Annotated in this window: 46 protein-coding genes (1 of these 46 running past the window's edge); 26 read left to right on the forward strand and 20 right to left on the reverse strand. The window is 75.7% G+C overall.

Annotated elements, in window-relative coordinates; translation table 11 throughout:
* The 7 genes from OKX07_RS12375 to mtrA all read right to left on the reverse strand — a co-directional run.
* A protein-coding gene (locus OKX07_RS12375) for a winged helix-turn-helix domain-containing protein (RefSeq protein WP_265628366.1) crosses the window boundary here: on the reverse strand, nt 1-688 show its 5' portion. It extends 596 nt beyond the left edge of the window; only the first 688 of its 1,284 coding nucleotides appear in the window; the start codon lies at nt 686-688; its stop codon lies off the left edge, out of view.
* Nucleotides 689-735: 47 nt separating this feature from the next.
* Nucleotides 736-2,181, reverse strand: coding sequence for an endo-1,4-beta-xylanase (locus OKX07_RS12380; protein WP_265628367.1), 1,446 nt, complete (start codon nt 2,179-2,181; stop codon nt 736-738).
* A gap of 222 nt (nt 2,182-2,403) precedes the next feature.
* On the reverse strand, nt 2,404-3,039 hold the full coding sequence (gene hpf / locus OKX07_RS12385) for a ribosome hibernation-promoting factor, HPF/YfiA family (protein ID WP_265628368.1): 636 nt from the start codon (nt 3,037-3,039) through the stop codon (nt 2,404-2,406).
* Nucleotides 3,040-3,198: 159 nt separating this feature from the next.
* The gene (locus OKX07_RS12390; RefSeq protein ID WP_265628369.1) at nt 3,199-3,978 is read right to left on the reverse strand and encodes a ComF family protein; all 780 of its coding nucleotides are present in this window, start codon (nt 3,976-3,978) and stop codon (nt 3,199-3,201) included.
* Between the two features lie 257 nt (nt 3,979-4,235).
* Nucleotides 4,236-5,927: an LpqB family beta-propeller domain-containing protein gene (locus OKX07_RS12395; protein ID WP_265628370.1), complete on the reverse strand. Its 1,692-nt coding sequence runs from the start codon at nt 5,925-5,927 to the stop codon at nt 4,236-4,238.
* A complete protein-coding gene (gene mtrB, locus OKX07_RS12400) occupies nt 5,924-7,687 on the reverse strand; it encodes an MtrAB system histidine kinase MtrB (RefSeq protein WP_265628371.1) in 1,764 nt (587 codons plus the stop codon). Before mtrB ends, OKX07_RS12395 begins: the two co-directional genes overlap by 4 nt.
* Before the next feature lie 37 nt (nt 7,688-7,724).
* On the reverse strand, nt 7,725-8,408 hold the full coding sequence (gene mtrA / locus OKX07_RS12405; RefSeq protein WP_265628372.1) for an MtrAB system response regulator MtrA: 684 nt from the start codon (nt 8,406-8,408) through the stop codon (nt 7,725-7,727).
* A 485-nt stretch (nt 8,409-8,893) separates the two neighbouring features.
* Between mtrA and OKX07_RS12410 the strand changes: the two genes are divergently transcribed.
* The 6 genes from OKX07_RS12410 (at nt 8,894) to OKX07_RS12435 (ending at nt 15,398) form a co-directional block, all read left to right on the forward strand.
* Nucleotides 8,894-9,823, forward strand: coding sequence for a glycerophosphoryl diester phosphodiesterase membrane domain-containing protein (locus OKX07_RS12410; protein ID WP_265628373.1), 930 nt, complete (start codon nt 8,894-8,896; stop codon nt 9,821-9,823).
* Nucleotides 9,824-9,853: 30 nt separating this feature from the next.
* Nucleotides 9,854-10,495, forward strand: coding sequence for a DUF4129 domain-containing protein (locus OKX07_RS12415; protein ID WP_265628374.1), 642 nt, complete (start codon nt 9,854-9,856; stop codon nt 10,493-10,495).
* A complete protein-coding gene (locus tag OKX07_RS12420) occupies nt 10,492-11,697 on the forward strand; it encodes a DUF4350 domain-containing protein (protein ID WP_265628375.1) in 1,206 nt (401 codons plus the stop codon). Before OKX07_RS12415 ends, OKX07_RS12420 begins: the two co-directional genes overlap by 4 nt.
* A gap of 77 nt (nt 11,698-11,774) precedes the next feature.
* Nucleotides 11,775-12,761, forward strand: a complete 987-nt coding sequence (locus OKX07_RS12425; protein ID WP_265631921.1) for an AAA family ATPase — start codon at nt 11,775-11,777, stop codon at nt 12,759-12,761.
* A 4-nt stretch (nt 12,762-12,765) separates the two neighbouring features.
* A complete protein-coding gene (locus tag OKX07_RS12430) occupies nt 12,766-14,082 on the forward strand; it encodes a DUF58 domain-containing protein (protein WP_265628376.1) in 1,317 nt (438 codons plus the stop codon).
* Between the two features lie 152 nt (nt 14,083-14,234).
* Nucleotides 14,235-15,398: a winged helix DNA-binding domain-containing protein gene (locus OKX07_RS12435; RefSeq protein ID WP_265628377.1), complete on the forward strand. Its 1,164-nt coding sequence runs from the start codon at nt 14,235-14,237 to the stop codon at nt 15,396-15,398.
* A gap of 19 nt (nt 15,399-15,417) precedes the next feature.
* On the opposite strand, the gene OKX07_RS12440 is transcribed toward OKX07_RS12435, so the two are convergent.
* The gene (locus OKX07_RS12440) at nt 15,418-16,407 is read right to left on the reverse strand and encodes a stage II sporulation protein M (RefSeq protein WP_265628378.1); all 990 of its coding nucleotides are present in this window, start codon (nt 16,405-16,407) and stop codon (nt 15,418-15,420) included.
* 76 nt (nt 16,408-16,483) lie between these two features.
* Here OKX07_RS12440 and OKX07_RS12445 point away from each other — a divergent pair, with 76 nt between their 5' ends.
* A complete protein-coding gene (locus OKX07_RS12445) occupies nt 16,484-17,332 on the forward strand; it encodes an RDD family protein (RefSeq protein ID WP_265628379.1) in 849 nt (282 codons plus the stop codon).
* 26 nt (nt 17,333-17,358) lie between these two features.
* Here OKX07_RS12445 and OKX07_RS12450 read toward each other — a convergent pair whose 3' ends face one another.
* From OKX07_RS12450 to OKX07_RS12460, 3 genes are all read right to left on the reverse strand, one after another.
* The gene (locus OKX07_RS12450; RefSeq protein ID WP_265628380.1) at nt 17,359-17,568 is read right to left on the reverse strand and encodes a Trm112 family protein; all 210 of its coding nucleotides are present in this window, start codon (nt 17,566-17,568) and stop codon (nt 17,359-17,361) included.
* A gap of 74 nt (nt 17,569-17,642) precedes the next feature.
* Entirely contained in the window at nt 17,643-17,897 is a 255-nt protein-coding gene (locus OKX07_RS12455; protein ID WP_265628381.1) for a hypothetical protein, read from the reverse strand.
* Nucleotides 17,894-18,283: a DUF3499 domain-containing protein gene (locus OKX07_RS12460; protein WP_265628382.1), complete on the reverse strand. Its 390-nt coding sequence runs from the start codon at nt 18,281-18,283 to the stop codon at nt 17,894-17,896. Before OKX07_RS12460 ends, OKX07_RS12455 begins: the two co-directional genes overlap by 4 nt.
* Before the next feature lie 90 nt (nt 18,284-18,373).
* Between OKX07_RS12460 and OKX07_RS12465 the strand changes: the two genes are divergently transcribed.
* The gene (locus OKX07_RS12465; RefSeq protein ID WP_416220783.1) at nt 18,374-18,895 is read left to right on the forward strand and encodes a metallopeptidase family protein; all 522 of its coding nucleotides are present in this window, start codon (nt 18,374-18,376) and stop codon (nt 18,893-18,895) included.
* Between the two features lie 25 nt (nt 18,896-18,920).
* Entirely contained in the window at nt 18,921-19,829 is a 909-nt protein-coding gene (locus OKX07_RS12470) for a glycosyltransferase family 2 protein (RefSeq protein WP_265628383.1), read from the forward strand.
* Between the two features lie 28 nt (nt 19,830-19,857).
* On the opposite strand, the gene OKX07_RS12475 is transcribed toward OKX07_RS12470, so the two are convergent.
* The 3 genes from OKX07_RS12475 to OKX07_RS12485 all read right to left on the reverse strand — a co-directional run bounded on the left by OKX07_RS12475 (nt 19,858) and on the right by OKX07_RS12485 (nt 25,433).
* Nucleotides 19,858-21,435, reverse strand: coding sequence for a DUF5719 family protein (locus OKX07_RS12475; protein ID WP_265628384.1), 1,578 nt, complete (start codon nt 21,433-21,435; stop codon nt 19,858-19,860).
* Complete coding sequence (locus OKX07_RS12480) at nt 21,432-25,019, reverse strand: glycosyltransferase (RefSeq protein WP_265628385.1); 3,588 nt, start codon at nt 25,017-25,019, stop codon at nt 21,432-21,434. Before OKX07_RS12480 ends, OKX07_RS12475 begins: the two co-directional genes overlap by 4 nt.
* Nucleotides 25,020-25,103: 84 nt before the next feature.
* Nucleotides 25,104-25,433: a WhiB family transcriptional regulator gene (locus OKX07_RS12485; RefSeq protein WP_322746780.1), complete on the reverse strand. Its 330-nt coding sequence runs from the start codon at nt 25,431-25,433 to the stop codon at nt 25,104-25,106.
* 262 nt (nt 25,434-25,695) lie between these two features.
* Here OKX07_RS12485 and OKX07_RS12490 point away from each other — a divergent pair, with 262 nt between their 5' ends.
* Nucleotides 25,696-26,448 carry a TIGR03089 family protein gene (locus tag OKX07_RS12490; protein WP_265628386.1) on the forward strand — a complete coding sequence of 251 codons (753 nt, stop codon included), beginning with the start codon at nt 25,696-25,698 and terminating at the stop codon, nt 26,446-26,448.
* Here OKX07_RS12490 and OKX07_RS12495 read toward each other — a convergent pair.
* A complete protein-coding gene (locus OKX07_RS12495) occupies nt 26,437-27,297 on the reverse strand; it encodes a glycosyltransferase family 2 protein (RefSeq protein WP_265628387.1) in 861 nt (286 codons plus the stop codon). The genes OKX07_RS12490 and OKX07_RS12495 overlap by 12 nt on opposite strands.
* A gap of 42 nt (nt 27,298-27,339) precedes the next feature.
* Here OKX07_RS12495 and OKX07_RS12500 point away from each other — a divergent pair, with 42 nt between their 5' ends.
* Both OKX07_RS12500 and OKX07_RS12505 read left to right on the forward strand, forming a co-directional pair.
* On the forward strand, nt 27,340-28,098 hold the full coding sequence (locus tag OKX07_RS12500) for a glycosyltransferase family 2 protein (protein ID WP_265628388.1): 759 nt from the start codon (nt 27,340-27,342) through the stop codon (nt 28,096-28,098).
* A complete protein-coding gene (locus tag OKX07_RS12505) occupies nt 28,095-28,511 on the forward strand; it encodes a DUF2304 domain-containing protein (protein WP_265628389.1) in 417 nt (138 codons plus the stop codon). Before OKX07_RS12500 ends, OKX07_RS12505 begins: the two co-directional genes overlap by 4 nt.
* Here OKX07_RS12505 and OKX07_RS12510 read toward each other — a convergent pair.
* The gene (locus OKX07_RS12510) at nt 28,446-29,213 is read right to left on the reverse strand and encodes a glycosyltransferase (protein ID WP_265628390.1); all 768 of its coding nucleotides are present in this window, start codon (nt 29,211-29,213) and stop codon (nt 28,446-28,448) included. The genes OKX07_RS12505 and OKX07_RS12510 overlap by 66 nt on opposite strands.
* Nucleotides 29,210-30,460 (reverse strand): hypothetical protein, encoded by a 1,251-nt coding sequence (locus tag OKX07_RS12515; RefSeq protein ID WP_265628391.1) that lies wholly within the window; start codon nt 30,458-30,460, stop codon nt 29,210-29,212. Before OKX07_RS12515 ends, OKX07_RS12510 begins: the two co-directional genes overlap by 4 nt.
* 116 nt (nt 30,461-30,576) lie before the next feature.
* On the opposite strand from OKX07_RS12515, the gene OKX07_RS12520 reads away from it, so the two are divergent.
* The 3 genes from OKX07_RS12520 (at nt 30,577) to rfbA (ending at nt 34,396) form a co-directional block, all read left to right on the forward strand.
* Nucleotides 30,577-31,527, forward strand: coding sequence for a glycosyltransferase (locus OKX07_RS12520; RefSeq protein ID WP_265628392.1), 951 nt, complete (start codon nt 30,577-30,579; stop codon nt 31,525-31,527).
* A gap of 118 nt (nt 31,528-31,645) precedes the next feature.
* Nucleotides 31,646-33,520, forward strand: coding sequence for a hypothetical protein (locus OKX07_RS12525; protein ID WP_265628393.1), 1,875 nt, complete (start codon nt 31,646-31,648; stop codon nt 33,518-33,520).
* Nucleotides 33,521-33,526: 6 nt separating this feature from the next.
* Nucleotides 33,527-34,396, forward strand: coding sequence for a glucose-1-phosphate thymidylyltransferase RfbA (rfbA, locus tag OKX07_RS12530; RefSeq protein ID WP_265628394.1), 870 nt, complete (start codon nt 33,527-33,529; stop codon nt 34,394-34,396).
* Nucleotides 34,397-34,450: 54 nt separating this feature from the next.
* Here the strand turns inward: rfbA and OKX07_RS12535 are convergent, their stop codons facing one another.
* Nucleotides 34,451-35,467, reverse strand: a complete 1,017-nt coding sequence (locus tag OKX07_RS12535) for a glycosyltransferase family 2 protein (RefSeq protein WP_265628395.1) — start codon at nt 35,465-35,467, stop codon at nt 34,451-34,453.
* A gap of 267 nt (nt 35,468-35,734) precedes the next feature.
* On the opposite strand from OKX07_RS12535, the gene OKX07_RS12540 reads away from it, so the two are divergent.
* The 8 genes from OKX07_RS12540 to OKX07_RS12575 all read left to right on the forward strand — a co-directional run bounded on the left by OKX07_RS12540 (nt 35,735) and on the right by OKX07_RS12575 (nt 50,558).
* Nucleotides 35,735-36,772: a hypothetical protein gene (locus OKX07_RS12540; protein WP_265628396.1), complete on the forward strand. Its 1,038-nt coding sequence runs from the start codon at nt 35,735-35,737 to the stop codon at nt 36,770-36,772.
* Nucleotides 36,759-38,057 (forward strand): glycosyltransferase, encoded by a 1,299-nt coding sequence (locus tag OKX07_RS12545; RefSeq protein WP_265628397.1) that lies wholly within the window; start codon nt 36,759-36,761, stop codon nt 38,055-38,057. Before OKX07_RS12540 ends, OKX07_RS12545 begins: the two co-directional genes overlap by 14 nt.
* Nucleotides 38,054-39,055 carry a lysylphosphatidylglycerol synthase domain-containing protein gene (locus tag OKX07_RS12550; protein ID WP_265628398.1) on the forward strand — a complete coding sequence of 334 codons (1,002 nt, stop codon included), beginning with the start codon at nt 38,054-38,056 and terminating at the stop codon, nt 39,053-39,055. The genes OKX07_RS12545 and OKX07_RS12550 overlap by 4 nt, the downstream gene beginning before the upstream one ends.
* Entirely contained in the window at nt 39,052-40,824 is a 1,773-nt protein-coding gene (locus OKX07_RS12555) for an ArnT family glycosyltransferase (protein WP_265628399.1), read from the forward strand. Before OKX07_RS12550 ends, OKX07_RS12555 begins: the two co-directional genes overlap by 4 nt.
* 34 nt (nt 40,825-40,858) lie before the next feature.
* Entirely contained in the window at nt 40,859-43,738 is a 2,880-nt protein-coding gene (locus tag OKX07_RS12560; protein WP_265628400.1) for a DUF6044 family protein, read from the forward strand.
* Nucleotides 43,739-43,788: 50 nt separating this feature from the next.
* Nucleotides 43,789-44,784 (forward strand): NAD-dependent epimerase/dehydratase family protein, encoded by a 996-nt coding sequence (locus OKX07_RS12565; RefSeq protein ID WP_265628401.1) that lies wholly within the window; start codon nt 43,789-43,791, stop codon nt 44,782-44,784.
* On the forward strand, nt 44,781-49,394 hold the full coding sequence (locus tag OKX07_RS12570; RefSeq protein WP_265628402.1) for a rhamnan synthesis F family protein: 4,614 nt from the start codon (nt 44,781-44,783) through the stop codon (nt 49,392-49,394). Before OKX07_RS12565 ends, OKX07_RS12570 begins: the two co-directional genes overlap by 4 nt.
* Nucleotides 49,395-49,544: 150 nt before the next feature.
* Nucleotides 49,545-50,558 (forward strand): hypothetical protein, encoded by a 1,014-nt coding sequence (locus OKX07_RS12575; RefSeq protein WP_265628403.1) that lies wholly within the window; start codon nt 49,545-49,547, stop codon nt 50,556-50,558.
* A 136-nt stretch (nt 50,559-50,694) separates the two neighbouring features.
* Here the strand turns inward: OKX07_RS12575 and rfbD are convergent, their stop codons facing one another.
* A complete protein-coding gene (rfbD, locus tag OKX07_RS12580; RefSeq protein ID WP_265628404.1) occupies nt 50,695-51,549 on the reverse strand; it encodes a dTDP-4-dehydrorhamnose reductase in 855 nt (284 codons plus the stop codon).
* Nucleotides 51,550-51,643: 94 nt separating this feature from the next.
* Here rfbD and OKX07_RS12585 point away from each other — a divergent pair, with 94 nt between their 5' ends.
* Together OKX07_RS12585 and OKX07_RS12590 are read left to right on the forward strand one after the other, a co-directional pair.
* Nucleotides 51,644-52,261: a dTDP-4-dehydrorhamnose 3,5-epimerase family protein gene (locus OKX07_RS12585; protein ID WP_265628405.1), complete on the forward strand. Its 618-nt coding sequence runs from the start codon at nt 51,644-51,646 to the stop codon at nt 52,259-52,261.
* Nucleotides 52,262-52,396: 135 nt separating this feature from the next.
* Nucleotides 52,397-55,159 (forward strand): N-acetylmuramoyl-L-alanine amidase, encoded by a 2,763-nt coding sequence (locus tag OKX07_RS12590; RefSeq protein WP_265628406.1) that lies wholly within the window; start codon nt 52,397-52,399, stop codon nt 55,157-55,159.
* 4 nt (nt 55,160-55,163) lie between these two features.
* Here the strand turns inward: OKX07_RS12590 and OKX07_RS12595 are convergent, their stop codons facing one another.
* On the reverse strand, nt 55,164-56,303 hold the full coding sequence (locus OKX07_RS12595) for a glycosyltransferase family 4 protein (protein ID WP_265628407.1): 1,140 nt from the start codon (nt 56,301-56,303) through the stop codon (nt 55,164-55,166).
* Between the two features lie 213 nt (nt 56,304-56,516).
* Here OKX07_RS12595 and OKX07_RS12600 point away from each other — a divergent pair, with 213 nt between their 5' ends.
* The gene (locus tag OKX07_RS12600) at nt 56,517-57,644 is read left to right on the forward strand and encodes a glycosyltransferase family 4 protein (protein WP_265628408.1); all 1,128 of its coding nucleotides are present in this window, start codon (nt 56,517-56,519) and stop codon (nt 57,642-57,644) included.
* Nucleotides 57,645-57,671: the final 27 nt, after the last annotated feature.

Consider the following 57,671-nt stretch of genomic DNA (forward strand, 5'->3'; position numbering starts at 1 on the left):
CCTCGGTGAGGCGGCGGCGCGCGGACGCCTCGTCGAGCGGCGGCGTGGCCAGGACGTCGGCCGGCAGCGCCCGGTCGGGCAGGTCGTACCGGCGCTCGAACTGCGCGTTGCGTCCCGCGGTCGTGAGCTCCCCCACGAGGAAGAGGTACTCGAGCGCGTGCTTCGCGTCGGTCCACGCCCACCCCCACGCGTCCGAGCGCCTGCCGCCGCCCCCGAGCACTTCCTGGACCTGCCGCGCGGTGACGGCCCCGAGCTCGTCGACGACCTCGCGGACCCGCGCGACCTCCGGCGAGCGCGCGACGGGGACGCCGTGCAGGGCGTCCCCGCGGCGCTCGATGTGCGCCCGGAGGGCGGCGTGCTTGAACGCCAGGTCACGGAACGTCGCCGGGGGCACGAGCGACGCCTCGTGCGCCCACGTCTCGACGAGGCGGCGGGGCGACCGGCTGGTGGCGCGGTCCAGCGCCTGGACGTCCCAGGCCCCGAGCCGCGAGTACGCCGGCACCAGGTGGGCGCGCGCCAGGACGTTCACCGAGTCGATCTGCAGCAGACCGAGCCGGTCGACGACCTGCTGCAGACCCTGCGTGCCCGCGGGCGTCGTGCGCACCGGACGGGGGCGGTCCAGGCCCGAGGCGCGCAGGACCGCGCGGCGCGCCTGCGACCGCGTGAGGCGTTCCGTGGAGGCGACCATGCTCCGATCATGCCGCGGCCCACCGACAGCCCGTGCCGGGACCGCCCCTAGCTGCGGTCGGTGCAGGGGGTGCCGTTCAGCGTGAGGCCCGCGGGCACCGCGTTCCCCCCGCGGGAGGTGCCGCGGATGCCGAACGTGAGGGAGCTGCCGCTCGTGAGCCGTGCGACCTCGTCCGCGCTCCGCGCCGTCACCTGGTCGCCGTCCTGGGTCACCGTGGCACCCCAGGCCGCCACCACCCGCTGCCTGCCCGGGAACGACCAGCCGACGACCCAGTCGTCGAGGTCCGCGCCGACGTTGACGACACGGACGACGGCGGTGAAGGCGTGGTGCCGTCGGCTCACGACCCGGTAGTCGGCGGTGCAGACGCCCGCGGGTGCCGTCGCCGTCGGCGTGGGCGTCGGGGTGAGGGTGGGGGTGGGGGTGGGCGTCGGGGTCGGCGTCGGCGTCGGGGTGGGGCTCGGGTCGACCGGTCCTGCCGCGACGAGGGCGGCGAGCACCGCGTCGTACGCCGCCTTCGGGGCGCCCGCCGCGTCGAACAGCAGCGGTGTCGCGCCGGGGCGCCACGAGTCGGAGTCCCGCACGCCCCACACCGTGATCCCGGTGCAGCGCTCGACCGCGAGGCACGCGCCGACCGCGCGCGCGTAGTCGGCGGCCTGGGTGGCGCCCGAGCCCTCGATGTCGAGCTCGGTGACCTGGACGTCGACGCCGAGCGCCGCGAAGCTCTCGAGCGTGGTCCGGTAGCTCGCCGGGACCGGGGTGGTGCGGTCGAAGTGGGACTGGAAGCCGACGCAGTCGATGGGCACGCCGCGTTCCGTGAAGTCCTTGACCATCGCGTAGACGGCCCTCGTCTTGGCCTGGGTCCAGTCCTCGATGTGGTAGTCGTTGTAGCAGAGCTTCGCGCCCGGGTCGGCGGAGCGGGCGGCGCGGAAGGCGGCCTCGATCCAGTCGTCGCCCGTGCGCTGGAAGTTGGAGCTGCGACGCGCGCCCGTGCCGTCGGCGAACGCCTCGTTCACGACGTCCCAGGCGTACACCTGGCCCCGGTAGTGGTCCACGACCTGCGTCACGTGGTGGAGCATCGCGGCACGCAGCTCCGCACCGGACAGGTTCGCGAGCCACCCCGGCTGGCCGGAGTGCCACAGCAGGGTGTGGCCGCGGACCTGCGTGCCGTTCTCGCGGGCCCAGGCGACGATCCGGTCGCCGGCCGTGAAGTCGAACCGGTCCCGCGCGGGCTGCGTGACGTCCAGCTTCATCTCGTTCTCGGGCGTGACCATGTCGAACTCCCGGCCCGCGATGCCGAGGTACGTCGGGTCGGTCATCCGGCTCGTGGCGATCGCGGTGCCGAAGTACCGGCCGCTGCTCTGTGCCGCGGCGGCCAGCGTGCCGGGCGCGGAGTGCGCCGGCGCGGCCACGACGGCGCCGCCGGCCAGGATCGCGGCGACCGTCAGGCCGGCAGCCAGCAGCCCGTGCCGGGCTCGGAGCTGGGTCGTCCTCATGCGGACCTCTCCTCGGGAGTCCCGTCGTCGTCGACGAGGGTGGGAAGAGCCGGCCGGCGCGTCAGGCGTCCTCGAGGCACACGACCACGAGCGTGGGACGCCCGCACGAGCATGATCCGCCCGTCCGCCCACGACGGCGTCGGTGCGAATCCTTTCCGGCTGGCACGGAACGGGGCGGCGAGCCCGTCGGCCCGCCGCCCCGTCCACCGCCGTCGTGGGCGGTCAGCCGGTGGCGCGGCTCGATCCGCCGGTCACGACCGGCACGTCGAGCTTGATGACGCCGTAGCTCCACCCACGTCGGCGGTAGGCGACCGCGGGCTGCGCGGTCTCGGCGTCGACGAACAGGAAGAAGTCGTGGCCGACGAGCTCCATCTCGTACAGCGCGTCGTCGACGGTCATCGGCTGCGCCTGGTGCAGCTTCTCGCGGATGAGCACCGGGGAGTCGCCCAGCATCGTCTCGACGACGCCGTCCTCGCCGGTCACCACCTGCGTGTCGGGCTCGGGCTCGGGCTCGGGAGGTCGCACGTCGACGGGCGCCAGCGGAGTGTGGTTGCGGTGGTCCTTGCGTCGGTCGCGCGCACGTCGCAGCCGCTCGAGCAGGCGTCCGAGGGCGAGGTCCAGGGCGGCGTACGCGTCGTCTGCGCTCGCCTCCGCCCGGATCACCGGCCCCTTGTCGACCACCGTCAGCTCGACCTTCTCGCTGCTGCCGGACTGGCGCGGATTCGGTTCGTGGGACACGAGGACGTCGACGCGCTGTGCGCGCGGGGCCAGCTGCTCGATCTTCGCGAGCTTGCTCTCGAGATGGGCGCGATACCGCGGGGACACCTCGGTGTGCCGGCCAGCAACCACGATCTCCATGGGGGCCTCCTGGGAGGTCAGGGGCGGGCTGAGCCCGCCCGGACGAGTCGTACGTCTGCTGCCCCACGACGGGGGCGGGGGGCCTCACCTCCTCCGCCGTGCGACCCCGCCCGAGAAGCTGCGGGAGACACCGCGCGGCGTCGTCACCAGGTCCCCACGCTAACCCGCTTTCCTGTGGTCGCGCACAGGACCAGGGGCTGAACCGGCGGGCGCGCCGTCGTCGCGCGCGCCGGGCCGCGCGGTGGCGGCGAGCGCGCAGCCCCCGAGGACCCGCGCGCCCGCCGCGGTCAGGGCCGCGTGGCACGCCGCCAGCGTCGCGCCGGTCGTCAGGACGTCGTCGACGAGGACGACGTCGCGACCCCGGACGGCGCGTCCCCGGCGCACGTGCACGCGCCCGGCGAGCGCCGGACCCCGCGCCCGTGCGCCCAGCCCGGCGAGGTCCGGCCCTCCGGACCGGCGCAGCGCACGAGCCCGCTCCGCCGGGACGCCGCCGTCCCGCAGCCCGGCCGCGACCGCGGCGGCCACGGCGTCCACCGGGTTGCGCCCGCGCCGACGCCCCGCCTCCCGGGTCGACGGCGCGGGGACGACCAGCACCGGTGCCGCACCGCGGGCCGCGGACCGCACGTCCGCGGCCGTCGCGGCACCCGTGCGGCGGGCGGCGGCTGCGAACGGGCGGTCGAGGTCGGACCGGCCACCGTCCTTCCATGCCGCGACGGCGTGCCGCACCGGGCCTGCGTACACGGCAGGCGCCCGCACCGGGAGCAGGGTGCGCCCCTCGAGCAGGTCGAGGCGCCCCGCGCCGTGGTCGCGGCGCGCCGCGGGTCCCTGCAGCCAGGCGTCGCACGGCGCGCACCACGGCTCGTCGGCCACCCCGCAGCCGGCGCACGCGACGGGCACCACGAGGCGGACGAGGTCCCGGCAGGCCGCGACGGCGAGCACCCCAACCCGGTGGGCGAGCCCCGGGCGGCCGGGTGCCGGGGCAGGGCGTCCGCCGCGGGGAGGGACGGGCCCGGGTCGTGGGGCCGCGGTGCGCAGGGGCATGCCGAGCAGCCTGCCGCCCCGCGCGGCTCCGCGTGCCGCCTTGCGCACGTCCTGTGGACGAGCGCATCCGGAGGAGGACCTGTGGTCGGTCCGGTCCGGTCCCGTCTGGTCCCGTCCCGTCCCGTCCGGTGCGGCGCACGTCACGCCGCACACCCTCAGCCCGGGAACGTCGCCCCGGTGACCACCAGCACGTCCGTCACGTCGGGCACGGCGACCCACGTGCCGCCCTCGTGGCGCAGCAGGTCACCGTCGGCCGTGACCACGTACAGCGAGCGGTCGCCACGGCCGGACGCCAGCGCGACGGCGTCCGCCACGGCGGGCAGCGGCGTGCTGCTGCCCGAGACGGGCACGCGGTGCGGCGTCCGGCCCGCGTCCCCCTCGGCCAGCACGCCGAGGGTCACGTCGTCGACCCACACGACCGAGGTCGTCGGGGTCAGCGGCGCACCGGCGCGCACGCCGGGCCCGAGGGTCAGGGGGACACCGTCGTCGTCGCGGACGACCCCCGCGACGTCGAGCGTGGCCCCGTCCGGCCCGTCGGACACGATCGCGGCGCGCGTGCCGTCCCGCGACACGCGCACGGCCTGCACCGTGCGCCCCACGAGCCAGTCCGCGGTCACCTCGACCGCGGTGCCGTCGAGGCGGACCGCGTCCAGGCGACCCGTCGCGGCGCCCCGGGCGGTCCACACCCACGCGAACCTGTCGACCGACGGCGACGCGAGAGCCGTGCCGCGCAGCAGCGTCGTCTGCTCGGCCCCGCCGACGGGGACCGACACCAGGGTCGCCGCGTCCGCGAGCGCCACCCGGACGGTCCCGTCACCCGAGCGCGCCGGTGCCTGCGGCTGCGCCCCGACGACGGGCCGCACGCCCTCCACCGGTACCGGCACCCCGTCGACGAGCGACATCGTCTGGCCGTCGACGAGGATCTCCAGATCACCGGGCTCGGGGTTCGGCAGCACGGCCGCCACCCCGCCGAGCAGCGCACCACCGGCGCCCGCGCGCACCTGCAGGGTCGTGACGCCCAACGGCCGCAGCGACTCCTCGAGCTGGGCGAGCAGGAGTCCGCGGTCGGCGTCCTGCACGGCCCGTGCCGGCTCGAGCGTCAGCTCCGCGACACCCTGCTCGACGGACACCGCCTCGGGCTTGAGCTCGGCACCCGTCGGGAGCGCGCTCGTCACGGCGTCGCCCAGCCACGCCGAGGGTCCCGCGAGCAGCGCGCGCACGACGGCCGTCGGCACGTTGCGGTCGCGGAAGAAGCGCACCTCGGGGACGAGCATCTGCTCGTCCGGCGTCAGGAAGTACAGGGGCGTGGCGCGGAACTGCTGCTCGAAGCTCCGCGAGTTCACGACGACCACGTCCGGCGCGTACGCGATGCGCCAGTTGCCGCGCGCGTCCTGGACGAGCTCGTACCGCAGCGTCTCGACGGCGTCCGCCGGCGCCTCCACGTACCGCCCGTCCGCGTACACCTTGGCGTTGACGGCCAGGGACACCGTGACCTGGGCGTCGCCCGTCTGCTCGACCGTCGTGGCGCTCGCGACGATCGTCCCGGCACCCGGATCCCACTCGGAGCGCTGGTCGGCGGCCAGGAACTGGCGCGTGACGTCGAAGTCACCCGTGACCTCCGCGTCCGCGGCGAGCAGGAAGCCCTCGACGATGCCCACGGGTCCCGCGTCGGCCTGCGGGCCCTGCGCGAGGACCACGATGCGGTCCTGCTCGCGCACCTCGCCGTCGACGCCGACCGTCACGGGCCCGGACGTCGGGATCGCGACGCACCCGGTCAGCGCACCGGCCAGCACCGTCGCCGCCGTCACGACCAGGGTGCGGAGCCGTCCGCCGCGCACGCGCGTCACGACACCCTCCCGGCGCCGGCCGCGGGGGCCGGGTCGTCGACGCGGACGTCGGTGCGGGCCGGGTCGGTCGGGTTGTTCACGATGGCGATCTCCCCCGTCATCGGCGGCAGCTCGGGCAGCGCCGTCGGGTCGGTGCTGCGACGCGGCACGTCGGCGGCCGGCAGCGGCGCCTCCGGATCGGGGACCAGCGGCAGCGGCGAGCCGTCGAGGCGGATCCCGGCCCGCCGCGGCAGGGTCAGCCGGAAGTTGGCCCCCCGGCCGGGACGACCCCAGGCCTCGAGCGTGCCGCCGTGCAGGTGCGCGTCCTCGAGCGAGATCGCCAGGCCGAGGCCCGTGCCGCCGGTCGTGCGCGCGCGCGCCGGGTCGGCCCGCCAGAACCGGTCGAACACGTGCAGCGCCTCGTCCTGCGTCATGCCGACGCCGTGGTCCCGCACGGTCACCGCGACGGCGGTCGCGTCGACGCCCACGCGCACCTCGACCGTCGACCCGTCGGCGTGCTCCACGCCGTTGACCAGCAGGTTGCGCAGCACCCGCTCGACGCGGCGGGGGTCGACGTCCGCGTCGGCACGCACCTCCGGCAGGTCCACCTGGAGCCACGACCCGCGGCGCTCCGCGAGCGGGGTCGCGTTGTCGACGGCCTGCAGCACGATGTCGCGCACGTCCATGCCCTCCGCGTCGAGCACCGCGGCGCCCGCGTCGAAGCGGCTGATCTCGAGCAGGTCGGCCAGCAGGTCCTCGAACCGGTCCAGCTGGGTGGCCAGCAGCTCCGCGGACCGCTTGACCGCCGGCTCGAAGTCGTCGCGCGCGCCGTGGATCACCTCGCCCGCCATGCGGATCGTCGTCAGGGGCGTGCGCAGCTCGTGCGAGACGTCGGAGACGAACCGGCGCTGCAGCGTCGACAGCTCCTCCATGCGGTGGATCTGGTCCTGCAGGCTCCCGGCCATCTCGTTGAACGAGCGCGCGAGCGTGGCCATCTCGTCCTGCCCGCGCACGATCATGCGCTCGGACAGGTGGCCGTCGGCGAGGCGTTCGGCGACGTGCGCGGCGCGGCGCACCGGGTGGACCGTCCGACGCGTCACGAGCCAGGCCATGCCCCCCAGCAGCAGGACGAGCGCGGCGGCCGCGAACGCCAGCGTCCCGAGCAGGAAGTCGAGCCGGTCCTGCTCGGCCTGCAGGCTGTAGAGGAAGAACATCTGGTAGGTGCCCGCCATGGGCACGTCGACGTCCTGACCCACGACGATCCCCGGCTCGACGTGGCCGTCGGCCGCAGGGATCGCGACGGACTGCCACTGCTGGCCGCCCTGCGACACCGCCTGCTTGAGCTCGCGGCTGACCAGGTCGACCAGGGAGGGGTCGGTGGCCGTCGCGCCGACCCCGATGGAGGCCGTCTGACCCGGTGCCCGCAGCATGAACACGTCCCGCTCACCGGAGCCGCCGTTGCGCTGCGCCGCGGTCACGTCCTTCAGCAGCAGAGCGACCTCGCTGAACGTGTCGGCCGCCGAGGCCGCGAACACGTCCTGCGCCTGCTGCGTGCTGCGCGCGCTCTCGGCGAGCAGCTGGGTCCGGCGCGCGTCGAAGAGGCCCGCGCTCGTCCTCTCCCCCACGTACACGCCGATCAGCGCCAGGGCGGCGAGCCCGATCGTCAGCGTCGAGACCAGCACGCGCAGCTGCAGCGACGACCGCCAGCGGCGCGTCAGCCCGCGGACGCGCCGCCCTGCGCGCGCCCGTCCCAGCCGGCGCCAGGCGGTCAGCCGCGGCACGACGAGCCCCCGCGCGTACGCGCCCGGTGCAGCCTGGTCACGTCCCCGCGACGCCCGCCTTGTAGCCGACACCACGGACTGTTACGACGATCTCCGGACGCTCGGGGTCCGTCTCGATCTTCGAGCGCAGGCGCTGGACGTGGACGTTGACCAGCCGGGTGTCGGCCGCGTGGCGGTAGCCCCACACCTTCTCGAGCAGCACCTCGCGGGTGAAGACCTGCCAGGGCTTGCGCGCGAGGGCGACCAGCAGGTCGAACTCCAGGGGCGTCAGCGAGATGGGACGGCCCGCACGTTCGACCCGGTGGCCGGGCACGTCGATGGTGAGGTCGCCGATCGCCAGGTGCTCGGGTGCCGGCTCGTCGCTGCGGCGCAGCCGTGCGCGGACCCGCGCGACGAGCTCCTTGGGCTTGAACGGTTTGGAGATGTAGTCGTCGGCGCCGGACTCCAGCCCGAGCACGACGTCGACCGTGTCGCTCTTCGCGGTCAGCATGACGATCGGCACGCCCGACTCGCCACGGATCTGCCGGCAGACCTCGTTGCCGTCCTTGCCGGGCAGCATGAGGTCGAGCAGCACGAGGTCCGGCTGGGTCTGCCGGAAGATCCCGATCGCCGCGTCACCGTCCTCGCAGAAGACCGGCTCGAAACCCTCGGAGCGCAGCACGATGCCGATCATCTCGGCCAGAGCGGTGTCGTCGTCGACCACCAGGACGCGTCCCTTCATGCCGTCGATCCTCTCATCGCCCGGGCGTCCGGTGCGTCGGCCGCGCCGCGCAGCCGGGTGACGGTGCGTCCGGGACCGCGCCCCACCTGCACCGTGGCACCATGGGGTGCCCGGCGCGCGGCGCTCGTCGCCGGACCGCGCACGCACGCAGAGGGACACGAGGAGCCGGACGCATGACCTCCCCGCAGGACGACGGCACGGTCCCCGCCCCGTGGACGAGCCCCGCCGGACCGCCCGCAGGCGGCTCGTCGCCCACGCCCGCGCCACCGACGTCACCTCCGCCTCCGCCCCCGTCGGCCGACGGCTGGGGTGCCGCGCCCCCGCCGCCGGGGTGGGGAGCACCGCCTCCGCCCCCGGGGTGGGGAGCACCGCCCCCGCCGCCGCCCGGCCCGCCGCCGGGCGCGTGGGGAGAGCCGTCGACGCCCCCGGGCTGGGGGACCCCGCCGCCCGCCGGGGCCGGAGCCCCCGGATGGCGCCTGCCCGCGATGCAGCCCGGGATCATCCCGCTGCGGCCCCTGGGCCTCGGGGAGGTCCTCGACGGCGCGGTCCGTGCCGTGCGCGCGAACCCGGCCGTGATGTTCGGCCTGTCGGCCGTGGTGGTGACGATCGCCGTCACCCTGCAGACGCTGGTCCAGCTGTACGTGTCGAGCCTGATGGTGGGCGCCCTGAGTGGCGCCTTCCCCGACCAGGGACTGACGGCGAGCGACACCCAGATGATGTCCGAGGTCTTCTCGACGAGCGCGGGGCAGGTCCTGACCGTCCCGCTCCTCGTCCCCGTGACCTCGGTGCTGACCGGCCTGCTGATCGTGTCGGTGAGCCGGTCCGTGCTGGGGCAGCGCGTCGCGCTGCGCGAGGTGTGGCGCACCCGCCGGGTGTGGCTGCTCGTCGGCTGGGGCCTGCTGCAGCTCCTCGCGTCGCTGCTCGCGTTCGCGCTGTGGGTCGGCGGGGTCGTCGCCCTCGCCGTGGCCGACCTGCCCGGGGCCGCGGTCGCCGTGGGCCTGGTCGGTGGGGGCGCGCTGCTGGTCGCGATGGTGTGGGTGACCGCGCGCACGCTGCTCGTGCCGCCCGCGCTCATGCTCGAGGGCAAGCGGTTCTGGCCGACCGTCGCGCGGGCGTGGCGCCTGACGCGCGGGAGCTTCTGGCGGCTGCTCGGCATCTACCTGCTCGCGAACCTGCTCGTGTCCGTCCTGATGTACCTGTTCCTCGTCCCGGCCAGCGTCGTCGCCGGGCTCGTGACGGCGACGTCGGGCTCCGACGGGCTCACGGTGCTCGTCTCGGCCCTGGGACAGATCATCGGCATGACGCTGTCCACGACGTTCCTCGCCGCGGTCGTCGCGCTGCTGTACGTCGACGTGCGCATCCGCCGCGAGGGGCTCGACCTCGAGCTGGCGCGGGCGGCGGCGGGCGGCGCATGACCGGCACGACCGGCACCGGACGGGCGTGACGTGCCCGTCCTGACCGGGGTGCGCGCCCTGACCGGGGTGCCCGTCGAGCCCGACGCCGCGACCGCCCGCCGGTGGCTGCGCGACGAGCTGCTCGACCCGGCCTACCACCGCCAGGAGTCCCTGCTCGAGCGCGCGCTGACGTGGCTCACCGACCAGCTCGACAACCTCCCCGCGATCGGGATGTCCGGCACGACCGGCCTGCTCGTCGTCGTCGGCGTCGTCGTGGTGGTCCTGGTGGTCGCGCTGCGCGTCGCCGGACCGGTGCGGGCGGGCGCACGTCGGCGCCGGGAGGGCGTCCTGCACGCCGACGACCGCCGCACGGCAGCCGAGCTGCGCGCGTCCGCCGACGCCGCTGCGCGCTCCGGCTCCTGGTCCGTGGCGGTCGCCGACCGGTACCGCGCGGTCGTGCGCGACCTCGAGGAGCGTGCGCTGCTCGACGAGCGGCCCGGCCGGACGGCCCACGAGGCGGCCCGCGTCGCCGGCGCGGCGCTGCCCCCGCTCGCCGCCGCGCTGGCGCGCGGCGGCGACCTGTTCGACGACGTCGTCTACGGCGAACGGGCGGCGTCCCCGGACGACGACGCGACGCTGCGGTCGCTCGACGCGGCCGTCCGCGCGGCCCGGCCCGCCGGGGTGCCCGCATGAGCGCCCCGCCCGCCACGGACGCCCTCGCGCGCCCGGAGGTCCTCGGTGACGGCTCGACGGGTCGCACCCGGGCGGCGCACCGGTGGCGGCGCGCCCGCCCGTGGCTCGCGGTGCTGGGCGTCGTCGTGCTCGGCGGGCTCGTGCTGACGCTCCCGGCGCCGCCGTCCGGCACGACTCCCGGCGCCCCGGACAACGTGGGCGACGCGGGCGCACGCGCCGCGGCCCGCGTCCTGGAGCGGCAGGGCGTCACGGTCGAGCACGTCACCACGACGCGCGACGTCGTGGGGGCGGCGACCGGCGACGGGACCGTCCTGGTCGTCGGCGACCAGTGGCTCACGGCCGAGCAGGTCGACGTGCTCGTCGGCCTGGAGGACGACCTCGTGCTGGTCGACGCCGGGTGGGCGCTGTCCACGATCTCGCCGGACGTCGTCTCGGCCGGCGGCGGGGCGGCGCGGGAGCAGCGCGCGGCCGCGTGCGACGACCCCGACGCGCTCGCCGCGGGCACGATCACCGCCGCCGGCGGGTACGAGGACCTCACGGGCGCGGCGACCACGTGCTTCCCCGCCGCCGGCGGCGGGACCGGCGGCGCGTACCTGACGTTCCTGCAGGACGGGCGCCGCATCACCGCCCTGTCCGACCTGGAGCTGCTGACCAACGCGTCCATCCGCGACGAGGGCAACGCCGCGCTCGTGCTGCGCACGCTGGGCCGCCACGACCACCTCGTCTGGTACGTCCCCAGCTACGACGACCTCGGCTACGTCGGCGAGGACGACTCCCGCGCGAGCCTGACCGACCTCGTGCCCTGGGTGCGTCCCGTGCTCGCGTGGCTCGTGCTCGTGCTCGTCGTCACCGTCGTGTGGCGCTCCCGGCGCCTCGGCCCCGTGGTCGCCGAGCCGCTGCCCGTGGTCGTGCGGTCGGCCGAGGCCACCCGTGGTCGCGGGCGGCTCTACCGTCGGGCCCGCGCCCACGGGCACGCCGCCGCCGCGCTGCGCGCCGGGACGGCGGCCCGCGTCGCGCACCGCCTCGGCCTTCCCCGGTCCGCCGACGCGCCATCGCTCGTCGACGCCCTCGCGCGGGCGACCGACCGACGGGCCGCCGACGTCGAGGCCCTGCTCTACGGCCCGCCACCCACCGACGACGCGAGCCTGCTGCGCCTCACCGACGACCTGCACCACCTGGAGAGCGAGGTACACCGACCGTGACCGACGAGACGCCGCGTCCCCCGAGCACCGACGGCTGGCCCGGAGCAGCACCGCCCGCGCCCGCCCCCCTGCACACCGTGACGCACACCGCCGGCCCGGCCCCCGCCCCGCCCGGGGCGGACCTGCGGGTCGCGCTCGCAGCCGTCCGCAGCGAGGTCGGCAAAGCGGTCGTGGGCCAGGACGCCGCCGTGACCGGGCTGATCATCGCGCTGCTGTGCCGCGGGCACGTCCTGCTCGAGGGGGTGCCCGGTGTCGCCAAGACGCTGCTCGTCCGCTCGCTGTCGGGTGCGCTGTCCCTCGGCACCAAGCGGGTGCAGTTCACCCCCGACCTCATGCCGGGCGACGTCACCGGGTCGCTCGTGTACGACGCGCGCACCGCGCAGTTCTCGTTCCGCGAGGGACCGGTGTTCACCAACCTCCTGCTGGCCGACGAGATCAACCGCACGCCCCCCAAGACGCAGGCGTCCCTGCTGGAGGCCATGGAGGAGCGGCAGGTCACCGTCGACGGCGAGGCACGCCACCTGCCGGACCCGTTCGTCGTCGTCGCGACCCAGAACCCCGTCGAGTACGAGGGCACCTACCCGCTGCCCGAGGCGCAGCTGGACCGCTTCCTGCTCAAGCTGCTGCTCCCCCTGCCCGAGCGCGCCGACGAGGTCGAGGTCCTGACCCGGCACGCCGCAGGGTTCGACCCGCGGGACCTCGCCGCCGCCGGCCTGCGGCCCGTCGCCGGTGCCGACGACCTGGCGCGGGCGCGCGCGCAGGTCGCCCGCGTGCAGATCTCCCCCGAGGTGCTCGGGTACGTCGTCGACGTGTGCCGCGCCACCCGCACGTCGCCGTCCCTGAGCCTGGGGGTCTCGCCGCGCGGTGCGACGGCCCTGCTCGCGACGTCGCGCGCCTGGGCGTGGCTGTCGGGTCGCGAGTACGTGACGCCGGACGACGTGCAGGCGCTCGCGCACCCCACGCTGCGGCACCGCGTCCAGCTGCGTCCGGAGGCCGAGATCGAGGGCGTCACCGCCGAGTCGGTCCTCGACACGGTCCTCGCGTCCGTGCCCGTCCCCCGGTGAGCCCGTGGCGCTGACGTCGCGCGCGGTGCTGGTCGCGCTGGCCGGGCTGGTCCCGGTGGCGCTGCTGCCCGCCCCCCTGACGGTGCTCGTGTGGGCGCTGGTGGTCGTCGTGCTGTGCGCGGTCGACGTCGCGCTCGCCGCGTCGCCGCGCGAGCTGGCGGTGTCCCGCCGGCTGCCGGCGTCCGTGCGGCTGAGCGGCACCGCCGACGCGGTCCTCACACTGCGCAACGTCGGACGACGGACCGCGCGTGCGCTCGTGCGCGACGCCTGGCCGCCGTCGACGCTGCCCGGCGGGGACTCCCCCACCGGTGCCCGCACGCCGCGGCACCGCGTCGACGTGCCGCCCGGGGAGCAGCGGCGGGTGACCACCACCCTCGTGCCGACGCGCCGCGGCGACGCCGTCGCCGACCGGGTCACCGTCCGCACCCTCGGGCCCCTGGGCGTCGCGGGGCGGCAGGCGTCCCTCGACGTGCCCGGGCGGCTGCGCGTGCTGCCCGAGTTCGCGTCCCGGCGGCACCTGCCCTCGCGGCTCGCGCGGCTGCGGGAGCTCGACGGGCGCGCCGCGGTCCAGGTGCGCGGCGGCGGCACCGAGTTCGACTCGCTGCGCGAGTACGTCGACGGCGACGACGTGCGGTCGATCGACTGGCGCGCGACGGCCCGCCGGCGCGAGGTCGTCGTGCGGACCTGGCGGCCCGAGCGGGACCGGCACGTGCTGCTCGTCCTCGACACCTCGCGCACCAGCGCGGCCCGGGTGCTCGACGGCACACGTCTCGAGGCGTCGGTCGAGGCGGCCCTGCTCCTGGGTGTGCTCGCGGCACACGCCGGTGACCGCGTCGAGCTGCTCGCCTACGACCGCCGGGTCCGCGCCCGCGCGGCCGACAGCCACTCGGCGCGCGTGCTGCCTGCCCTGGCCGACGCGCTCGCGGGCGTCCAGCCGGCGCTCGTCGAGACCGACTGGCCGGGGCTCGTCGGGCAGGTGCGCTCCCGGCTGAGCCGCCGTGCGCTGGTCGTGCTGCTGACGTCCCTGGACCCCGCGTCCGTCGAGCAGGGGCTGCTCGACGTCGTCGGCCGCCTCACCCAGCGCCATCAGGTGGTCCTCGCGTCGGTCGCGGACCCCGAGCTCGAGCAGCTCCGCACGACGCGGCGCACGATCGAGGAGGTCTTCGACGCCGCGGCGGCGGAACGCACGTCCCTCGAGCGCGCCGCGGTCGGGGTGCGGCTGCGTCAGCGCGGCGTCGAGGTGGTCGAGGCCGCGCCCGACGACCTCGCACCGCGCCTGGCGGACACCTACCTCGCCCTGAAGGCGGCGGGCCGCCTGTAGCCGCCGTCCGGCCTCACGAGACCGAGAGAACCGGGACCTCAAGACCCGGAAAGCTCGGTCTGGCGAGACCGAGGGGGCCGGGACTCGAGGGGCCGGATCTCTCGGTCTCGCGGCGCGGGGGCTGTGTCGGCGGTCGCCGTTAGATTCGAGGCGTGCTCGACGACCGCGGCCTGAACCGCGCACTGCTGGCGCGGCAGCACCTGCTCGCCCGCACCACGGGCACCGTCCCCGCGATCGTGGAGCACCTCGTGGGGATGCAGGCGCAGAACCCGTGGTCGCCGTTCCTGGGCCTGTGGAGCCGCGTCGAGGGCTTCGCGACGCGCGACCTGGACGCCGCCCTGCTGGACCGCAGCGTGCTGCGGATCGCGGTGATGCGCTCGACCGTGCACCTGGTCACCGCGGGCGACGCGCCGGTGCTCGCCGCGCTGGCACGGTCCGTCATGGCGCGTGAGCTGCGCGCGAACGCCCGCCGCAGGGCGGCGCTGGAGGTCGTCGACCTCGACCGCCTCGTCGAGGACGCGGGCGCGTACCTGCGGGCCGCACCGCGGCTCACCACGGACCTCGGCGCGCACCTCGCACGGACGTGGCCCGCGGCGCACCCGCAGGACCTCTCGGCGTTCGCCCGCGCCCTGCTCCCGCTGGTGCAGGTGACGCCGCGCGGGCTGTGGCAGCACCCGTCCGCCACGACGTGGACGACCCTGGACGCGTGGGTCCCGGACGCCGCGGCGTCCGTCCCCGCGGACGCGGACGTGCGCACGCGTGCGCTCGAGGCGGTGGTGCTGCGCTACCTGGCGGCGTTCGGGCCCGCGAGCGTCGCCGACGTGCAGACGTGGTCCGGCCTGACGGGCCTGCGCGACGTCGTCACCGGGCTGCGCGACCGGCTCGTGGCCGTCGCGGCCACGCCGACCGGGCCGGGCGGACGCGTGCGCGAGCTGCTCGACCTGCCCGACGCACCCCGCCCCGACCCGGACGTGCCGGCACCCGTGCGGCTCCTGCCCGACTACGACAACCTGTGGCTCGCGCACGCGCAGCGCACCCGCGTGATCGACGACGCCCACCGACGACGGCTGCAGACGCCCAACGGGCGGCTGCCCTGCGCGGTGCTCGTCGACGGGCGCGTGCGCGCGACGTGGGCAGTCGAGCGCGAGCGCACCGGGTCGGGACGCGGGGAGCGTCGGACGTCGGCGACCCTCACCGTGACGCCGCTCGAACCGCTGTCGCGGGCCGAGCAGCGCGCCGTGCTCGCCGAGGCGGAACGCTGCGTGCGGTTCGTCGCCGACGACGCCGACGCCCACGCCGTGCGGTACGCCGGGTGACGGGCGGCGCGGGACCGGGTCAGCCTGCCGTCGCGACCGAGTAGCCCGCGCGGTCGGCGTCGAGGTCGCCGGTGTGCCCCGCCCCGACCGCGCGCCGGCCGAGCACCAGCACGTACGCCCAGAACGCGGTCAGCACGACGACGCCCACCGCGACCTTGACGGGCCACGGCAGCGCGGACCCGGTGACGAAGCCCTCGACCAGACCCGACACGGCCAGCACGCCGACCAGGCCGATCGCGACCGTGAACAGGGCGCGCCCCTCCTGCGCGAGCGCCCTCCCCCGGGTGCGCGGGCCCGGGTCGACCCACGTCCAGAACAGCCGCAGCCCGGCGGCGCCGGCGACGAAGATCGCGGTCAGCTCCAGGAGCCCGTGCGGTGCGATGAGCTGCAGGAACACGTCGAGGCGCCCGTGCGCGGCCATGAGCCCGCCGGCCGCGCCGACGTTCACCGCGTTGGTCGCCAGCATGTACGCCGGCAGGAAGCCCGTGATCCCGGTGCCGATGCACACCGCGGCGATGAAGGCGTTGTTCGTCCAGACCATCGCGGCGAAGCCCACGCCCGGCGTGTAGTACTCCTCGAAGGCGGTGTCGACGTACTCCTGCTGCTCGCTCGGCGTCCCCATCAGCGCGAGCGCGTCGGGCGAGGTCGCCACCAGCACGCCGGTGGCGACCGCGACGGCCAGGAACGCGGCGGTGACGGCGACGGTCCACCACCGGATGCGGTAGAGCGCCGCGGGCAGCCGCAGGACGACGAACGAGGTGACGTCGGACAGCGACGGTGCGTGCGTGCCGGCGAGCCGGGAGCGCGCGCGCACCAGCACCTGCGACAGGCGCGTCACCGTCTCGGGGTCGGGGGCGGCGGAGCGCACCGCCGACAGGTCGGTCGCGGTCGCCTGGTACAGCGCCACGAGCTCGTCGGCCTCGGCACCGGTCAGTCCGCGCCGCCGTGCGAGCTCGTCGAGGCGCTGCCAGGTCGGCGTGCGCGCGCGGGTGTAGGCGTCGAGGTCCACGACCCCAGCCTGCCACCCGCCGGCCGTGGTGGTGCGCGCCGCACCCACCGTCGGTGCCGGCGGATAGTCTGCGCGGGTGACCGCCACGACGCCGCACCCGGCTCAGCTGCAGGACGGCGTCGTCATCGGCGAGGGCGTCCTGCTCGAGACCCGACCGGCGTCGGTCGCGTCGCGGCTCCTCGGCGCGATCGTCGACCTGCTCGCGCTCTTCGTCCTCGCGGTCGTCACCGCTCTCGTGCTGGGCGGCCTGGACGTGACGGTCGACGCGTACGCGGGGCGGATCCTGCTGATCGTGCTGATCGTGACCGTGACGGTCGTGCTGCCGACCACGGTCGAGACCCTGAGCCGTGGCCGCTCGCTCGGCAAGCTCGTCGCAGGGGTGCGGATCGTGCGTGACGACGGCGGCCCGATCACGTTCCGCCAGGCGTTCGTGCGCGCCCTGGTGGGCTTCGGTGAGCTGTGGCTCACCCTGGGCTCGGTCGCCGTGATCTGCTCGATCGCCCACCCGCGCGGCAAGCGCGTCGGCGACATCCTGGCGGGGACCTACGGCTCACGGGTGCGGTCCGCGGCGCCCGTGCGGACGGCCGCCGTCATGCCGCCGCACCTGGCCGGCTGGGCGACGCACGCCGACGTCGCGCGCCTTCCCGACGGGCTCGCGCTCGCGGTCCGTCAGTTCCTCGGCCGTGCCGCCCTGCTGCACCCGGGCTCACGCGCCGAGCTCGCGCAGCGGCTGGCCGCGGACCTGCGCCCGTTCGTGAGCCCGCAGCCGCCGCCCGGTACCCACCCCGAGGCGTTCCTGTCCGCGGTGCTCGCCGAGCGCGGACGCCGCGAGACCCTCGTCGAGCTCGAGCGTGTCCGTCGCGAGCAGGCGGAGGCCGTGCTGCTGCGACGGCTGCCGCACGGGGTTCCCGACCCCGACGCCTGAGCCGACCGCCGCGGCGCCCCCGCACCTCAGGAGGCCGGGCGCGCCTCGTCGACGAGCAGCACGGGGATGCCGTCGACCACGGGATAGGCCAGGGGCCGCTCGGGGTCCGTCGACACGAGGACCGGCGAGCCGTCGGCTGCGACACCGTCGACGAGCGCGGCGCCCGTCACGGGGCAGCGCAGGAGCGCACGCGCCCACGGCTCGAGGTCGGTCGCGGGGCGGTCGGTCGCCGTCATGGCTGCTCCTGGGTCGGGGGACGTCGTCACGTTCGGTATGGAGCGCGGTGCGCCGGTGGGCAGGGCGCCGGGGGTCAGGCGCGCGGCGTGCCGTCGGGGCCGTACGCCGTGCCGTCACCGTGGATGACGAACCACGCCGTGGCCTCGCAGTCCGGGCAGGAGGCGAACACCGCGGGGCGGCCGTCGGGCAGCGCCAGCCGCACGCGCGTCAGGTCGGTGCTGCCGCACACGTAGCACGCGGGTGCGGTGTCGGTGTCGTCCACGACCGGCCGGGTGATCGAGCCGAGCGGCTCGTCCGCGGGCGGCCGACGGTCGCGCGGGGCGCTCACGGCTGCTCGCCCGGGGTCGCACCGGGCACGACGCGGAGGTGTCCCCGTCGGCGCGCGGTGTCGGGCAGCGGCGGCGGTGCCGTGGCGAGCGCGGGCGCGGGCTCAGGGGTGCGACGTCGCCCGGCCTCGCGGACCGCGTCGGCGAGCGCCACCAGGTCGTCGTGGCTCGGTGCGACGGACTGCAGGTCGGGCAGCAGCCGGACGACCTCCCAGCCGCGCGGGGCCGTGAGCCGGTCCGCGTGCTCGACGCACAGGTCGTACGAGTGGGGCTCGGCCAGCTGCGCGAGCGGCCCCAGCACGGCGGTCGAGTCGGCGTAGACGTAGGTGAGCGTCGCGACCGCGGCGTGCGGGCACGCCGTGCGCGAGCACTGCCGGACGGATCTCACGTGCAGACGGTACCCCTCACGACCCCCGGACGGTCACGCGTGCGGGCCGCGTGTCGGGTGGGCGGCGCGCGGCGTGGCTACAGTGACGGCGTGAGCCCGCTCGGCCCGTCCCGCCCCCCCGCACCCGGTGACGGCGCGCGGCTGCCCGCGCTGCGCCGTCGGGCGGCAGGCGTCGCCACCCCGTCGACACCGCCCGCCCCCGTGCGTCGGCGCGACCGCCGCGGCCGCGGGCCGCGCGGGCCCGTCCTGCCGATGAGCACCCCCGCCTACCGCACGCGCGCCGAGCGGTTCGACGACCTGGTCCTGGACGCCGTGGAGGACCTCGAGCGGCGTTGGGCGCGCCAGCTGGACGGCGCGGAGTTCGCGGTGGAGGACGTGCCGCCGTCCAACCCGGCGCCCTGGGAGCACGGCGGCGTCCCACTGGGCCGGTACTTCCCGGCGGACTCCGGTCTGCCGCACCGTGTGGTGGTGTACCGCCGACCCGTCGAGGCACGCGCGTCCGACGCCGCGGACCTGGCGGACCTGGTGCGCGACGTCGTCGTGGAACAGGTCGCCCACCTGCTCGGCCGCAGCCCGGACGAGGTCGACCCGGGCTATGACGACGGGCACTGACCTCCGCCGACTAGGGTGACGCACGATGACCACGCCCCCGTCCCCCGAGCCCGCCGACACGCGGTCGCGCGTGCAGGATCCGTCCGCCCCCGCCGTCCGGGTCGTCTGCGTCGTCTACCACCCCGGTGACGAGCTGGCCCGCTTCGCCGCGACCCTCGCGCTCGCGTCGCGGCGCCCCGTCGAGCTCGTCGTCGTGGACAACGGGACCGACCACGCGGTCGCGGCGTCGGTCGTCGAGGACGTCGGCGGCCGGCTGATCGTGCCTGGTGCGAACCTCGGCTACGGCGCGGCCGCGAACCGCGGGGCTGCGGGTGCGCTGACGCCGTGGCTGGTCGTCGCCAACTCCGACGTCGAGTGGACGCCGGGGTCGCTGGACCGGCTCGTCGCGGCCGGGGAGGAGCAGCCGAGCGCCGGGTCGCTCGGCCCGATGCTGCTCAACACCGACGGCACCGTGTACCCGTCCGCCCGCGCGCTCCCCTCGTTGCGTCAGGGTGCGGGGCACGCGGTGTTCGCACGCGTCTGGCCCCGCAACCCCTGGACCCGCTCGTACCACGCGCGACAGGAGTCGGTGGGCGGCTACCTGCGGGACGCGGGCTGGCTCTCCGGCGCGTGCTTGCTGCTGCGACGTACCGCGTTCGAGCAGGTCGGAGGGTTCGACGAGTCGTACTTCATGTTCTTCGAGGACGTCGACCTCGGGGAACGCCTCGGGCGGGCCGGCTGGGAGAACCTCTACGTGCCCGACGTGCGCGTCACGCACGTCGGCGGCACCTCGTGGCGCGAACGGCCCGTGCCGATGATCCGTGCGCACCACGCCAGCGCCCGGCAGTACCTCGAGCGCCGCTACTCCCGCTGGTACCACGCCCCGGTGCGGATCGCCCTGCGCGCCGGCCTCGGGGCGCGCGAGCGCCTGCAGCTGCGCAGCGCGGCCCGCTGAGCGCCCGCTGAGCGCTCGCTGAGCCGGGTCAGCCCCGCGCCGGCCGTGCGTCCTCGCGCACCACGACCGCCGTCACCTCACCCACGGCCGGCACCGGGTCGAGCACGGCGACGAGCCGGCCGTCCGGCTGCACGACCGTGAGCACGACGGCCCACGCCAGCCCCGCGCCGCCCGTCGGCTCGAGCTCCAGCCCTGCCGCGTCCGTCGCGAGGTCGGCCACGTCCCACCCGCCCGTGGTGCCCGCGTCGACGCTCACGTCGTGCTCGGACAGCACCTGTCCGTCCCGGCCCAGCACGCGCAGCACGGCGGTCGCCTCGCCCCGCTCGACGTCGTCCTCGCCGACCGCGCCGACGACGACGCGTCCCCGCACGCCGCGGGGCAGCGCGACCGCGCCGTGCGTGCCGAGCGCGGTGGCCGGCGACCAGGCGCGCTCGATGCGCGGCACGTCGTCGAGCTCCCCCGGGTCGCCCGTCCGCGACGTGCTGGCCGCCGCCACGACGGGCACGTCGGCGTCGACGACCACCGTGTAGGAGTCCGACGGCAGGCCGCCGAGCGGCACGTCCGTGACCTCGCCGGGCGCCAGCGGCACCTCGTCCGCGCCCGGCAGGTCGACGGGTCCGTCGGGGCCCAGCAGCGTCACGGTCGCGGTCGTGCCCGTGTCGCCGGGCGCCAGCAGACGCAGCACGGGCGCGGCGGCCGCCCCGATCTCGGTCGTCGGCGTGGAGACGCCCGTCACCACCTGCCGCCGCGCGGGTGCCGCACCCGGGACGACGAGGTCGGTGCCTGCCGGCGTGAAGCCGCGCACCGCGGTGTCCTGCACGTGCGCCGAGACGAGCCCGCCCGTCGAGGTGACGTGCAGCACCAGCGCGGCCTGCTCGGCGGCCGCTCCGCCGAGGTCCACGGTCTTCGTCGCACCCGGCGCGACGACGTGCTGCGTCGTCGTCGGCTCGACGGGACCGTTGGGTCCGAAGATCTCGAGGTCGACCTGCGCGGCGGTCAGGCCCGGGTTCGTGAGCACGAGCGTGGCCGTCGACCCGACGGACGTGGCACCGCCGACGAGCCAGTCGTCGCTCGAGGGCGCGCGGCACGAGGCGGCGGACAGGCCGCGCGCGTCGCCGTCGGTGACGAGGGACGTGCCGGTGGCCGCGACGAGAGGCGCGACGTCCTGCGGCTGGGCACGCACGACGAGCGGGCCGTCGACGCCGTCCTGGTGCACGGTGCCGCCGCCCGCTGCGAGGTCGTCCACCGCAGCGGTCCCGCCGAGCGGGAGCACGGCGAGCGCGCCGGCGCCGGGTCCCGCGATCGTCAGCGCGTCGACCGCGACCTCGGGTGCCACCGGCGCCGGGTCGAAGGCCGCGTCGCCGCGCTCGGCGCGCTGCGGCAGCAGGACGGGTCCCGGGCACTGCAGGGTCACGGGCGTCGGCGCGACCTCGACCTCGTCGGCGGCGGCGGGCCCCGTGCCCGCGGCACCGAGCTGGGCGGCGCCGGCGAGCGCACCGCCCGCGAGCGCGATCACGAGCAGGCCGGACGCCGCCCGCAGGGCAGGCCGCGCCCATCGCCCGCGCGAGGGGCGGCGGGTCTCGCGCCGCGTTGCACCGGCGGTCATGTCCGCACCCCGCGTCGACGTCGCAGCGGGAGCGCCAGGAGGACCGTGACCAGCGTCGTCAGCCCGAGCGCGGCGAGCCAGGGGGTCCGCAGGGGTGCGACGTACCGCACCTCGAGCGTGCCACCGTCGGCGCCGAGCGCGAACGCCTGGCGCCACCCGGCGTCGGCACGCTCGAGCGGCCGGCCGTCGAGCCAGGCGTGCCAGCCGGCGTCGGACCTCTCGGCGAGCACGAGCACGCGCCTGCCCTCCCCCGCGGGCACGACCGTGCCCACGGTGCGGTGGTCGGCCGCGACGGCCACGGCCGCCGCACCCGGGTCGGCCGCCGCACCCGGGTCGGCGGCCGCGCCGTCGACGAGGCGCGCCCACGACGTCACCGCCTCGCCCTGTGTCGCCCGCACGCGCCACAGCGTGCCGGCCCCGTCGTGGGTCACCCGCTCGAGGCCTGCCGTCGCGTCGAGCACGCCGACGAGCCGGGAGCGCGCCGTCCGGGTCGCGGGCGCGTCGTCGGCGACCGCGGGGACGAGGACGTCGCCGACGCCGAGCGCGGCCACGTCGGGCGCCACGTCGCCGGCCGCACCGCGCACGAGGCGTGCGGCGAGCGCGCCGACCTCGGCGGCGGCGGCATCGGCACCCGGCACGGTCGGCGCGTCGAGCGGGCCGGTGACACCGCGCAGCACCACCGCAGCGGCGTGGTCGACGTGCTGGTCGCCGTCGGCGCGCAGCAGGGAGAAGTCGGCGGAGCCGTCAGCGCGCACGCTCAGCGCGAGCACACGCGACGCCGCGTCGGACTGCCCGCCCTGTTGGCCGACCACGGGGACGACGGGCACGGACGACGCGCGCAGGTCGACGGCGTCACCCGTCCGCGCCGACCACGCCCAGCCGACGCCGGCGCCCGCGACGGCGACGACGGCGATCGCCGTCCCGAGCGCCACGACGGGCTGCCGCCACCCGAAGGCGCGCTGCGCCAGGCGGACCGTCAGTCGGTCCCCGCCGAGCACGGCGGCGCCGAGCAGCCCGAGGGTGGTGAGCGAGACCGTCACCCCCGTCCAGGCGGGGCCGATGCCGTCCGGGGTCACTGCCGTGGGCAGCACGGCCACGGCAGCACCGGCGGCGATGCCGACGGCCGCGACCGTCCAGCACACCCGGACCCCGCGGGCGACGGCGGGGCCCCGCAGCAGCGCGAGCGCAGCGAGGACCACCAGCACGGTCCCCGTCGCGTACGGCCAGGCGGCGGCGACCACACCGGGCAGCACGTCCGGGACGAGCGAGACCGGGTCGGACGGGACGCCGAGGACGCGCGCGAGGGCCGGAGCCGGTGCCGCGGCGGCCGCCGGGCCGGTGTCGGCGAGCAGCATCCGGACGCCGGCGGCACCGCGGCCGCCCGCCTCGACGAGGAAGGGTGCGAGGAGCACGAGGGTCGGGACCAGCACGCCGAGCACCCGCACGCGTCCCCGGGGGGCGACGGCGGCGACGACACCGAGCAGGACCATCGCCGGCAGGAGCAGGACGGGTGCCGCCGCCACGGCGACCGCGAGCGCGAGCGCGGCGCCGGCGGCCGCGGCCACGGAGCCGCTCGGGTCGGGGGCTCCGACCAGCACGGACGGGTCGGGCAGCGCGTCGGTCCCCGTCGCCGCCGGCTCCGGCGTCACGGGCACCGCACCGGAGACCGGTGCGCGGGGTGTGGGGACGAGGGCGACGCCGCGCACCGGGGTGACGACCTCGGCCTCGGGGCCGACGTGCGACGCCGCGGCGTCGGCGCGTGCCTCCGCGGCGGCGTCGGCGTCCGGCTCGTCGTCGTCGTCCCGTCGTGCGGTGGCCACGGCCGACAGCACCTGGTCGACGCGCTGGACGCCCAGCCCGCGCGCCAGGCCCAGGGCGACCCACGGCAGCGCGGCGTGCGCGACGACGGCACCGACGCGCCCGTCGCCGACGGCCAGCAGCAGCGCCGGTGCACAGGCCCAGACCAGCGCGGCCCAGGCGCGGACGCCGACCGACCGCGTCGCGGCGCCCGCCGCGCACCACGCACCGACCCCCGCCAGCAGCACGCCGCCGAGGACCAGCAGCCCGAGCGCGGCCGCGAGCTCGCCCCCCAGCGGCACCGCGAGCGCCACGAGGACGACGAGCAGCGGGTCGGCCGGGCCGGCCGCGCCGAGACCACCGGTGACCCAGCCGGACGTCGCCGCGGCCCAGACGTCGCTCAGGTCGGTCGTCGCGCGCGCGAGGGCGTCCCCCACGAGCGGTGCACCGGCCGCGACGGGGCCGATCAGGCGCCCCACCGCCGCGACGGTGAGCAGCGCGAGCACGAGCACGACCAGCCCGGCCGTCACCCGGCGTCGCGTCGCGAGGGCCGCGAGCTCGCTCAGCTCGAGCTCGCTCGGGGCGCGGACGACGCGACGCGCCTCCAGGCGCGCGAGGCGCCGGTCGCGGGCCTGCTGCCACACGTCGCGCCACGTCGCCTGCAACGGGCGCAGGGTCCGGCGCGGCAGCACGCGGGTGGTGCGGCCGGCGGCGCGCGCCCGGCGCACCGGCCCGGGACGCAGCAGCACCAGCAGCGCGACCCGCAGCTCGGTGACGGCCAGCTGTGGGTGCTTCGCCGCGATCTGGCCGAGGCTGCGCAGCACGGCGACGCCGAGCGTCAGCAGGACGACGACGGGGACCAGCGGCAGCGGTGCGGTCGAGAGCCGCTGGTGCAGCAGCGAGAGGCGGCGGGCCGCGAAGGAGCGGGTCGGGTCCGCGCTGTCGGGCTCGCCGTCACCGTCGAGGTCGACCTCGCGCTCGGCGGGGTCCTCGCCGCGGACCACGCCGCCGCGGGCGGGCCGCAGCCCGTGGTAGGCGGCCTGCGCGTGCCGGACGACGGCCGTGGGGACGACCACGACCCGGTGCCCGGCGAGCCGCGCCCGCCGTGAGAGGTCCAGCCCGTCGCCGAACGGGCCGAGGGCGGGGTCGGTGCCGCCGAGGGCGTCCCACACGTCGCGACGCACGAGCGAGCCGGCGAGCCCCACGCCCAGCACGTCGGTGCGCCCGTCGTGCTGGCCCTGGTCGAGCTCGCCCGGCTCGACGTCCGTGACGCGCCGGCCCGAGCGCGTCGTGCGCACGCCGACCTCGAGCAGGCGCTCGGGGTCGGTCCAGGTGCGCTGCTTGCAGCCGGCCACGACGACCGACGGCGCGTTGGAGACCGTCCGGACGAGCCGCGCGAGCGCCTCCGGGGCGGGGGCGCTGTCGTCGTGCAGCAGCCACAGCCACGTCGTGGGGCGCTCGTCGAGGACGCCGTCGAGCGTCTCCAGCCCGACGCGCACCGCCTCGCCGAACGTCCGGGCCTGCGGGGCGCGCACGACGGACAGCCGCGGGACGGGCGCGGCGGCGTCGGCGAACGCTGCGTCGACGACCGGCCCGACCGGGACGTCGTCCGGGGCGACGTCGACGACGAGCACGCGCAACGGCCGGCGGGTCTGCGCGGCGAGCGCCGCGAGCGTGACGGGCAGGTAGCCGGTGCGTCCGCGGGTCACGACGACCGCGGTCACCGGCGTCGTCACCGGTACCGCGGCGGTCGTGATGGGGTCCACGGGGGACAGCGTGTCAGTCATGCTCGCGCCATCATGCCGTCGCGGCGGCACGACCGGGGTCAGGCCGGCCGGGCGTGGCGCACCCTGCCGGCACCGACCGCACGGTCAGACCACGCGTCGCTTCAGCTTGCGCCGCTCGCGCTCGGACAGGCCGCCCCAGATGCCGAAGCGCTCGTCGTTCTCGAGCGCGTACTCGAGGCACTCGGCGCGCACGTCGCACTGCGTGCACACCTTCTTGGCCTCGCGGGTCGAGCCGCCCTTCTCGGGGAAGAACGCCTCGGGGTCGGTCTGCGCGCACAGCGCGCGCTCCTGCCACCCCATCGGTCCGTCGTCCTCGGGCGCGCCGAAGATCGGCAGCACGTTCGAGGGCATGAGGTCGGGTGCGGGGGTGGCGACGTCGTTCGGGAAGCTCTCGTCGTCGAGCAGGTGCCACATACGTGCCTCCGCAAAAAGTCGTGCTCGGTGGTGCTGGAGCTGGCTGCGTGCTGCCAGGTGGGCGGTCGTGTCGCTGATCACGCCCGACCCGGCCGGTGCGGCGGCCAGGCCGCGACGGTGGTGCGCGTATGAACCAGTTCTCAGGGAATTACACGCGTGTCGTTCGCGATCGTCAACCGGAGACGTGCTAGATGCCCGAGTTGTCCGGGTGAAAGTTGCGGAGGCCCGGCGTGGCGTGCGCGCGAGTCTAGCCTTGGGCCCCATGTCGCCCCTCCCGAGCCGGTCCCCGTCCGACGTCACCACGCTCCTCGACGTGCTCCAGGGTGAGCCGGGTCGTCCCCGGATCACCTGGTACGGCCCCGACGGGGAGCGCGTCGAGCTGTCGGGAGCCGTCCTGGCCAACTGGGTGGCCAAGAGCACGAACCTGCTCGTCGACGAAGCGGACGCCGCGCCCGGCGTGCGCATCGCCCTGGACCTGCCGCCGCACTGGCGGGCGCTCGTCTGGGCGCTGGCCGCGTGGCGGTGCGGCGCCTGCGTGGTGCTCGGCCCGGACACCGGCGGCGGGGTGGACGTCGTGGTGACCGACCGCCCCGCGGACGCCCGCGACGCGCCGCTCGTCGTCGCGGTCGCGCTCCCCGCGCTCGCCCGCGCGTTCGACGCCCCGCTGCCCGCCCACGCGGTCGACGGCGCGGCCGTCCTGTCCTACGCGGACGTCGTCACGTGGGCGCCGACGACCGACCCGGGTTCCCCCGCCCTCGTGACCGACGGCACCGTCCTGCCGCACTCCGCGCTGCTCGCGCACCCGGCACCCCCAGCCCGACGCGTGGCCCTCGCGGCGGACGACCTCGCGGCCGTGCTGCGCTCCGCGCTCGCCACGTGGGCCGCCGACGGGTCCGTGGTCCTCGTCGAGCGCTCCACCGCCGCCGCACTGCGCGACGACCCGGCGCGCCGGGCCCGGGTGCTGGACCCCGAGCGCGTCACCGACGACCTGCTGGGGGCCGCGTCACCCGCGTGAGACCGCGAGCCGCCACAGCGCCCGCCGGTCGGCCGCACCCGGCACGGCCAGCGTCGCGAGCGCGTGCAGCCGCGACGTGACGCGCCACCGCGCGGCCCGCTCGGCACGCCGCCACCCGAGGGCCCGCATCTGCGCGGCGGCGTCCCGGAAGTACGCGACCTCGCCGTCGAAGCGTCCGGTGCCCGGCGCGGACGCGCTGGCGTGCCGCCGGTAGAGGAAGCAGACCTCGGGCTCGAGCAGCAGGCCCTCCCCCGCCGCGACCATGTCGATCACCAGCGCGAGGTCCTGGATGACGGCACGTCCGGGCTGGAAGGGCGTGGCGAGCAGGGTCTCGCGCCGGAACGCCAACGACGGGAAGTACAGCCAGTCGCCGTGCAGCAGGCTCGTCGCCAGCCGCTCGCCGCGCAGCACGCGCGCCGGCCCCCGGGGTCGCAGCAGCGCCTTGACGCGGTCGGCCAGCGGGGTCGCCGGCTCGCCGGCCGCGTCGATCACCCGCACGCCCGGCTGCACCACGGCGACGTCCGGGTGGGCACGGTGCGCCGCGAGGACGGTGCGGACGTACCCCGGCAGCAGGACGTCGTCGCACCCCGGCAGCACCAGCCGCTCCTGCGTCGCCAGCTCGACGCACGTGCGGAACGTCGCGGTGATCCCCTCGTTGCGCTCCTTGCGCACGTACCGCACGCGCGGGTCGTCGAGCGTCGCCATCCACTCCTGCACCGTGCGGTCGGGGTAGGCGTCGTCCACCACGGTGAGCAACCAGTCGGGGCTGTCCTGCGCGAGGACGCTGCGCACCGTCTCCTGCAGCAGTCGGGGGTCCCCCCAGTACGGGACGAGGATGTCGAGCGGCACAGCACAGAGGTTATCCGCGGGCTGCCACTAGGCTGGGCCGCCGTGACTGCACCCGCCCGTCCGCGGCTCCTCGTCGTCGTCCCCGCCTGGAACGAGGAGACGGTCCTGCCCCTCGTCCTCGACGAGCTGGCGGCGACCGTCCACGACGCCGACGTCCTCGTGGTCAACGACGGCTCCACCGACGGCACCGCCGCCGTCGTGCGGGCGCACCCCCGCGCGATGCTGCTCGACCTCCCGCTCAACCTCGGCGTCGGGGGGGCGATGCGCGCGGGCTTCCGGTTCGCGCAGCGGCACGGGTACGACCGTGTGGTGCAGCTCGACGCCGACGGCCAGCACAACCCGGCGGACATCGCCCGCGTCGTCGCGCTCCTCGACGAGGGTGCCGACGTCGCGATCGGCGCCCGGTTCGCCGGTGAGGGCGACTACCGCGCCCGCGGCCCGCGGCGCTGGGCCATGGCGCTGCTGTCGACCGTGCTGTCCCGCACGGCGGCGACCCGCCTGACCGACACGACGTCCGGCTTCCGGGCAGCCAACGCCCGCGCGATCGCGCTCTTCGCACGCGACTACCCGGCCGAGTACCTCGGCGACACCGTCGAGTCGCTGGTCATCGCGTGCCGGGCCGGCCTGCGCATCCGTCAGACCCCCGTCACCATGCGCGCGCGCGCCGGCGGCGCACCGTCCCACGGCCCCGGCAAGGCCGCGATCTTCCTCGGTCGGGCCGTGCTCGCCCTCGGGGTCGCCCTGTCCCGTCCCATGGCTCCGCCCCCGCCGGCGCCCCGCCCCACCGGAGCCGCCGCGTGACCGGTTACGCGTTCGCCGTCGCGTCGTGCGTCGCGCTCGTCGCCTTCCTGCTCGTCCTGCTGCGCACCCGCAAGCTGCGCGAGAAGTACGTCGTGGTGTGGATCGCCCTGGCCCTCGGGGTCACGGTGCTCAGCCTCTTCCCCGACGTGGTCGGCACGCTCGCCCGGTGGGCCGGGGTGCAGACGCCCAGCAACCTGCTGTTCGCGGCGTCGCTGCTCGTGCTGCTGCTCGTGTGCATCCAGCTCAGCGCGGAGATCACCGCGCTGGAGGAGGAGACGCGCACCCTCGTGGAGGAGGTCGCCCTGCTGCGTCTCGACGTCGAGCGCGGGTTCATCGGCCCGCACGCGTCACCCGCGCAGGGCCCGCCCGCGCCGCCGCAGCTCGACGAGGCACCGCAGCAGCAGGAGCCGTGACCCCAGCGCCGCCCGCACGCCGCGCGGCCGGGCGGGGCTGGTGTTGTCGTCGTGGTACCGCCGCAGGACGCTCACGGCCTCGTCGTGCACCATCGTGCCCGTGAGGTTGCCGTACAGGGCGATCCACAGGTCGTGCGACTCGACGAGGAACGGCGGGAACGGCAGCAGCGTGTCGAGCGCGCCCCGCCGCACCCCCATCGCGCAGCCGAAGTACGGCCGGTTGCCCGCCAGGACCCCCAGCACGTCCCGCACCCGGCGGCCCCCGACCTTGCCGCGCAGCCGCCAGGACGACTGACCGTAGGGCCCGGGGATCGCGTCGGGGCCGCCGAGGGTCGCCAGGTTGGTCGCCACGACGTCGCCGACGGCCAGGTCGTCGACCATGCGTGCGAGGCGGCCCGGCACCCAGACGTCGTCCTGGTCGGCGAGCAGCAGCACGTCACCGCGCGCCGCGCGCAGCGCGGACTCGAACGTCCGCACGTAGCCGCGGTTCTCGTGCTGCAGGACGATCCGGACGCGGGGGTCGTCGACGCGCGCGAGCACCTGCGGCGTCGCGTCGTCGGACGCGTCGTCCACGACCACGAGCTCGTCGTCGGGCCCCAGCTCGGCCAGGATCGAGGCGATCTGCTCCTCGACCCAGCGCGCGCCGCGGAACGTCGCCATGCACACGCTGACGCGGGGGGCGGTCGACCCGTCGCCCGTCACGGCGCGACCTCGCGCGCGCCACGCGCGAGCGCGACCAGGTGCACGACCAGGCCCACCGCGGGGCCGACGACGAGCCCGAGCACCGTCCGCTGCTCCAGCCCGCCCGGCAGCAGCAGCACGACGACGGCCGCGCCGCTCGCCGCGAGCCACCCGCCGACGAACGCCCGGTGGCGGGTCAGCGACTGGCACAGCGCACCCGTCAGCACCAGGAGCGCGAGACCCACCGACGCGAGCGTCAGCACGCCCATGAGGGCACCCTCGAGGCGGTAGCCCGGCCCGAAGACCCAGGCCATGAGCGGCGGGCCCAGGACGGCCGCGAGCCCCGCGGCCACGACGCCGACGGCCGCGACCGCGCCGGCGATCGGTGCCAGCGCCCGCAGGCCCCGGTCCTGGTGGGCGACGAAGTGCGCGACGGCCACGCCCTGGAACGCGTTGAGGGGCACCAGGAGCGGGGCTCGGGTCACCGAGATCGCGAGCAGCAGCGGTGCCGCGGCCTCGTACGCGGCCGGTGCCGTGGTCGCGGCGAGCAGCACCGGGTAGCCCACGACGAGGATCGCACTGGCTCCCGAGGCGACCGTCGCCGCGGCGACGCGCCGTGCGACCACGCCGGCCGGTGCGTCGGTGCGCGCGCGCGCGACCTCGCGGGTCGCCGGGGAGAGGAGCACGACCAGCAGCCACGCGGTCGCGCCCAGCGCCGCGGCCCAGGCCAGGCCGCCGAGCCCGAGGCCGAGGACCGCCGCCGCCCCGACCAGGCCGAGCCGCCACAGCGCCTCGGCGCCCACGAGACGCGCGTACGACGCCCACCGGCGCGACCCGGCGAGCGCGCCGACGAGCGCGGAGTGCACGGCGAACGCCAGGGCGCCCACCGCCGCGGGGACGACGAGCGCGGCGTGGCCGTCGGGGAGCACGACCTGCGACCACACGGGAGCGGCGAGCGCGCACAGCACGACCGTGACGGCCCCGACGCCGACGGCGACCCGCAGCACGGTCGGTGCGCCGTCCGGTGCACCGTCACGTCGCGCAGCAGCCACCGCGCGCGTCGTCTCGACCGAGAACCCGCTCAGCAGCCCGAAGAGCAGGAAGAGCAGCGCCCACCAGGTGACGAAGACGGTGTTGTCGGCCTCGTCGAGCGTCCGCGTGGCGATCACGAGCACGGCGTAGCCGCTCAGGGCCGAGACCCCGGTGGCGACGGCGATGCCCACGGCGTCCCGTCGTCCGACGACCGCGGACACGGCGGCGTCGCTCATCGTGGTCCCTCCCGGCGGCTCGTCGCGGACCTCCCGCGGCACCCTCGCGCGCACCCCGGGGCGGCGCCACGGCGCCTGCGGTCGGCCGCGCCGCGTCGGAGTGTACGTTGTGCGCCATGTCGTCGCAGGGACGCCGTCCGGTCCGCGGGGTCGCCGCGCTGGTCAGCTCGTACCATCCCGACGACCGGCTCGCGGCCGTCTGCGCGTCCCTCGCCGGGCAGGTCGACGTGGTGGTCGTGGTCGACGACGGCACCGGCCACTCGGCCGACGCGGTCCTCGCCGCGTGCACCGCCGCGGGCGCCCTCGTCGTGCGCCACCCGGAGAACCGGGGCATCGGTGCCGCGCTGTGCACGGCCGCCGCGCGCGCGGCGGACGGGCCGCAGCGGCCCACCTGGTTCCTCACGGTCGACCAGGACTCGGTCGTCCCCGACGGGTACGTCGACGCGCTGCTCGCCGCGGCGGCCGCCGCGCGGGACGCCGGGCTCGACCCCGCGCTGGTCGGACCGGCGCACGTCGAGGACGTCGGCTCCCGGGTCGCGGGGCGCGACGGCGACGTGCTGCTCGGCCGCGAGCCGCTGCAGTCGGGGCTGCTCGTCGCCGCCGACCTGGCGCCCGCGCCGGGAGGCCTCCCCTTCGACGCGGGCCTGTTCATCGACGGCGTCGACACCGAGGTGTACCTGCGCGCCCGGACGACGGGACGCGCCGTGGTCGTCGCACCCGGGACCCGCCTCGGCCACCGCCTCGGCACCGTCGCCGACGCCGGCGCGGGGCTGCGCCTCGTCCACGCGGCGCCGTTCCGCTACTACTACATCGCCCGCAACCGCGTGCACCTGGTGCGGCGGTACGGTCGGCGTGCACCCTCCTGGGCTGCGGGCGCCGTCCTGCGTGACCTGCGCCACCTCGCCGTGACCAGCCTCCTGGTGCCGGGTCGCCGCGCACGCTGGCGTGCGACGCTACGGGGGGCCGTCGACGGCCTCCGCGGGGTCGTCGGCCCCGACCCGGAGCGCGTCGGACCACGGCAGCCCTCCCCGCCACGACCGGAGCACGATGCACCTCACGAGCGATGACCCGTCCCTCTCAGCGACGGGTCCCACCCCCGCGAGCGGCCCGCGTGACGGCGCCGCGGGGCCCGCAGGTCGCGGGTGGTCCCACGGGCTGCGCCGCCACTGGCACGTCCTGGCACCCGTGGCCGTGTTCCTGCTGCTCGTGGTCGCCGGCGTCTCGCTGTCGTCCATCGGCATCGCCGACCTGCGGCAGGACCCCACGAACCCCTACGGCCACCAGCTCGGTGAGCCGTTGCCGCTGCGCAGCGACGAGTTCCTGACGTCGACCCCGCTGAACCTGGGCGTCACCGCCACGGGCTCGACGGACGAGCAGAACCCGCTGGCGGCGCCGCACGGCTTCGCGTCGCTGCTGGCGTCCGGCCCGGCGTCCTCGGTGGTGCTCCACGACGCGACCCTGCTGCGCCTGGGGCCGTGGCTCCCCGACGCGTCGCTGCTCGCCTCCCGGTGGTGGCTGCCCGTGCTCCTGCTGCTGCTGGGCGCGCCGGCGTTCTTCCGCGAGGTGACCGGCAACCGGTGGATCGGGTGGTTCGGCGCCGGGCTGATGCTCGCGTCCCCCGCGACCGCGTGGTGGTCGCTGGGACCGGTCACCATGCTCGGGTACACGTTCGCGGGCGGCGCCGCCCTGCTGTTGTGCGCCCGACGGTGGACGCAGGACCGCCGGGCGGTGGCGGTCGCCTACGGCGTGGGTGCCGCGGTCCTGCTCGCCCGCACGCCGTTCCACTACCAGCCGTGGACGATCGTCGTCGTCCTGCCGCTGCTCGTCGCGGCGGTCGTGACCGTGCTGCGCGACCGTGAGCACCGCCGCACCGGGATCGTCGTCACCGCGGCCGTCGGCGGCGGCGCCCTCGCGCTCGCCGGGGCCGTGCTGGCCGAGAACTGGGAGTCGTTCCAGGCGATCACCAGCACGCTGTACCCGGGGGCCCGCATCGCGTCGGGCGCGGTGCAACCGCTGCAGGAGACGTTCGGGGCCACGCTGCTCGGGTGGCAGGAGTACCTGCCGATCACGGGCACCAACAACTCCGAGATCTCGTCGTCGTTCGCGGTCGCCGCGATCTGGGCGTTCGCGCTGGTGGCCGTCCGTGCGGTCGCCTGGCGCGGCGTGAACCGCCCGGCCCTCGCCGTCCTCGGTGCGGCCACGGTGTTCTGGCTCTCGTGGGTGCTGGTCGACTGGGGTTCCGTCGGCACGCACCTGCCGCTGGCGAACCTGGTCCCGCCGGGTCGGGCGACCGACGTCCTGGGGTACCTCGCGATCGCGCTGGTCTGCGTCCTGCTGCCCTCGCTGGTCGAGCGGCCGGGACCGTGGCGGGCCGTGGCCTGCGGCCTCGCGGTCGCCGCCGTCGTCGCGGTCGCCGGCGCCGCGCTGCAGCAGGAGAACCTGCGGGGACTGTCGAGCGCGCACATCCTGCTCGCGACCGTGCTCACGGGCCTGAGCGTCGCGCTCATCACGTGGCGTCCCCGGTCCGCCGTCCCCTACGTGCTGGCCGTCGTCCTGGCCGTCTCGCTGGTGTGGCGGGTCAACCCCGTGCTCGTCGGCCTCGGCGACCTGCGTGCCAGCGCGACCGCGCAGCAGATGCTGCGCGCGGGCGCCGAGCTCCGCGAGCGCGGGCAGGTGTGGGCGTCGGACGACGTGGCGGTCGACTCCCTCATGCTCGCCACCGGGGTCCCCGCGCTGTCCGGGCGTCAGATGGCGGGGCCCGACCGCGCGGCGTGGCAGCGCCTGGTGCCGGACTCCGACGAGCGGGTGTGGAACCGCGGGGGGTCGTTCGTGACGTTCATCTGGGACGCCGCCGCGCCCGTCACGGTGCGCAACCCGTCGGCCGACCACATCGAGGTCCGCGGCCCGGCGTGCGAGATCGCGGCCCGCATGCCCGAGCTGACGTCGGTCGTCTCGCGCCACACGCTGAGCGAACCCTGCCTCGTCGAGGCCGAGAGGTTCACATGGGGTGGTCAGACCCACTGGAGGTACACGGTGGACCTCCCGGATACGGCAGGATAGGGCGCCATGCGCGGAATCATCCTGGCCGGCGGCTCGGGCACCCGACTGCACCCCATCACCCTCGGCGTCAGCAAGCAGCTCGTGCCGGTGTACGACAAGCCGATGATCTACTACCCGTTGTCGACGCTGATCCTCGCGGGGATCCGCGACGTGCTGATCATCACGACCCCGCACGACGCCGAGCAGTTCCGGCGGCTGCTGGGCGACGGGTCGCAGTTCGGCGTCTCCATCGAGTACACCGTGCAGGCCGAGCCCAACGGGCTCGCGCAGGCGTTCGTCCTCGGGGCGGACTTCGTCGGCACCGACGCGGCGGCCCTGGTGCTCGGCGACAACATCTTCTACGGCCCCGGGCTCGGGTCGAAGCTGGAGCGGTTCGAGAACATCGACGGGGGCGCGGTCTTCGCCTACCGCGTGGCCGACGCGACGTCGTACGGCGTCGTCGAGTTCGACTCCGCGGGCCGCGCGCTCTCCCTGGAGGAGAAGCCCGCGCACCCGAAGAGCAACTACGCGGTGCCGGGGCTGTACTTCTACGACAACGACGTCATCGAGATCGCGCGCGACCTCAAGCCGTCGGCGCGCGGCGAGTACGAGATCACCGACGTCAACCGCACCTACCTCGAGCAGGGGCGCCTCCAGGTCGAGGTCCTCCCGCGCGGCACGGCCTGGCTCGACACCGGCACGTTCGACTCGCTCCTCGAGGCCTCCGAGTTCGTCCGCACGGTCGAGGCACGTCAGGGCCTGAAGGTCGGCTCCCCCGAGGAGGTGGCCTGGCGCCGCGGCTTCCTGTCCGACGACGAGCTGCGCGAGCGCGCGGAGAAGCTCCTGAAGTCGGGCTACGGGACGTACCTGCTGGGGCTGCTGGAGTCCGAGCGCTGACGTGCCGCGGCGACCGGCCGCGCCCTGGCGGGGCCTCCGGGCCTCCGGATCCCGCTAGGGGCGGCCGGTCTGCTCGGTCCGGCGTGCGGCCTCCGTCGACCAGCTCTCCCAGGACGGGGCCTCGCGCAGGTCGCCGCGGTACTGCATCTCCTTGATCCGCTCGAGCTGCTCCTCGAGCAGGATGCGGTTGGTCCGCTGGAGCTCGGACAGCACGCCGAGCGCGAGCGACAGGAGCGCGGCGACCGCCATGATCGCGCCGAAGATCAGGGACTGGACGTTGCCGTCGGCCCCCCCGTGCACGGCCCACAGGACCAGGAACCGGATCATCGGGACCAGCGCGAGCGCGGCGAAGAGCGTCGTCAGCGACGCGAAGACGGCCTGCGGCTTGAACATCAGGTAGCTGCGGATGATCGCGGCGGCCGAGTGGCTCATGTGCTGCGCGATGCTCGTGAACAGCCGCGACTCCCGGGTCTTGGCGTTCGTCGTGACCGGGATGCTGACGATCTTCAGCCGCTTGTGCCCGGCCTGGATGATCGTCTCCATGCAGTAGGAGAACTCGGTGACGACGTTCAGCCGGATGAGCGCGGGGCGCGAGTACGCGCGGAACCCGCTCGCGGCGTCGGGCAGGTCCGTGTCGGCAGCCCCGTTGACCACCGCGCTCCCCACGCGCTGCATGAGCTTCTTGAAGGCCGAGAACTCGGCGATCGTCCCCGTCTGCCGGTCCGCGATGACGATGTCCGCCTCGCCCGCGAGGATCGGCGCGACCAGGTCACCGATGCGGTCCTGCGGGTACTGGTTGTCCCCGTCGGTGTTGACGACGATGTCGGCGCCGTGCGCCAGCGCGTAGTGCACACCGTCACGGAACGAGCGCGCCAGCCCCATGTTGCGGGTGTGCCGCACGAAGTGCTGCACACCGTGCGCCCGCGCGACCTCGACCGTGCGGTCGGTCGAGCCGTCGTCGATGACGAGGATCTCGGTCTCCACCCCGTCGATGCTGCGCGGGACCGAGCTCAGCACCGCCGGCAGCGTCGCCTCCTCGTTGAGGCAGGGGATCTGGATGAAGACCTTCACGTTCACGTCCTGGTGGCAGAGGCGGGTGGCGCGATTGTACGAGGCCCCCAGGTCCGGGGGCCCAGAGCGCCGTGCACAGGGCACCGGGCACCGAGGTCCCGGACGCGGCTTTGCTAAACTCCGCTGCGCATCGCCGGGGAGGCCACGCCGCAGGCAGCGCGCGTCCCCTCGCCGAGCACCGACCGCGCCCTGCCGGGTGGCGGACGGGCGGGGCCTCGGTCGGACGGCGGGGCCCCCGACATCGTCGGAACGGGTGGGTAGATCGTCGTGACCTCGTACAACTTCTACGGCTTCCTGACCGTGGAGCTGGTCACGGCACACCGCGGCTGGCGCCGCTACTTCGACAACGAGTACCAGCGGATCGCGCGGGCGACGACCTCGTCGCCGCGTGCCGCCACGGTGCGTGTCGAGCTGGTGGACCGGCTCCCGGACGCCCGGCCCGGTGACGTCGTGCACGTCACCCGGTTCAAGCGCCTCTTCACCTACCGCACCCTCGTGCGCGACCTCGACACCGACCGCGTGACGATCTACTTCGCCCGCCACTGGGTCGACCGCGTGTACATGAACGCCGTCGGCGTGTACTTGCAGGCCCAGGTCCTCGAGCCGGTCATGTACTACAAGCTGTTGCAGCAGCGCGTGCTGCTCATGCACGCGGCCGGGGTCACCAAGGACGGCGAGGCGACCCTCCTGCCGGCGTACGGCGGCACGGGCAAGACGACCCTGAGCATCGCGCTGCTCGACCAGGGCTACCGGTTCCTGGGCGACGACCTGCTGCTCGTCGACACGACCGACCTCACGGTGCACCCCTACCCGCGGCCGCTGCACATCTTCACGTACAACGTGCGCTCGCTCACCGGCGCCCGGATCCCCCTGCGCCACCGCGCCGCGGTGTACGCCAAGAACGTGCTGCGCTTCGTGCTCGAGCGCGTCCTGCGCACCGAGTTCCTCATCTCGACCCGCGTCCACGCGGACGAGCTCTTCGCCGACGACGTCTTCGGTGAGACGTCACCCGTCGGCGGGATCGCGTTCCTGCGCAAGGACGGCGCGGCCTTCACGACGGTCGACGTGACGGACGACAACGCGCGCGACCTGGCCGCGGCGATCGCGGAGTCGGCCGACCTCAACGACAGCCTGCGCGAGCTCCTCGCGCACGACGCGCCGTTCCTCGCGGCGTTCACGGACCTCGAGCTCGACGTGATCGAGACGCTGCTGCGCGGCACGGGCCGCCTCACGCACGTCAACTCGCGCGCACTGACCGACGCGGACAGGTCCCGCTTCGCCGAGCTGACCCGTGGCACGGCGTGAGCCCGGCCGCCCCGTGCGGCCCTGCGTCCTCGTCCTCGCCTCGACCTTCCCGTCGTCCGACGACGACCCCGTCCCCGCGTTCGTCCGGGACCAGGTCCGCGCGCTGACGGGCGAGTTCCCCGACCTGGACGTGTGCGTCGTCGCACCGCACGACCGCCGCTCGCGGACCCGGTCCCTCACGCACCACGCCACGTTCGACGAGGTCCGGTTCCACTACGCGCTGCCGCGCAGCGCCGAGGTGCTGGCCGGCCGCGGCATCATGCCCGCGCTGCGCGGCAACCCCTGGCTGTACCCGGTCGTGCCGCTGCTCTTCCTCGGCGAGCTCGTGGCGGTGCTGCGCGAGACCCGACGCCGGCGACCCGCCGTCCTCTACGCGCACTGGTTCACCCCGCAGGCGGTCGTCGCGTCGTGGGTCTCGCGCCTGACCGGGGTGCCCTTCGTCTTCACGACGCACGCCTCCGACGTGGACGTGTGGCGCCGGGTGCCGTTCGCCGGGGCGCTCGTCGTGCGCCCGACGCTGCGCCGCGCCCGTGCCGCGTCGGCCGTGAGCACCCGCACGCTGCAGCGCCTGCGCCACTTCGACCCCGCCGGCCGTGTCGGGCCGCCGGTCCACGTCATCCCCATGGGGACGGACCTGCCGGACCGGCCGCGTGACCCGGCCGCACGCGCGGCCGCCCGGACGGCGCTCGCCGTCGACGGCGACGAGCTCGTCCTGCTCTTCGTGGGTCGGCTCGTCGAGAAGAAGGGTGTGCAGCACCTGCTGGAGGCGCTGCGCGTCGCGTCCGACGACCTCGGGCCGTGGCGCCTCGTGGTCGCCGGCGACGGGCCGCTGCGGGACGACCTCGTGGCCCGCGTCGAGCACCTGGGCCTGTCCGACCGGGTGGTCTTCACCGGCTACGTGTCCGGTGAGCGCAAGGCGAGCTGCTTCCGGGCGGCCGACGTGCTGGTCGTCCCCTCCGTCGTCGCGTCCGACGGCGACGTCGAGGGGCTGCCCGTCACCCTGATCGAGGGCCTGTCCTACGGCCTGCCCTGCGTCGCCACGCGGCAGAGCGGTGCGGACGACGTCCTCGACGACGGCCGCACCGGGCTGCTCGTCGACGAGCGGGACCACGACGGTCTCGCCGCCGCGCTCGTGCGCGTGGCGCACCTGGACGACGAGCAGCGCGAGGCGCTCGGCCGGCGTGCCGTCGAGCTGTCGCGCGCGTTCTCGTGGGACCACCTGGCCCGCCGCCACCACGACGCCCTGCTCGCGCCGTTCGTCGCGACAGCGCAGGCGGCGGCATGAGCCCGGCACCTCCGGGAGGGCGCGCGGCACGCTGGGTCCAGGTCGGCTTCACCGTCGCCGTCGTGCTGTTCATGACCCTGTACCTGCTGACGATCGACTGGTCGCAGCTCGAGGGCCTGCAGTTCGCGGTGCTGCCGATGCTCGCCGCGACGGTCCTCGCGCTGGTCTTCCGCTACTGGGGAGCCGGCGTCTGGCTCTTCCTGCTGCGCCGCCTCGGGGCGCAGCACCTGCGGCGGGACTGGCGCGAGCTGTGCCACGTGTACGCCAAGGCGTGGCTCGGACGGTACGTGCTGGGTGCCGGGACCTGGATCGTGGGCAAGGTCTGGTTCGCGGCGCAGCACGGTGTGAGCCGCTCCAAGCTCGCCGTGTCCGGTGTGCTCGAGGCCGCGCTGCAGCTCATCTCGACGCTCCTGGTCGGGCTCGCCCTCCTGGCGCTCGACCCGCGGCTGGACGCCGCCGGACCGCGTGCGACGCAGCTGTCGGTCGTCGCCGCCGTCCTGTGCCTGGTCGCGCTCACGCCTCCCGTGCTCCGGCGCCTCCTGGACCTGGTGCGCCGCGTCGTCCGGCGCGGCCCGATGCCGATCGAGGACAGGCCGTCGTGGTCGATGGTCCTCGGGGGCGGCGGGCTGTACGTGCTGGGGACCCTCCTGACGGGCGCGTCCTACTACCTGGTCGCCCGCGCCGTCTACCACGACCTGCCATGGTCGGACCTCGGCTACGTGGTGGGGGCTGCGAGCATCGCCTCCGCGGTGAGCATGCTGGCGTTCTTCGCCCCTGGCGGCATCGGGGTGCGCGAGGGCGTCCAGGTGCTGTTCCTGACCGCGCTCATGCCGGTCGAGGCAGCCGTCGTCGTCACGGTGCTGACGCGTCTGTGGAGCATCGTGGTGGACGTCCTGTTCCTGGCGGTGGCCAGGCTGATGCTGCGCCGGGGAGCCGTGCGCGACGACGGCGGGCGCCCTCCTGCGGCGGAGCTCACGACGCAACCGGGTCCGGCATGACGGCGCCGACGATCGTCGCGCGGCCGACCGCGCACCACGACGACGACCGGGCCGTCCGGCGCGGCCGGCTGTGGCCGACCCTCGTGGTGGGCGCGGTCGGCGTCGTCCTGCTCGTGCTCGTCGTGGCGCGGTCCGCGTACGACCTCAACAACATCGACGGCATCTCGTACATCTCGATCGCCCGCCAGTACGCCGCCGGCCACCTGCATGACGCGGTCAACGCCTACTGGTCGCCGCTCGTCAGCTGGCTCGCGGCACCGCTGGTGCGCGCCGGCGTCGGCGACATCACCGCGGTCGTCGCGGTCAACGCGGCGGCCTCGGTGCTGGGCACCGCGGTCGGCGTGGCGTTCGTCTGGCGGGTCACGCGGGGGCACACGGTCGCGACGGCACTGTTCGCCACGGTCGCCGTGGTCTTCTACGCCGGGAGCGCGCACGCGCTGACGCCGGACGTCCTCGTCGTGGCGTGGACCACCTGCTTCGTGTACGCGCTCCTGCGGGTCGACGAGGCGCTCGCGGCCGGCCGGCCGGTCGTGCTCGACGCGACCCTGCTCGGCGCGGTGTGCGCCGCGGGCTACGTGACGAAGCTGTTCCTGGTCCCGGTCGTCGTGGTCGGCCTGGCGCTCTGGCTGGCGCTGCGGCTCGCCGGCGGCGACGGCGCGGCCCGCCGTCGGCTGCTCGCCGCCTCCGGTGTCGCGCTGCTGGTCGGCCTGGCCCTGTCGGCTCCCTGGGTCGCGGCGCTGACGTGGAAGTACGGCGAGCTCACGATCGGCTCGTCCTTCGACGTCAACATGTCCGCGAAGTTCGACCCCGCGCAGAGCGGCGGGCCCACGGTCACGGACGCGCCGCTGTGGGCCCCGCCCAACGACCGCGCCGTGTCCTTCGGCGAGGACCGGACCTTCCAGGTCGGGGGCGACGCCGCGGACGAGCCCGGGCAGCCGCTCGGCGAGCGCGTCGGCTACTACCTCGACCAGCGCGTCCTGGCGCTGCCGCACTACCTCGAGAAGATCCGGTCGATCGCGCCGTGGGCGGTCGCCACGATGATCGTGTGCACCGTGGCGCTCGTCCTGCGCCGCGGCGGGGGGACCCTGCGTGCGCCGCTCGTCGTGCTCGCCGTGACCTTCTGGGTGTACTTCCTCGGGTACGCCGGCGTGACGACCGCGGCCCGCGCCGGGGGGAACTCGCGCTACTACCTGCCGCTGCTCATCCTCTCGACACTCGCGGCGTGCGTGGCGCTGCCGTACCTCTGGGACCGGTTCGCGCGCGGCGCCCGCGCGCCGCAGCGCGTGGTCGCGGTGGCGCTGGTCGCCCTGCTGCCGGTGAGCGTCGTGTGGCAGCACGGCGGCGGCCAGGGTCCGCCGTTCAGCGTGGCGGACTCGACGCGCGGCCTGGACTACCTGCTCGACGAGGCCGAGCCACCGGCGATCCAGCTGGTCGCGCAGGACCTCGCGGAGATGGTCGAGCCGGGCAGCCGGATCGTCGGGAGCAACTACCGCGGCACCCTGCGGCTCGCGTTCTACCTGCACGGTCAGGTGTACGGGCGGGCCGAGCAGGGGTACGACGTGGCCGACCCGGCGTTCCGCGCGAAGCTGCGGGACGCGGACATCGACTACTACCTGATGTTCACCCCGGCGCAGGCCGACCCCCCCGACCTCACGGCCCTGGGCCCGACGCTGCTCTCCACGACCGCCCAGACCACGTGCACGGACGACCTGGGGGCCGTGGTGCAGAGCTGCCGCATCGACCTGGTCGACCTGCGCGATGACGCCTGACCGGGTGCGTGCTGCCGTGCGTGGTGCGCGCGACGTGACCCGCCGGCTGCTCGTGACGGGACGGCGGCGCGGGCGTGCCGCCGTCACGACGGCACGCGGCTGGTCGTCCGCGAGCGTGGTGGCCTGGGGCGCGGTGGTCGCGTTCACCGTGGTCGGCATCGGCCCCGCCCTGATCGGCAGGGCCGTCTTCGTCGCGACCGACCTGCTCACCGGGCTGGCGCCGTGGAGCTCGTACGACCACGGGGACGGCACCGTGGACAACCCGTGGCCCGGCGACACGGTCGACTCGGTCACGCCGCGCCTGCTGCTGCTGAAGCACACCCTCCTGAGCGGTCGCATCCTGTGGTGGAACCCGTACGTCGCCGGCGGGAGCCCGCTCGGCTCGCTGCCGGACTCCTCGTTCTTCTCCCCCATGGCGTGGCCGTGGCTCGTGCTGCCGGACACCTACGCACCCGGCGCGGTCAAGCTCCTCGAGATCGTCGTCGCGTGCGCGGGCATGGCGCTGCTCCTGCGCCGCCTGGGGCTGAGCCCGGCGGCCCGGGCCGTCGGCGCCCTCGCGTTCGTGTCCAGCGGCTTCATGATCGCGTGGACCGGGTGGCCGCAGACCCGGGTCGCGGCGCTCGTCCCGCTGCTCCTGTGGGCGGTCGACCGGGTCGTGGGCGAGCGGCGCCGGCGCGACGCCCTCCTCATCGCCGTGATCCTCGCCTCGATGCTGCTCGGCGGGTTCCCCGCGATCGTCGTGTACGCCGTGTACACGTGCGTCGCCTACGCCGCCGTCCGGCTGTGGCGCGCCCGCGCCACCGCCCGCGACTGGTGCACCTCCGTGGTGATCGGCGTGTCCGGGGCCCTGCTCGGGGTCGGTCTGGCGGCCTGGCAGCTGGTGCCGTTCGTGGTCAACGCCGCCGGGTCCATCAGCTTCGACCGGCGCACCCAGACGCCCGGCATGCACCTCGACTGGTCGGCGCTCGCGACCGCGTTCGCCCCGGGCGCGCTGGGCGACGTCGACTCCCCGCTCTGGGGCGGGTCCCGCAACCCGGTGGAGCGGTTCTCGTTCGTCGGCGCCGCCACGCTCGTGCTCGTCGTCGCGGCGTTCCTGCGCAGCCGCGGACGCCCGGTCACGCACCCGCTGGTCTTCGCGGTGGTCGGTGCCGCGACCGGCACGGCGCTCGTCTACGGCGGGCTGCTGCTGGGCCCGGTCCAGGAGCTGCCGGGGTTCGACACGAGCTACGTGGGGCGGCTGCGCGTGATCCTCGGCCTGCTGCTCGCGGTGGCGGCGGCGTACGGCTTCGACCAACTCCGCGCGCGTGCGCACGCGACGGGGCCCGGCGACGACCCGCGCGAGGGCGCCGCGCTGCCCGGCGGCCGACGGCGCGTGCCACCGACCGTCGTCGTGCCCGCGGTCGTGGGGCTCGCCGTGGTGCTCGGGCTGGCGGTGGCGGTCCACCGCGCGCTCGGGACCGCGCCCCGCGCGCACGTCGCGGACGTCCGGACGCAGCTCGTCCTGGGGGGCGTCCTCGCCGCGGTCGGCGTCGCCGCCGTCCTGCTGGCCCGCTCCCGGCGTCGCCGCGGGGCCGCGACCGTCGCCCTGCTCGTCCTGCCCGTCCTCATGGCCGGCCAGGCCGCCTCCGTCGCCGTGGAGTGGTGGCCCCGGTCGCCCGTCGAGTCGTTCTACCCCACGACGGCCACGCACGACTTCCTGGCGGAGAACCTCGGCCAGTACCGCTTCACCAGCACCGGGTTCACCATGCTCCCGGGCAGCAGCAGCGCGTACGAACTGCGGTCGACGACGGGCCACGCCTTCCACACCGAGGCCTGGCGGGACCTGCTCGAGGCCGCGGACCCGGACGCCATGCGGACGTACACCTACTCGACCATGAGCACCGAAGCGCTCGGCTCCCCCGTCCTGGACCGCACCGCCACGCGCTTCGCGGTCGACGCGCCCGACGCGACGATCCCGGGCGACCTGGTCCCCACCGGCGCGTTCGGCACGTACGCGACGATGCCCGCCGGCGCGCGCGCGACGACGGCGCCGGTCGCGGGCGACGTCCGCGGCGCGCGGGTGGACCTGCCCACCGGGATCGCGCCGGTGGACGGGTCGGCGACGGTGCGCCTGCGCCTGTCCCTGCTCGACGCGACCGGGCACGTCCTGTCCTCCACGGTGGCGCAGGTCGCGGCGACGGCCGAGCCGACGAGCGAGTGGATCGCGTTGACCACCACCACCGCCGACGGGCCGTTCCGCCTGCGGCTGGAGGCGCTGGAGGCCGTCGACCTCGTGCTGCCTGTCGACGCGGCGGCCCGGTGGGTGGTCGCGGCGGTCGTCCCCGACGACGACCTGGTCGTCGTGCACACCGGCGACGCGACCGTCTACGAGCGGCCCACGGCGCTGCCACGCTTCCGCTGGGCGTCACGGGCACGCGTCGTCACCGACCCGGACCGGCGCGTAGAGCTGCTCGCCGAGGGCGCGCTCGACCCGGGTACCGTGCTCCTCGACGACCGGGCCGACCTGCGACCGACGGACCCGGACGCGACCGCCACCGTCCGCGTCGTGCACGACGACGGCGACGCCGTCGAGCTGCGGGTGTCGTCGACGGGAGCGGGCTACGCGGTCGTCGCCGACGCGTGGCGCGCCGGCTGGACCGCCCGGGTCGACGGCCGTGCGGTCGACCCGGTCGGGGCGGACCACGCGATGTGGGCGGTCCCGCTGACCGCGGGCACGCACCGCGTGGAGCTCGTGTACGAGCCCCCGGGCCTGCGCGCCGGGGCCCTGGCGACGGCCCTGTCGGCGGTGGTGCTGGTGGCCGGCGCGGCAGTCGTCGCAGGTCGCGCGGCCCGCGCTCGACGGGCGCGGCGGGTGGACGGATCGGACGTGACCAACGCGTCGACGGACGATGTCCTCCCCATGGCCCTGCGGTGATGCGGCATGATGACTGCCGTGCAGACGCGACGACCCCCGACGAACCTGCGATGAGGCCATCCCCGGTGTATCTGTCTTCGCTCGCGGCAGCCGCGCGTCGTGCCCGGCCGCTGGACGTCAGCGTCGTCGGCGCGCGCGGATTCATCGGGTCGCACGTCTGCCGGGCGCTGGAGCAGCGCGGCCACGTCGTCCACACGTTCGACCGCTCGCGTCCCGCCACGGGGCCGCAGGGCGTCGACGAGGACATCCTCGCCTCGGACCACGTGGTGTGGGCCGCCTCCAGCATCAACCCGATGATCGCCGAGCACGACCCGGGCCGCGTCGCCCTGGACATCGAGGCGTTCACGAGCTTCCTCGACCTGCTGGCGCAGGCTCCGACGCGCCCCCGGACGGTCCTGCTCAGCTCGGGCGGCACGGTGTACGACCAGAGCGTCGAGCCGCCGTACGCCGAGACCTCCCCCGTCGGCCCCGAGTGCGCCTACGGCCGCGCGAAGCTGCTCATCGAGCAGGAGCTGATGCGGGCTGCGCCGGGCTCGATGATCCTGCGGGTGGCCAACGCCTACGGCCCGGGGCAGCCGGTCGCGCCCGGTCAGGGCGTCATCAGCCACTGGCTGCACGCCGCGGCCGCGGGTCAGGAGCTCCACGTCTTCGGTGACCCCCGGGCGGCGCGCGACTACGTCCACGTGGACGACCTCGCGGAGGCGGTGGTGCGCGCGGTCGAGGTCACGGACCCCGCCCCCCACGTCCTCAACGTCGGTTCGGGCCGGCCCACCAGCCTGGGTACGCTGCTGGACGTGATCAGCGATGTCGTCGGCGCCGACGTGGTCAACGTCCGGCACCACCCCGTACGTGACTTCGACGGCCGCACCACCTGGTTGGACTGCGCGCAGGCGACCCGGACCCTGGGCTGGGTGGCCGGGACCTCGCTGGACGACGGCATCCGCGGGACGTGGGCCTCCGTCGTCGCCGACCGGACCGCCTCCGGGGGCGGTGACGCATCAGCGACGCCGGTACTCCCCGGTCCGACGGTGGGAACCGCCTCGTGACGTTCGACCTCGCCGCCCTCGGGTACCGCCGCGCGGCCCGCACCGCCCTGTGGTCGCCGCAGGGAGCCCCGGACTTCGGCTACAACGACGGCGACGAGCACGAGACGTGGGTCGCCGACGTCGTGCGGTCCGCGAAGGACACCAGCAGCGGGTCCCGGGAGCTCGAGGCGGGCATCCGCGACTGGCCGTCGCTGTACCACCTCAGCCACCAGCGCGGGAACCTCGTGCGCCCGCTGCTGCCCGCGTTGCGCGGACCGGTGCTGGAGCTCGGCGCCGGGACGGGCGCGATCACGCGGGTCCTCGGCGAGCACGGCCTGGACGTCGTGGCCGTCGAGGGGTCACCGCGTCGGGCGGCCATCGCGGCCGACCGCTGCCGCGACCTGCCGAACGTCCAGGTGGTCGCCGACACCGTCCAGGGGTTCGGCCACCCGGCGCGGTTCGCCACGGTGGTCATGGTCGGCGTCCTGGAGTACGCCCGCATGTTCGGCTTCGAGACGACGGACACGGATCCCGTGGACGTCATGCTCGAGCACGTCGCACGGCTCCTGCTGCCCGACGGCGAGCTGGTCGTCGCGATCGAGAACCAGCTCGGGCTGAAGTACTTCGCCGGCTTCCCCGAGGACCACCTGGGCCAGGCCATGGCGGGCGTCGAGGACCGGTACGGGTCGGCGACCGCCGTGACGTTCGGTCGGCAGGAGCTGGGGGCGCGGCTGCGCGGCGCGGGTCTCGTGGAGCAGCGCTGGCTGTTCCCGTTCCCCGACTACAAGCTGCCGACCACGGTCGTCACCGAGCGCGCGCTCGACCCGGCGTCGGGGTTCGACGCCACCCCCCTGCTCGTCGCCACGGGCGGCGGGGACCACCAGGAGCCGGAGACGACCTCGTTCGACCTGCGCCGCGCCTGGGGCCCCGTGCACCGCAACGACCTGGTGCCGGACCTGTCGAACTCGTTCCTCGTCCGCGCCTCCGTGGCAGCGCTCCCCGAGCCGTCGACGCTCGCCTGGTACTACGGCTCGGGCGCGCGCCGGCCGGAGTTCCGCAAGGTCACCGAGTTCGTCGCCGGCGACGGCCGCGTCGACGTCCTGCGCCGCCGTGCCGAGCCCGACCTGCGGGACACCGTCCGTGACGTGCAGCTCGTGTGCGAGGACGAGCCGTACGCGCCCGTCCCCCCGTGGACCGCCGAGCTCGCCGACCGGCTCGCGCGGCCCGGCTGGACGTCCGCCGCGGTCGTGGAGTGGTTCGGGCCCTGGCTCGACGCGATCCGGACGTACGCCGGCCTGCCCGCGGGGTCGACCGATCTCGACGCCGAGGTGCCGGGTCACCTCGTCGATGCGCTGCCGCGCAACCTGCTGAGCGGGACCGGGCGGTTCATCGACCTCGAGTGGCGCGCCCTGGTCCCGCCGACCTTGGGCTGGGTCCTGTTCCGTGCGCTGTACGACAGCCTGGCCGCGCTCGGGCCCGTGGCGCCCCCGGAAGGCCCGCCGCCGACCGTCGGGGACCTCGTCCGGGAGGTCGCCGCGGCCCACGGGTTCGTGCTCGACGAGGCACGCCTGACGTCCTGGTGGGACCTCGAGGTCACCTTCCAGTCCGTCGTCCAGGGCACGGTCGTGCGGGTCCCGGTCGACGACGCCCTGGACGTCGCCCTGCGCATCGCCCCGTCGCACGCGGCGCTGGCGCCCACGCCGGCGCCCGCCGTCGAGCCGCTCGTCCCGCCGGCGCTCGAGACCGAGCTCCGCGAGGAGATCGAGGCCCGTGGCCGCGAGCTCGACCGGCTCCGCGGGGTCGCCGAGCTCGCCGGGTCGGAGATCAGCCGCGCGGGCGAGGCGCGCGAACGCCTCGCGAGCGCGTTCGGGCGGCTCGAGCGGGACGCCGAGGTCCTGCGCCGGGAGGCGACCGACGGCGCGCAGCGGCTCGCGTCCGCCCAGCGCGACGCCGACGTCCTGAGGGCGGAGCTCGACGCCTACGTCCACACCCTGTCGTGGCGAGTGACGTGGCCGCTGCGGGCTGCGCGAGGACGTGCGGCACGGACGCGGCACGCCATGGCCCGCCGCATGCAGCTCCGTCGGGGCGGCACGACGCCCACGGCGTCCGGGGCAGGCGTGCCGGGCGGTGCACCGGCGCCCGAGCGGACCTGGCGGCGCCGCGCGACGGACGTCGACGGACCGGCCGTCGTGGCCCCGGGCGCCGGGCACGCGCCGGACGTCGCGGTCCCCGAGCCGGACCTGACCTACTACCGCCGCCGCAACGACGACCTGCGCCACCTGGACGACGCCGAGCTCCGCCGGCACTTCACCGCGTTCGGGCGTGCGGAGGGGCGGCGCGGCCACTCGCTCCTCGACACCGCCCGGATCACGGAGAACGGGTTCGCCCCCGGTCGCGAGCGCATGCTGCTCCTGCTGCACGAGGCCACCCGCACGGGCGCGCCGGTGCTGGGCTGGAACCTCCTCAACTCCTTCTCGGAGCAGCGCGACGTCGTCGTGGTGCTCCTGCAGGGCGGGGACCTCTCGCAAGAGATCGAGCGTGCCGCCGCCGCGACCGTGACGCTCGTCGAGGCCGACCCGTGGCACCCTGCGGAGGCGCAGATCCTCGCGGAGCAGCTGGTCGAGCGCTTCGGACCCACGTGGGCCCTGGCGAACTCGGCCGCGACCCACCCGCTCGCCCCCGCGCTCGAGGCCACCGGGGTCCCGGTCGTGGCCCTGGTGCACGAGTTCCCCTCGAGCATGCGCCCGGAGGGCGTGCTGGGCGCGTTGTTCGCCACGGTGTCCGAGGTCGTCTTCTCGGCGCCGATCGTGGCCGACTCCATGCGCCGCGAGTACGCCGACCTGATCGCCCGTCCCCATCACGTCATCCCGCAGGGGCAGTCGCTGCTGCCCGCGGGCAGCGACACCGACCGCGCCCCACGGCCCATGCGTCGCGGGTCCGACGGCGTCGAGACCGAGCTGCCGGAGCACGCGCTGGCCGACCTGCTCGCGGACCTCGACGCCTCGACGGTCCTCGTCGTCGGGGCCGGCACGATCTCACCCCGCAAGGGCGTCGAGTTCTTCGTCCAGACCGCCGACCAGGTGCGCCGCTCGGGGGGCGAGCGGGAGGTGCGGTTCGCCTGGATCGGCGACCGCCACCCGTCGCTGAACTGGTACGTGGACGAGCTGCACGAGCAGGTGCGGCGCAGCGGGGCCGACGACGTCGTGTCGTTCCTGGCCCCCACGTCGGACCTCACGCCGCTGTACGAGCGCGCCGACCTGTTCTTCCTCTCGTCCCGCCTCGACCCCCTGCCGAACGTGACGATCGACGCCGCGCTGTCCGGCACGCCGATCGTCGCGTTCGACGGTGCGAGCGGCTTCGCCGAGTGGCTGGGCAAGGACGACCTGCTCCGGGAGCTCGTCGTGCCGCACCTCGACACCGCGACGGCCGCCGCCACCATCCGCCGGCTCGCCGACGACGCCGAGGGGCGCCTGACCTACGGGGACCGCCTGCGGGCGGCGGCGGCTCCCGCGTTCGACATGGCGGCCTACACCGCCCGCCTCGCCGAGCTCGGAGGCGAGGCCCGCGCCGCGCACGAGCAGGAGCAGCGCGACGTGGCGGCACTCGTCGAGTCGGGTGCGTTCGACGCCCACCTGTACGGCGGGGCCGGCCGCGACGCCGACCCCCTTGCGCTCCTGCAGGAGTACGTCCACCGCTCCCGGCTGACGGCGCCACGGGCGCGGCCCCGCACCGGACTGCTCGTGCGCCGCCCGGCCGAGGGGTTCCACCCCCTCGTGTACGCCGAGCAGTCGCCCGACTACGTCGAGGCGCGGGATGGCGACCCGTTCGTCGACTACCTGCGCCGGGGACGCCCGGACGGCCCGTGGGCGCTGCCGGTCGTCCGACCGTCCGCCTCCCCTGCGGCCACCGACCTGCGGGTCCTCGTGCACGGGCACTTCCACTACCCCGAGCTGGTGGACGAGCTGCTCGAGCGCATGGGCGGCAACGCCCAGCAGGTCGACCTGCGGCTGAGCACGACGTCCGAGCACAAGGAGATCGACCTGCGCCGCAGGCTCGAGCGGGCCGGGGCCGAGCGGTGGCAGGTCGACGTCGTCGAGAACCGTGGCCGCGACCTGGCACCCCTGTTCACCGGGCTGGGGCACGACGTGCTCGACGGGTACGACCTCGTCCTGCACGTCCACGGCAAGCGCAGCCCCCACGTCGCGGGGGACGTGGCCGACCGGTGGCGCACCTTCCTGTGGGAGAACCTGGTCGGTGGGAGCGCACGGATGATGGACACGGTCTGCGCGGCGTTCGCGGCGGACGAGCGGCTCGGGCTCGTGGCCCCGGAGGACCCGCACCTCAACGACTGGGACCTCAACCGCGACGAGGGGGAACGGCTCGCCAAGCGCCTCGGGCTGACCACGCCGCTGACCACCCACCTGGACTTCCCCATGGGGGGAATGTTCTGGGCGCGCACGGACGCGTTGCGGCCACTCCTGGACGCGCAGCTGCAGTGGGAGGAGTACCCCGCCGAGCCGCTGCCGATCGACGGGACCATGCTGCACGCCCTGGAGCGGATCATCCCCTTCGCCGTCGAGCAGTCCGGCTACCGGTTCGCCAAGACCTCGGTCCCTGGCGTCAGCCGCTGACACCAGCGCTCGGTACGTCCGTTCCGGTGAATGCGATGCCCGTTGTCACGACGTTCACCGGAACGGGCACGGGAAGGGTCGCCCGCGCCCTATCGTGGGACGCCGCGCGCACGCCGTGCCGCGTGCATCGTCTTGTGTAGGAGGAACTTCGTGCGCTCTCGCACCCTGACCAGGTCGGCCCTGGTCCTCGCCCTCGCCCTCGGGCTCGGTGGCGCCGCCGGCACCACCGCCGTCGCCGCCGAGACACCCACGCTCCAGAAGCTCACCTCCGAGGTCGGGCCCTCCGCCGAGGGCTCGGTCCGGTCCTCGGCCGTCGAGGCCACCCACCTCGGTCAGCCCGACGCGGAGTGGACGACGTTCCGCAACCTCAACATCAGCCGCCTCGGCTGGGGCGCCAACCCGGTCGTCCGCAACGGCAACCTGGACACCGTGGCCTACAACTGGCTGGCCGGCCAGACCTCCACCTACGAGCCGCAGCTCGACCCGAACGTCGAGTCGAAGGTGCCCGCCGGCTCCAACGGCGGCGTGGAGCTCATGTACGTGTGGGAGAACTCCTCCGACATGGACACGTTCCTCCAGCTGGTCGCCGAGGCGCTCGACGCCGACGCGGTCGACGCGAACCTCACCGACTCGGGCATCGCGATCGCGCAGTCGTCCTACGGGCTGTTCGCGTACCTCCTCGTGCTCGAGTACCCCCACAGCACGGCGCAGGCCGGTGAGCTCCCCCTCTACCGGTTCTACAAGCCGAGCGCGGGGACGCACTTCTACTCGACGTCGGCCGCCGAGCGGAACAACGTCATCGGCATGCCCGAGTACCGCTACGAGGGTCTGATCGCCTACATCAAGGGCCCGAACGAGTCGCCGACCTCGACGACGCTGCAGAACCTCAACCGGTTCTACCTGGCCTCGGCCGGCACGCACTTCTACACGTCCTCGCCCGCCGAGTACGCGGCGGTCCTGACCTACCCGCAGTACTCGCTGGACGGCGTCGCGGGGCGCGTCTCCGCCGTCCCCGGCACGGGCCTGACGGCCATGCACCGCTTCTTCCTGCCGCGGTCCGGGACGCACTTCTACACCGCGAACGCCTCCGAGGTGGAGACGGTCAAGGGGATCCCGGGCTACTCGTACGAGGGTGTCGCGTACTACCTGCGCGTCGCCAACTGACCCAGCCCAGCCCCGCCGTCGGGCGCGTCCGCACCACGCGGACGCGCCCGACGGTGCGTCCGGGGGGCTCCGGCAGCGCGATCAGGGTCGATCTGCGCTCTCCGGGTCGACCTGCGCCCGGCGTCGACCCGTCCGGTCAGGGTCGACCGGCGAGCACCTCGTCCGCAGCCACGCGCCAGCGCTCGGCCCAGTCGCCCACGGGGGCCACGCCCGCACGCACGAGCGCCTCGTGGCCGAGCACGGAGTACGCGGGGCGGGGCGCGGGGCGCGCGGCGCCCTCGCTGGTCGTCGGCGCGACGATCGCGGGGTCCATGCCTGCGGCCTCGACCACCGCACGCGCGAACCCGTACCAGGTCGTCTCACCCGACGACGTGCCGTGGTACGTCCCGCTGGGCGCGCCGGCGTCGACGAGGCGCACGACCAGGTCGGCGAGGTCGCGCGTCCACGTCGGCTGACCGCGCTGGTCGTCCACGACCTGCAGGGCGCCGCGCTCGGCAGCCGCCCGGGCGATCGTCCGGGGGAAGCACGGACCGCCGGCACCGTAGAGCCAGGCCGTGCGCACGATCAGGTGGTCGGGCGCCTCCGCGCGCACGGCCCACTCACCGGCGAGCTTGGTCCGGCCGTACGCGGAGCGCGGCGCCGCGGCGTCGTCCTCGCCGTACGGCACGTCCGCGTGGCCGTCGAAGACGTAGTCCGTCGAGATCTGGACCAGGCGCGCGCCGGCGCGGTGCGCCGCGCGCGCGAGGTGCTGCGGACCCACGGCGTTGACGGTGAACGCCGCCGCCTCCTGCGCCTCGGCAGGGTCGACGGCCGTCCAGGCCGCGCAGTTCACGACCACGTCGTGCCCCGCCACCGCCGACCCCACCGCGGCGGGGTCCGTGATGTCGAGGACCTCACGGTCCACGGCGGTGACGTCGTCGCCCCGCGACACCAGGAGGTCGACCACGTCCTGCGCGAGCATCCCCGACGACCCTGCGACCAACCAGCGCACGACTCTCCCACTCTCGACCGTCCCCACCGAGGCGTGAGCCTACCGCCCGCCGTTAGGGTGGGCGCGATACCGACCGATTCGCAGGAGGATCCCCGTGCAGTTCCGCGAGCTCCAGGTGCCCGGCGCCTGGGAGATCACGCCGAAGCAGTTCCCGGACCCCCGTGGGGTCTTCCTCGAGTGGTTCAAGGACGAGGCCTTCGCGGACGCCGTGGGGCACCGTCTGGACCTGCAGCAGGCGAACTGCTCGGTGTCCGCCGCCGGGGTGCTGCGCGGCATCCACTTCGCGGACGTCCCCCCGGGACAGGCCAAGTACGTCACGTGCGCCACGGGTGCGGTGCTCGACGTCGTCGTCGACATCCGCGTCGGCTCCCCGACGTTCGGCCAGTGGGACTCCGTGCTGCTGGACGACGTCGACCGGCGCGCCATCTACCTGTCCGAGGGCCTGGGGCACGCGTTCGTGAGCCTCGAGGACGGCTCGACGGTGATGTACCTGTGCTCGACGGGCTACGCACCGGGCCGGGAGCACGGGATCCACCCGCTGGACCCGGAGATCGGCATCGCGTGGCCGACGACGGACCGCGCCGGGCGTCCGCTCACCCCGCTGCTGTCCGACAAGGACGCGGCGGCCCCCGGCCTCGCCGAGGCGCGCGACGCCGGCCTCCTGCCCGACGCCCACGTCGTCGAGGAGTACGTGCGCAGCCTGCGGGCCTGACACGCCGTCCCGGCGCCCCATCCCGACTGCGGCCGTCCCGGCTGTCACGATGGAGTGACGCCGCGCGCCTGCGCGGCGGGCCTGCGACCGGAACGAGGCGTCATGCGCGGATCCCGACCCAGGGTCGCGCTCCGCGTGACCGCCGCGCTCCTGGCCGGTGTGCTGGTGCCCGCCGCGGGCGTTCCCGTCGCCGCCTCCGCAGTCGCCGCAGCGCCCGAGGCGTCCGACGCGGCTGCCGGCACGACCGCCGAGGCCTCGCGACCGCTGTCCGTGCAGGAGCTCGACCTCACGGGCACGGCCCCGGCGGCCGAGGCCGGCGGCGAGCAGTCCCGCGCGCTGAGCGTTCCGGTCGAGGCGGACGTCCTCACGCAGGAGCTCGACACGGACGCGTTCTCGGTGCTCGGCGTCACCTGGGACGCCGGTCCGACGGGCGTGACCGTCGACTACCGCGTCCGCGTCGACGGGCAGTGGACGGACTGGCAGCAGACCGAGGGCGGGGACGTCGCGGCCGACGACGACCGCGCCGAGTCCGGCCTGGACGACGCCCGTGACGGCACGGACCCGATCGTGGCGGTCGGCGCGGACGGGCTGCAGCTGCGCGCCGACGCGGCCGAGGGCACCGTGACGGGGCTCAAGGCCGTGCTCGTCGACCCGGGCGTCCGGACGACGGACGCGACGACCGTCTCCGCGGTCCCCGTGCCGGGCGCCCCGGCGATGATCGACCGGGCCGGCTGGGGTGCCGACGAGTCGTTGCGCACGTGCTCGCCCGACCTGTCGACCACGGTGCGTGCCGCCGCGGTGCACCACAGCGCCTCGAGCAACTCCTACGGGGCGGCGGACGTCCCGGCCATCATCCGCGGCTTCTACGCCTACCACACGCGCCCCGAGTCGGACGGCGGTCGCGGCTGGTGCGACATCGGCTACAACTTCCTCGTCGACAAGTTCGGCCGGTTGTTCGAGGGGCGCGCGGGCGGCGTGACCGCCTCCGTCGTGGGTGTCCACACCGGCGGCTTCAACAGCCAGACGTTCGGCATCGCCGCCATCGGCGAGTACGGTGCCGCCGGCGTCCCGGACCCGCTCGCGGACGCGCTGGCCTCGCTCATCGCCTGGAAGTTCTCGATCCACGGCATCCGGGCGGGTGTCGACATCTCCATGGTGTCGGGGGGCGGTGCGTCGCGCTTCCCGGCGGGGACCGTGGTCTCGATGTCGACGATCTTCGGGCACCGCGACGCGCAGACCACGTCCTGCCCCGGTCAGAACCTGTACAACCTCCTGCCCTACCTGCGCACGCGCGTCGCCGAGCTCGCCAACGCTGCCGTGGACGTCTCGCCCCGCGGGGTCTGGGACGCGGTGACCACCGGCTCCGGGTCCTTCACGGTCACCGGCTGGGCGCTCGACCCGCAGACGCCCGACCCCATCGTGGTCGAGGTCTGGACCGCCGGCGTGCCGAGCACCGTCCTGGCGGACCTGTCCCGCCCCGACGTCGCCGCCGTCTACCCGGGACTCGGGGACCGCCACGGCTTCCGGCTCGAGGTGCCCGTCGCCGCCGGCAGCTGGCCGGTGTGCCTCGCGGCCGTCAACGTGGCCGACGGCACGACCGTGTCGCTGGGGTGCCGCACCGTGACCGTGCGCAACGCGGCACCCGTCGGCGTCGTCGACGCCGTCGCGGTCAGCGCCACGGGGGTCGTGGTGACGGGGTGGACGCTCGACCCCGACTCGTCCGCCTCGACGCAGGCGCACATCTACATCGGCGGCGTCGGGGTCGCGGTCGCGGCCGACCTGTCGCGGCCGGACATCGCGGCCGTCTACGGCAAGGGCGACCGCCACGGCTTCCGGCACGAGCGCGCGCTCCCGGTCGGCGAGCACGAGGTGTGCACCTTCGGCACCGACGCGGGCAGCGGCCCCGCGACGCTGCTCGACTGCCGCCGCGTCGTCGTCGGCACACCCGTCCCCCGCACCCCGCCGGTCGGGGCGATCGACGCCCTGACCGCGACCAACTCGACCATCACGGTCTCCGGCTGGACGTTCGACCCCGACACCCCGGGGCCCACGCAGGTGCACGTCTACATCGACGGCGTCGGGGTGGCGCTGCCGGCGAACCGGTCACGCCCGGACGTCGCCGCGGCATACCAGCGCGACGGTCGCACCGGGTACCGCCACACCGCGGACGCCGCCCCGGGCAGCCACGCCGTCTGCGTGCACGGCATCAACACCGGGCAGGGCAACCACACGCTGCTCGGCTGCCGGACGGTCGTGGTGCCAGACGTGGCACCGATCGGTGTGCTCGAGCAGGTCGTCCCCGACAACACCGGGTTCACGCTGGGCGGGTGGACCCTGGACACCGACACCCCGAACCGGACGACGCAGGTCCACGTGTACGTGGACGGGGTCGGCGTCGCGCTGCAGGCGGACCGGTCACGGCCGGACGTCGCCGCGGCGTACGGGTCGGGTGCGGCCCGCGGCTTCTCCCACCGGGTCGCCGCCCGACCCGGCCCGCACGCGCTGTGCGTCTACGCGATCAACACCGCCGCCGCCGGACCCCACACGCTGCTGCAGTGCCGCACCGTCGTGGTCCCCGACCGACGGCCCCTGGGCGTGGTCGACTCCGTGACGGTGGCGCGCGGCGCCGTGACCGTGCGGGGCTGGGCCTTCGACCCGGACACCCCCCGCGCGACCGCGCCGGTGCACGTCTACGTCGACGGCGTCGGTCACGCCGTCGTGGCGGACCGCTCCCGGCCCGACGTCGGCGCGGTGTACGGCGGCGTGGGCGACCGGCACGGCCTCGTTGCCACGGTCCCGGCACCGAGCGGGCGACGGCAGGTGTGCACGTTCGCGATCAACACCGTCGGGGGCGACGACCACACCCTGCTGGACTGCCGGGTGGTCCAGGTCCCCTGACGGGTCAGCGCCGCGCGGCGCGCCGGTACGACTCGGCGTGCCGCGCCGCCGACGCCGCCCAGGTGAAGGTCGCGGCCCGCTCGCGGGCCGCGTGCGAGAGCCGGTGGCGCTCGTCCTCGTCCGCCAGCAGCGCGCCGAGCGCGTCCGCGATGGAATCGACGTCCACGTCGCAGTACGCGACGGCGTCGCCGCCGACCTCCGCGAGGGACAGCTCGCGCGTCGTCAGCACCGCGGCGCCGCAGGCCATCGCCTCGAGCACCGGCAGCCCGAAGCCCTCACCCTTGCTCGGGTAGGCCACGACCTCGGCGCCGGACAGGTAGCCCGCGAGGTCATCGAACGCGAGGTAGCCCGGGCGCAGCAGGGTCAGACCCGCCGGGACGGCGGCGACCGCCGGGTCGACCTCGGTGTCCCAGCCGCGTCCCCCGGCCAGCACGAGCGCCGGGGGGTCCGGTGTGCCCGCGCACACGCGCACCCAGGCACGCACCAGCGCGGGGACGTTCTTGCGGGGCTCGAGCGTGCCGAGGAACGCCACCCAGCGCCGCCCCTCCAGCCCGAGGACGCGCGCCACACGCTCCCGCTCCGGTGCGTCGACCTGGCGGAACGCCTCGGCGTCGACACCGTGCGCCGCGACGACGATCGCGTCGCCGTCGGCGGACGTCACGCGCGCCACCTCGCGGCGCGTCGCCTGCGACGGCACGACCAGGACGGCGGCCCGCCGCGCGGCGATGCGGATCCAGGTGCGGAAGAACCGGCCCTTGAGCGCGGAGTGCAGCTCGGGGTGGCTGAAGAACGTGGCATCGTGCAGCGTCACCACCACGGGCCGACGCGTGAGCAGCGGCATCGTGTAGTGCGGGCTGTGGACGACGTCCGCACCGACGCGACGGGCCAGCACCGGCAGGGCGACCTGCTCCCACACCAGGCGCACGGGTCGGGACCGCACCGACGCCGGAGCGGCGATCACGCGCGCACCGGCCAGCCGGTCGCGCAGCTGCGCCACGTCGCGCTGCTGCGCGACGACGACGAGGTCGATGCCCGCGGCTGCGAGCTCCGGCAACAGGTCGTCGAGGTAGCGTCCGACGCCACCCCGGTCCGGCGGCACCGCCGTCGCGTCGACCAGGACCCGCACCCGACGTCCGTCCGCCACCGACAGCCTCCGACCTCTCACCCGTACCCGAGAGCGCACCCGTACCCGTCGCGCATCCGTGCCCACCGCAGGCCCACCGCATACCCGCCGGACACCCACCGCCTGCCGGCAGGTGCCCGCCGCACGCACGGCGGCGACCCTCCGCCGACGCGCCAGCCTACGGGCTGCGCTGCCCCGTCCCGGTCGCTTCGGCGTGCCGTAGGCTCGTCCACCGTGTCGGTGAGCAGCGCGGACGTCCTCGACGTGGCCATGGTCGTCGAGCAGTGCTGGCAGCCGGTGCCCGGTGGGTCGGCGACCTACGTCGTCGAGCTCACGCGTGCCCTGGGGCGTCGTGACGACGTCCGGGTGACCGGCGTCCGCGCGGCCCACCGGTCTCCCCCACCCGCCGACGTGCGCCCCGACGTGCCGACGCGCGCGATCCCGCTGCCGCGGGCCGCGCTCTACGAGGCGTGGCAGCGCACGACCCTGCCCCGCGCCGAGTGGGCCGTGCGTGGCGCGCAGGTGGTGCACGCCCCGACGTGGGCGGTGCCGGGCACGGCGCGTCCGCTCGTCGTGACCGTCCACGACCTGGCGTTCCTGGACGACCCCACGCACTTCACGCCGCGCGGCAACGCGTACTTCCGTCGCGCGCTCACGCGGACGCGCGAGCAGGCCGCCGCCGTCGTCGTCCCGTCCCGCGCGACCGCCGACGCCCTCCTGCAGCACGGGGTCGGCATCGACCGCGTGCACGTCGTGCCGCACGGCGTGCGGGTGCCGCAGGTCGCCGCCGCCCAGGTGGCGCAGGTGCGCGCACGGCTCGGTCTCGACCGTGACTACCTGCTGTGGGCGGGCACCCTGGAGCCCCGCAAGAACGTGGGACGGCTCGTCGCCGCGTGGTCGGACCTGCCCGCACCGGCGCCCGACCTGGTCCTCGTCGGTCCGACCGGCTGGGGCGACGTCCGCGTGCCCGACACCGCGCCCCCCGGCGCCCGCGTCCACCTGACGGGGAGGCTCGACGCGGCGGACCTGCACGCGCTCTACGCGGGGGCGACCGCGTTCGCGTTCCCCTCCCTGCGGGAGGGCTTCGGCATGCCGGTCCTCGAGGCGATGGCGCACGGCTGCCCCGTGCTGACGTCGGCTGGCACCGCGTGCGCCGAGGTCGCGGGCGACGCGGCGGTGCTCGTGGACCCGCTCGACGTCGACGCCCTGGCCGCGGGCCTGCGCGAGGTGCTGGCGGCGGGGACGGACCTCGGGCGGCGAGGAGCCGCCCATGCCGCGGCGTTCACCTGGGACGCGTCCGCCGACGCGCACACCGCGGTGTACCGCCAGGCGGCCGCCGGGCGGCGGCGCCCCCGGGCCTGACCCGCCCCGGGCCCGACCGGTCCGCCC

The organism is Cellulomonas sp. S1-8 (genome assembly GCF_026184235.1).
In the GTDB taxonomy this organism is placed as follows: domain Bacteria; phylum Actinomycetota; class Actinomycetes; order Actinomycetales; family Cellulomonadaceae; genus Cellulomonas.

What these genes read in the sequence shown, in the direction of transcription:
- OKX07_RS12485 (WP_322746780.1), bottom strand. Translation starts at nt 25,433, where the DNA reads ATGTGGCACCTGCTCGACGACGAGAGCTTCCCGAACGACGTCGCCACC.
- OKX07_RS12550 (WP_265628398.1), top strand. Translation starts at nt 38,054, where the DNA reads ATGAGCCCGGCACCTCCGGGAGGGCGCGCGGCACGCTGGGTCCAGGTC.
- hpf (WP_265628368.1), bottom strand. Translation starts at nt 3,039, where the DNA reads ATGGAGATCGTGGTTGCTGGCCGGCACACCGAGGTGTCCCCGCGGTAT.
- OKX07_RS12480 (WP_265628385.1), bottom strand. Translation starts at nt 25,019, where the DNA reads ATGACTGACACGCTGTCCCCCGTGGACCCCATCACGACCGCCGCGGTA.
- OKX07_RS12475 (WP_265628384.1), bottom strand. Translation starts at nt 21,435, where the DNA reads ATGACCGCCGGTGCAACGCGGCGCGAGACCCGCCGCCCCTCGCGCGGG.
- OKX07_RS12490 (WP_265628386.1), top strand. Translation starts at nt 25,696, where the DNA reads ATGTCGCCCCTCCCGAGCCGGTCCCCGTCCGACGTCACCACGCTCCTC.
- OKX07_RS12565 (WP_265628401.1), top strand. Translation starts at nt 43,789, where the DNA reads ATGAGGCCATCCCCGGTGTATCTGTCTTCGCTCGCGGCAGCCGCGCGT.
- OKX07_RS12555 (WP_265628399.1), top strand. Translation starts at nt 39,052, where the DNA reads ATGACGGCGCCGACGATCGTCGCGCGGCCGACCGCGCACCACGACGAC.
- OKX07_RS12470 (WP_265628383.1), top strand. Translation starts at nt 18,921, where the DNA reads ATGACCACGCCCCCGTCCCCCGAGCCCGCCGACACGCGGTCGCGCGTG.
- OKX07_RS12520 (WP_265628392.1), top strand. Translation starts at nt 30,577, where the DNA reads ATGTCGTCGCAGGGACGCCGTCCGGTCCGCGGGGTCGCCGCGCTGGTC.
- rfbA (WP_265628394.1), top strand. Translation starts at nt 33,527, where the DNA reads ATGCGCGGAATCATCCTGGCCGGCGGCTCGGGCACCCGACTGCACCCC.
- OKX07_RS12515 (WP_265628391.1), bottom strand. Translation starts at nt 30,460, where the DNA reads ATGAGCGACGCCGCCGTGTCCGCGGTCGTCGGACGACGGGACGCCGTG.
- OKX07_RS12380 (WP_265628367.1), bottom strand. Translation starts at nt 2,181, where the DNA reads ATGAGGACGACCCAGCTCCGAGCCCGGCACGGGCTGCTGGCTGCCGGC.
- OKX07_RS12450 (WP_265628380.1), bottom strand. Translation starts at nt 17,568, where the DNA reads ATGACGGCGACCGACCGCCCCGCGACCGACCTCGAGCCGTGGGCGCGT.
- OKX07_RS12410 (WP_265628373.1), top strand. Translation starts at nt 8,894, where the DNA reads ATGCAGCCCGGGATCATCCCGCTGCGGCCCCTGGGCCTCGGGGAGGTC.
- OKX07_RS12420 (WP_265628375.1), top strand. Translation starts at nt 10,492, where the DNA reads ATGAGCGCCCCGCCCGCCACGGACGCCCTCGCGCGCCCGGAGGTCCTC.
- mtrA (WP_265628372.1), bottom strand. Translation starts at nt 8,408, where the DNA reads ATGAAGGGACGCGTCCTGGTGGTCGACGACGACACCGCTCTGGCCGAG.